Origin of the sequence: Arthrobacter sp. NQ4 (genome assembly GCF_029077345.1) — a bacterium.
GTDB lineage: Bacteria > Actinomycetota > Actinomycetes > Actinomycetales > Micrococcaceae > Arthrobacter.
In genome coordinates this window covers 567259-624929 of record NZ_JARETC010000001.1, presented here as the reverse complement: position 1 = coordinate 624929, position 57671 = coordinate 567259, and the positions used below count along the sequence as shown (strand labels likewise).

The following is a 57671-nucleotide window of genomic DNA, read 5'->3' as shown; positions in this document are numbered from 1 at the left end:
GTGAACGGCGCGGGCTGTGGGCCAGCCTGATCTATTTCTCCGGCACCTGCGGCATCCTGTTCGGAATGCTGCTGGGCGCAGTCCTCACCGTAGTTTTGCCGCAGGCCGACATGCTGGCGTGGGGCTGGCGGGTCCCGTTTGCCCTGGGCGCGGTGTTTGGGCTGTATGCGCTGTTCATGCGGAGCCGCATGAAGGAAACGTCGGCCTTTGAAGCGGCGTCCGAACCCGCCGGGGTGCCACGCGACAGCCTGTGGCAGCAGATGCTCCGGGCCCGCAAGCAGTCTTTCCAGGTAATCGGAATGACCCTGGGGCTGACGGTCTGCTACTACTCCTGGGCAGTCACCGCGCCCGTCCAGGCAGTGACCCTGCACGGCATGGACCGCGGTACCGCTCTGTGGGCCAGTGTGGCCGCGAACGCCGTCTTCATTGCCGTGCTTCCGCTCTGGGGGATCCTGTCGGACCGGATAGGACGCAAGCCGGTGATGCTCATCGGCGGCATCGGTGCTGCCGTGCTGTACTTCCCCATGCAGGGCATGATCGGCCAGGATTTCTGGTCGCTTGCTATCCCGTCCGCTGTTGAATTGTCCTTCCTCGCAGCCGGCGCAGCTATCAGCCCCGCTGTGTACGCCGAACTCTTCCCCACCCGGGTGCGGACCCTTGGAGTGGCGGTTCCGTACGCCTTCGTGGTGGCGCTCTTCGGCGGTACCGCACCGTACCTGCAGACCCTGTTCGCCAGCCTGGCGATGCCGGCAGCCTTCGGCATCTACGCAGTGGTGCTGCTGGTCATCTCGCTGCTGGTGATCCTACGGCTGCCCGAAACACGCGGCATCCGCCTCTAACGTCTAAGGAAACTCATGAATCTCTCCGAGGGCACTGTGCCCAAGGACCCGGCAGCGGGGTCAACGGCGACAGCTGCCTATGTGGAAAGAGCCGATTCCGGCTACCGCAAGACCATGTCCAACTTCCAGATCCAGATGATCTCCATCGGCGGAGCAGTGGGAACAGGGTTGTTCCTGGGGCTGGGGTCCCGGCTCCACGCCGCCGGCCCGGCCCTGGTCCTGGCCTATGCGGCCACGGGGGTCATCGCCTACCTCCTCATGCGGGCCATCGGCGAACTGGTGATGCACCGGCCCACCACGGGCTCCTTCGTCTCCTGGGCCCGGGAGTTCTTCGGTGACCGGCTGGCGCACCTGACCGGCTGGATCATGGTAATCCTTGGCTCGCTGCTCGGGATTGTGGAAGTGGCCGCCGTTTCCGTCTACGTCCAGTACTGGTGGCCGGAAGTTCCGCCCTGGATCCCGGCGCTGGTGGCCTGGTGCGTGATCGTAGGCTCCAATCTCTTTTCGGCGCGCGTGTTCGGCTTTATCGAGGTGGCCGCCAGTTCCATCAAGGTGGTGGCCATCCTGATGTTCATCGGCGCCGGCCTGCTGCTGGTGTTCTTCGGCGGAGCCATGGGCATGGAGTCCGGCGCGGGCGCAGCCAATCTGGTTCAGGACGGCTTCTTCACCAACGGGATCCTGGTGGTGGCGCTGGTGAGCCAGGGCGTGGTGTTCTCCTACTCCGGCGTGGAGCTGTCGGCCGTCGCTGCCGGTGAAGCCAAAGACCCGCGGACAGTGATGCCCAAAGCCATCCGCAGCATTGTGTTTCGGATCGTGGTTTTCTACATCGGGTCCGTGCTGGTGCTGGCCATGCTCCGGCCCACCAGCGACTACAGCGGAGCTGAGTCGCCGTTCGTGACGGCGCTGTCCGGATTCAACCTGCCATGGCTGGGCTCGGTCATGAACTTCGTGGTGCTCACCGCGGCCATCTCAGGCATCAACGCCACCCTGTACGCAACGGTCCGTGCGCTGCGTACCTTGGCCGCGAATGGGGAAGCGCCCGCGTTCGCTGACCGGATGACCAAGCGCGGAGTCCCCGCCGGCGCCTTGGCGGGCATCGCCGGGTTCTACTTCCTGGGCGTGCTGATGACGGCATTCTTTGGCGGCGCCTCCGTGTTCGAGCTCGCCCTGGGAGCCTGCGCCGTGTGCATCCTGGTCCTCTGGATCACCATCTTCGCCTGCCAGCTGCGGCTGCGCCGGCACCAAAATGCGGGTCTCCTGCCGGTGGTCGGTTTCCGGATGCCAGGTGCACCGTGGACCTCCTGGATCGGGATTGCTGCCTTGGGCCTGGTGTTCCTGTCCATGGTCCTTCCGGGCGCCGGCGACTCGTGGTGGCTGAGCCTGACCGGCACCCTGGTCCTGCTCGCCGGGATTACAGCCGGATACGAGATAAACCGGCGGCGGCCCCTACGTACCCGTGGCTGTGATGAAGCGGCTGCACAGGCCGGATCTCCCGCACCCCAGGGAGGAGCCGGCGCGTCCTGATTCTGCCGCCCGAGCTGCGCAAAGTCCTTTTCTATGCGCAGGTCCCCCTTCGCCGCCCACATGCCGGGGGCGGAGGGGACCTACGGCCGGTGTTCTTCCTCCAGCCACGCCATTGCCTCGTCCATGGACGTGAAGAACCGGGTGGGGTGCACCGGTTTGTGCCGCCCGGTGTAGAAGTCGGCGATGGTCTGGTCCACGGGGGAGGTGCCCACCACGGCCGCGCGTGTCAGGGGCCAGGTGCCGGCGAAAGCCTTCAGTGCGCCTTGGTCAATCCACGCCACTCCCGTCATCTCGACCAGCAGCGGCAGGGTACGGCCTGCGCTGAGGACTTTGGCGCGCTTCATCAGCGCCTCCGCGTCGCGCTCGGTGACCACGTCCCCGTGCTCCCACTTGAGGTGCAGCAGTTTCCCGGAGAGCTCGATGGTGCCGGTGACGTCATCCATGCCTTCTACTTTGCTGGTGCTTCACGGCCCACGGCAATACGGGGCGGCAACGCACGCCGGCCCTTCAGGTGCCGCTCCACCGCAGCCATTGCCCGCGTGGCCACCGCCCAGTAGAGGATCCCGCACACCACCGACGCCAGCACGGCAATCCCCTTGGCAAGCGGCTCCGCAACGTCCACGGACTCGAACAGCGGGTACACCAGCCAGTGGGTGACGTAAATGTACAGCGACGCGCTGGCCAACAGAGCCGTGGTCCGGTGCAGCCCGCGGGGCACCCGGAGGGCCGGCAGCCAGAGCAGAAGCAGGCAGCCCGCCAGGATGGTGGCGCTCCGGTACGGATTGTCGAACGAGGCCGGAACGGTCAGGAAGGCGAGCGCCGTCACGGCCGACCTCTGCCACACCGTGCGGGAGGCGGCGGCTGCCCAGCCAAGGCCAAACAGCCACAGGACCGGCCCCTGGCCCGGGTACCGGCTGTCCACCAGGCCGAAGAGCAGCGGCATGTCCACAACCACCAGGGCCACGCCACACGCCCACGGCCATCGCCGCACCACGCGGTCCACCGCCGGGACCGCGAGCAGGAAAGCCAGCCCGATCAGGATGTGGACCAGGATTTCCACGAACCAGAAGCGGGAGTAGTCGCTCCACCCCGGAGGCCCCAGGAGCGTATTGAGCAGGAACACGTTGTGCCACGCATACTTGTCCGTCACGGCGAACGCGAGCCCGATCACCGCCACGCTGGGCGCCACAATCCGGGCAATGCTCCGCTGGTGCCGCCGGAACCGTTCCGTGCGGCTGCCGGAGAGCTGGAAGCGCGCAAAGTTGTAGCCGGCCACAGCCATGAGCACGTGCGCGGTGCCTTGCCAGTGGAAGAACCCGATGTGCGTTGAGACGATGGCAACGATCGCCACCGCGCGCAGCACGATCCCGGTTTCCATGGGCGCGAACAGCCGCCGCGTTCTATTGGTTCCGGCGCGGCCCTCGGGAGGCGCAACGGCCTGACGGACCCGGTGCCGCGTGGACGACAGTTCGCAGACCGGCATCAGGTGCCAGCCTTCGGGGAGGTACCCGAGGGCATCCTCCAGCCGGATGGACGCCGCCACGTAGGACAGGGAATCGCCGCCCAGGGACACAAACGTGTCTGTGGCGGACACGCTGCCCACTTCAAGCACCTCGGAGAAGATGCGCCCAACGTCCATGGAGCCCGCGTCCGGGACCGTCGGGCCGCCGTCGTCCCCTCCGCGTTCACCGGCCGCTGCCCCTGCGCCGGCGAGTGCCGCGACGGCAGGGTAGTCCGGTTTGCCGTTGCCCAGGCGGGGGATCGCCTCCACGGGGTGAAGTTCGACGGCGGCGCGCGGCAGGCCGAGGTCCTGCGCCAGGGTTTTGGCAAGGAGGCCCAAATCGTGGTCGCCTTCGACGACGGCCACCACCGCATCGTCTGACCCTGCGGCGGCCGCGGTCACGCCGAGGTCCGCCAGCATCCGCTCTACCTGCCCCAGGTCCACCCGGAGTCCCACGATCTTCACGAAGCGGCTCCGCCTGCCCACGATCTCGTAGAGGCCGTCCGCGCCGCGCCGGGCAAGGTCGCCCGTGTGGAGCTCGTCAACAACGCGGCCCAGGCTGAGGTCCTGCGGCCGTCCGGCGTACCCCAGCATGACGTTCGGGCCGCTGTAGACGAGTTCGCAGGCGTCCAGCCCAGGAACAGGCTCCAGCCGGAAGGAGCCGCCCGGCACCGGCACGCCGACGGCGTTCGGATGCTCCAAGGCCTGGTCCGGCGGCAGGTAGGCCATGCGCGCGGTAGCCTCCGTCTGCCCGTACATCACGTACAGGTCCCACCCCTGCTGCCGGCCCACCTCCGCGTAGGAACGCACCCGCTCCGGCGCAAGCCGTCCGCCGGCCTGGGTGATGTAGCGCAGGCTGGGCACGTCCATGCCCGCGAAGCCCACGCGGTCCAGGAGGTCGAACGTGTAAGGCACCGCGGCGAAGGATGTGACGCTCTCCGCCCGGACCAGGTCCCAGAAACAGGGGTCCACCACGGAGAGATCGGTCAGGGCCAGTGACGCTCCCGCCAGGAGGTGGCTGTTCACCACGCTCATCCCGTAGCAGTAGGAGAGGGGGAGCGTGGTGGCGGCCCTGTCGGTGGGGCGCAACTGGAGGTACTCTCCGATCGCGGCGGCATTGGCCTGGATGCCGTCGGCGGACAAGCGGACCAGCTTCGGTGAACCGGTGGACCCGGAGGTGCTGAGCAGCAGCGCGAGTTCGGGATGCAGTTCGTGGCGCGTCTCGTCCCGGCGCACGTCCAGTAGTGCCTGCCCGCTTCCCATGCGGACCACGATGTCCGGATCATAGGCATCCGTGAGCGCTTCCGCGGCTGCGGGGCTGGTGGGCAGGACCAGCAGGGGATTTCCGGAGGACAGCGCGGCCAGGTACGCCACCAGGGCCGGGAGCGTGTTGTCGGCCTGCAACGCGACAAGCCGCCGGCCGTGCCCGAAGGAGGCGGCCATTTCCTGCACACGGCGGCCCAGTTCCCGGTAGCTCAGCGACTCGCTGCCGGTCCTGACGGCAATGCGGTCCCCGAACCTGGCCAGATTGGCCGCGAAGGGGACTCCGGCGAGCTTTGTCTCTAACGTCACCGGAGCACTTTAGAAGGTGAGGCTAACCTAACTCAAATGGACGTAATGGAAGGCGGCTGACGAGGTAGGAGGCGAAAGGTACGACGCCGGCGCGCGCCAACGCGGCCTGCCCGCCTTGTGCAGGCAAGCAGGCCGCGGTCCAACGTCAGGTGCTAAGGCTCCGCGTGGGCGTCCGGGGCGACCGGCTTGCGCGTGGGATCCACGGCGCCGCCCTTGCCGTAATCGCCTTCCGGGTACCGGCCGGTTTCGGAAGCCGCGGTCCGGCCGGGCACCGGGCCGGCCTGGCCGTAGTCGGCCTTGACGTAGCGTCCGGCTCCCACGGTCCTGTCGCCCAGGGGTTCGGGCAGTCCGCCTTCGCTGCCCGCGGGACCGTAGTCCCCTTCGATGTACTGGCCCTCGTCGTCTTCAGCATGGCGGCCGCGCTGGGCACCGGCTTTGCCAAAGTTGCCTTCGACGTACCGTCCGCGCAGGTCACGTTCCTCAGGTGCCTCATCCGGGACCGGGGTTTTGTCGATGCTGCCGTTGTCGTTCATGATCTTGCCTTTCGAACGAACTCCACGTCTCCAGGGTGCGGTCCTGAGCCTATGGGGGCTGCCGTTTCTTCGGACTGTTGCCTAGGGACACTTTCGGCGAAGCATCAAAGTACCCGGATTGTCAATCCGTCCGGATGAAGCCAAGGACAAAGCCAAAATCGCAAAGAAGGTACGCGCGATGAGTGATATCAGTCCGCTACGAAATGCCGTCCGCAATGGCAGCGGACTCAAACAACTGGGTGGAACCTGGGGCGAGCTCCTTGCCGAGTTCCTGGGCACCTTTGTGCTGATTGCGTTCGGCGACGGCGTGGTGGCCATGGCGGTCGCCGCGCTGCCCGGATCCGGCCGCGCCGCCACCTCAACCACCATCTTCATGGCCGCGGGCGACTGGCTGCTCATTGCCTGGGGATGGGCCCTGGCCGTGGCGCTGGCCGTCTACGTGGCCGGCGGCGTCAGCGGCGCCCACATCAACCCGGCCGTGACCATTGCGTTCGCCGTCCGCCGGAAGTTCCCCTGGCGGAAGGTGGGGCCGTACATCGCGGCCAAGGTGGTGGGCGCCTTCGCCGGGGCTGCGTTGGTCTACCTGCTCTACTACAACGCCATCGACGCCTACAACAAGGCCGTCGGCACCGGCCGCGCCGACGCGAAGGGGCTCGCCAGCTACTCCATCTTCGCCACGTTCCCGGCACCGTACTTCAACGGCAACCCCACGGGCCCGCTGATTGACCAAATTGTGGGCACGGCGTTCCTGGTCATCTTCGTCGTGGCCATCATCGATATGCGCAACACCGCCGTCCAGGCGAACCTGGGCCCGTTCATGATCGGGCTCGCGGTCGCCGCCATCGGCATTTCCCTCGGCGCCAACGCCGGCTACGCCATCAACCCTGCCCGCGACTTCGGGCCGCGGCTCTTCGCATGGCTGGCCGGATGGGGCCAAACGGCGCTGCCTGGCACAGTGGACGGGGCCTTCAGCTGGTACTTCTGGGTTCCCATCGTGGGCCCGGTGGTGGGCGGTGTGATCGGCGTGCTGATCTACGACTGGTTCATCGGTGACGTCCTCGACGCCCGGGCCCGGCTGCAGGAATCCACGCCTCCGGGCCGCGCCGGCGGTGAAACGCCTCCGGCCACTGAGGCTGTGGCCGTGCCGAAGACGCATACCGTGCCGAAGAGGCGGGCGGCTTAGGTACAGGCGTCAGGCGCGGGCACCCCGGCAGGAAAGTGCGACGGCGGCCCGCGCCTTTCGCACGCCGGGTGATGGGGGATTGCCGGGGTAGGGGCCAGAAGTGATGGGGCGTTTCAGGGAAAGGGGCAGGAGGTGATGGGGCGTTTCAGGGAAAGGGGCAGGAGGTGATGGCGCGTCGCGGGCAGCTTTCGAGAGCGCGCCCTCCCAACCCGATTAGGGGCCCCGCTACATTGACATTCATTTTCAAGCTGAGGATCCTCATTTTTACGTAGTTCAGGTACTTCAACCCGGCTGAGGTGTCCCGTGGGCGGTGGTGGCTGTGGACATGTGGAATTGGACCTGCTCCGGTGTTGGCAACTGCGCCGCGACGGAGAAATTATCCATGTTGCCGTCCGCCAGCAGCGCCTGATCGCCGCGCTTGCCATCCGCGGCCCCAGGGTGCGGAACTATATTGCCGGGCTCCTCTGGCCGGACTGCCCCGAGCCCCGGGCACTGGAGAGCCTCAGGGTCAGCGTCCACCTGGCCACGCGCCAGATCCCCGGGATGCTGGTGAAGGACGGACCGGTGCTGGCCCTGGACCCGTCGGTACAGGTGGATCTCTACCGGGTGCGGGCCCTGCTCCAGGACACTCCGGCAGGAAGCGGGGCCGCCACCAGGGCCCTGCTGGACCTGCGGGACGCTGAGCTGCTGCCCGGCTGGTACGAGGACTGGGTACTGTTCGAGCAAAGCCGGCTGCAGCAGGACCGGCTGCGCGCCCTGACGCTCCTGGCACGTTCACTGCTGCAGGCGGGGGACTGCGGCGGCGCTGCGGAAGCGGCGGGCGCTGCTTTGGAAATCGAACCCCTTTACGAGAGCGCCGTGCGGGCCCTGGTCACCGCGGAACTGGAAATGGGGAACCCTGTTTCCGCGCTGCACGCCTACGGGAACTACACAAAGGCCCTGCGCAGGGACCTGGGCGTCCTGCCGTCGGAAGCGCTCACCAAACTCGTCGACGCCGTGCAGGCGGGGTATCCACCCGCGCGGTTTTCACCCGTCCTGGGCGGCCAGCCACTGACGCACGGCGTGGAGGACTTCCTCCCGGTCCACGGTGGAGAGGCTGCCGTGCTGCCCGGACCCCTCGCTGTAGGTGACCCGCGCGCGGAAGCCGTGTTCGCCGTCGGGCTCGCTCCACGTGTGGATCACCAAGGTGCCGCCGCTGGCGGGGACCCCGGGCCCGTCAGGGACGCTGTGGTCGGTCATGGTGTTATCTGACTCCTCATCCGTTGACCCTGATCATGCGTGAAAAACCATCAGCAACCCGCGGTTTTTCCTGAAAGATTGGCGCAAGATCCTCTGGCGCCGCGGCAGTAGCAGTGGCAGTAACGGGGCTGTAACGCCGGGCATGGTCAGCTTCGTTGCGCAGGCGAAGTGCCGGCAGCGGATCTGCGAGGGGCTCTATGCCGTGGGTAATGGACCTCAGTGGCCGGCAGGCCTGGGCCAGTGAGGCCATCGAAACCCTCCGTGCCGCACACGTCCCCCTCACGCTGGCGGATGCTCCAGAGACTGCCGCCACCGCAGGCATCATCTTTGCCGCGGCGCAGTCGCAGGACCTGGTCTCGGCCCTGGGGATGGCGGAATACGGCAGGTGCCGGGTGCTGGTGTTCGGGCCGCCGGACGGAAGGCTGAAACCCTGGCCGGTGCTTGAGGCGGGTGCGGCGGAATGCATGGCCTGGCACGGCCAGGTGGAGCCGGTGGCGGCGTGGCTGCAGCGGATCGAGGACGTGGAAACGGTCATCGACTCCGTTCCGGTCCGGGACAAGCTGGCGGGGCAGAGCCCGGCGCTGCGGTCGGCGCTCCGGGACCTGGTGGTGGCCGCGAAGTTCGGGAATGCACCCATCCTGATCCAGGGGGAGACGGGGACCGGCAAGGAACTGGCGGCCCGGGTGGCCCACGCGGTCAGCAGCCAGCGCGGCAACCTGGTGGTGGTGGACTGCACTACCATCGTCCCCACGCTGATGGGCAGCGAGTTGTTCGGCCACGAACGTGGCGCCTTCACGGGCGCGGTGAGCGTGCGGACCGGCGCCTGCTCCGGTGCCGACCAGGGCTCCCTGTTCCTCGATGAGGTGGGCGAACTCCCCCTGGAACTCCAGCCCGAGCTGCTCCGCGTGGTCCAGGAAGGCACGTACAAACGCGTGGGCGGCGACAGGTGGCTGCACAGCAAATTCCGGCTGATCTGCGCCACCAACCGCGACCTGGCCCGTGAAGTCACCGCCGGCAGTTTCCGCACCGACCTCTACCACCGCATTGCCGCCTCGGTTGTCACCATGCCGCCGCTGCGGGACCGGCTGGAGGACATCCTGTGCCTTTTCGCCCGCTTTTGCCGCGAGGCCACCGGCGCCCGGACCGATCCGGAGGTGGATCCGGCCGTCCAGGACGTCCTGCTCCGCCGCAGCTACCCGGGCAACCTGCGCGACCTCCGGCAGCTGGCCTTCCGCATCGCGGCGCGGCACGTCGGGCCGGGGGCCATCACCCCGGGCGACCTTCCCCGCGAGGACAGGCCGCAGGCAGGGCACCCGGGAGCGGACCGGGACCAGAACGCGTACGACGGCGGCCCAGCCGGCGCCGTCGATCCGCTCGCCGTCGATCCGCTAACCAGGGCGGTGGCCTGGGCAGTGGACGCGGGCCTTGGGCTGCGGGACATCAAGGAACGCGCGGCGGAGGCGGCCGTGGCGGTTGCGGTGGAACGGAGCGGCGGGAACGTCCATTCGGCGGCCACCATGCTGGGGCTCACGGACCGTGCCGTCCAGCAGCGGCAGGCCCGCAGGACGGACACCGGCGGTGCCTAGCTCCAGCTAGGCTCCGCGGTCCAGCTCCTCCGCCACCTCGTGCCAGTACCCGTCGCCGGTCTCTTCGGCGAGTTCCCGGAACAGGTCCCCCAGTTCGCGCCAGAGGACGTCCGGCCCCTTCCGTCCGGGGAGCCGGCCCCGGTAGTTGGCACGTTTATAGATCCTGCCGAACTGCTGGCGGACCAGGTCCTCCACGGCGAGCCCGAACATGTCCGGCTGCTTGTCCGGTGACGGAAACGGAATGAATTTTGCCAGCTGGACGGGCGGCAGTTCGCGGCGGGACTTCACCAGGTCCTTCGTGGCCGGCAGCCGGTCATCCCTGCTGGTCCTGGCCACCAGCCGGTCCCCGGCGATTTCGTGGGCGAAGATGCGCACCTGGCTGGGCGATGGCCCGGGCGGCCAGGGCCGGTAGGTAATCAACCACACGGATTCCCGCCGGGGCTCGTTGCCCGCCATCCATGCGGGCCGTGCCGTCCTGCTGCCAGGCCCCGCCCGGCGGGCGGCCTCGCTCTGCCGGAGGTAGGCGCGCAGCTGGTTGAGGCCGCCCCTGATCGCCGGCCCGTTGTCCGGTTTTATCTCGGCCATCCCCGGCGCCCTGATCGGCTCCGGACCCGCGGCCGGCACATTTACAGCCATGCCTTCTTCCTCCTGTCCTGTCCTGCATCGGTGCAGCAGCGCCCGCTCCGGGCCGGTCCCGTCAGCCTCAGGACGTTGCCGCCCAGGATGAGGTCGCGGTCGGCCGGCGGCAGCTCCAGCGCGAATATTTTGGCGAGCTCGGGCGCGGGGTGCAGGTACGGCCCGTCGCTGCCGAACAGCACCTTCCGCGATCCGGCCCGGGCCACGGCCTCCTCCAGCAGGTCGAAGTACCGCACTCCTGAGCTGTCCGTGAAGATGTTGGGCAGCTGGACCAGCGCATCGGTCAGCCGTTTCTGGGCGCGCCAGTCGTCGTTGAAGGACGACAAATGCGGAACTATCCAAGCAACCCCCGGATGCCGCCCGGCCAGGTGGCAGACCAGCTGCACGTCCCCGCCCGGGTCAAAAAGCACCGGCATCTGATGGCGTTCCGCGGCCAGCGCCACCTCATCCGTTGCGGGTCCGTCGGACCAGTGCACCTTGATCCCGCAGGCGCCGCGTGCGTGGGCGGCCGCCACCATGGCGCCCACCCGCCCGCGGTCGGCCACGGGATTGACGAACACATACCAAAGCCACCCGCCGGGCTCCCTCAGGGCAAGCTGCCCCACGGCCCGGTTGGCGGCCGCGTAGGTGCCACCCGGCGCAGCCATCAGCACACCACGGAAAATTCCGACGGCGGCAGCCCGCTTCCGCCACAGTGCAAAGGACGCGGCGGGGCCGGCCGGGCCCAGCGGTACACCGGCGGTCCCCACATGGACGTGCGAATCCACAATCATCAGGCCGCCCGCCTGTCCCGCGTCACCGCGGCCAGTCCCCGCACCAGCCGGTCCAGGTCAGCCTGGCTGTGGTCGGCGCGCACCACGGCGGACAGCATGGCGCCGGGCCGGCAGCGGGGCAGCTGCACCAGCGCCTGCACGCCCCGGGCTGCGAGTGCAGTCCGCCACCGGCGTGCCAGCGGCAGGGAGCCCAGCCGGGTTCCGACAATGGGGAAGGGAAGCCCCATCGGCGGAAGGCCCAGGTCGGCGAATGCTGTCCGCAGCCAGAGGGTCAGCCGCCACAGCCGCCGCCGCAGCCGGGGGAGGCCGCTGCTGCGGATGGCCCCGATCCCGGCGGCAAGGTCCGCCGCCGAGGGCGGGCTGCTGTGCATCCGGTTCCCGCCCTGGCGGGCCACCATGCCCACGGTGGTGCTGTCACCCGTGATCACCGTGACCGGCGTGCCGTAGGCCTTGGCCAGCGAACCAAGCCACAGCAGCCGGTCATGGGACAAGCCCAGCCACCGTGCCGTGCCGGTACCGTCCCCAAAGCCGACGCGGCCGGACGTCCGGCCCAGGACGCCAAACGCCAGGGAGTCGTCAACGATCACCTGGCCGCCGGTCCTCGCCGCGATGGAATGCAGCTGGGCCAGGGGTGCGGGGCGCCCGCACCCCTGGCACCAGCCATCAGTCACCACCCAGGTTTTGGCAGAAGGTGCCGGTCCGTTGGAAGGCACGACGGCGGGCGGCCGGAAGTGGGGGTACGTCACCACCCGCACGCCCCGGGGGAGCGAGGCCCGGCACGCCCACTGGGACAGCGGGTACGCGTCCTCGTCCACCAGGAGCACATCCCCGGGCCGGGGGAGCGACTGCAGTACATCCATCATTCCGTGCAGCGCCGACCTGGCCACCAGGCCGCCGTCGGCCTGCTGTTGCGCGGCAACCAGGGACGCCAGCTCCGCGGCGGCCGGCAGCTCCCGCAGCGCGGCGGGCACTCCGGTGGTGAACTCCGCCCACGGGGTGAGCCCGGTGCTGGGGTGGTGCTGGCCCAGGAACAGTGCGGAGGTGAAGTCCTCCCCGCCCGGTGACCCGGCCATCTTTGTACCTGGCCCTTTCCTGACCCGGCTGTCCCTAATACCGGACCAGCTTCCGGGCCAGCCGGCGCTGCAGCAGCGCGGACGGCATGGTGGTGTCCACGCGCTCGCTGAGGTCCACCCCGGTGACGGCCCGGTAGGCGTGGATGTAGCGCTGGACAGACGGCTTCCACTTGAGCGCCCAGTTCTTGGCGTCATCACTGGTCATGCCGGACTCGTTCCACCGGCCATGCCGCACGGACAGCAGCAGCTGCTCTCCGTGGACGGCCAGGTCGTAGAAGTGGGTCACGCTGGCGTCGGACCATTCCTGCATCAGCTTCATGGTGTCCACCCGGCCCATCCACTCTTCCTGGTACGGGACCATGGTGCGCCCGCCCAGGAACTCGCGCATTTCGGGCTGGGCCAGCATCCACTGCACGTCCAGGGTCTCAATCCGGGCGGACAGCGAGACGTCGGCGAACTGGTTGTTCGCGCCGGCGGCCAGGACCAGGTGCAGTTCCTGCAGGTTGCTCAGGAGCGGGAACGCGTCCGCGTCCACGGTCTTGTCGCTGAACTCCTTGTAGTAGCGGTGGCAGGCATTGAGCAGGCTGTGGAACGCGTCAAGGAACTGGGTCCGCCGCTCCACCAGCATTTCCGCCGGGGGAATCGCGCGGCCGATCAGCTGGAGGCCGTACTGGTACTCGTACTCCGCGGCGCGGCGGCGCAGCGAGAGCCGGTCCTTCTCGGCCTCGGCCAGTCCCCACAGGAGCCCGCGCAGCGGCAGCAGCGGGCTGACGGCCAGCCGCGAGAGCGGGTCCCCGTCCGGCTGTGACCGCCGGTTCTGGAAGCGGGCCAGGATCCTGTTCAGGGACTGGAAGAGCATGCCTTCCTCCAGCCAGTACACGTAAATCAGCTCGACGAACGGCACCTGTTCCAGCGGGTACTGGCCGTTCGGGATGCCGTCCGGGAAGGGCCGGGCGAGGTCGTTGTCCTGGTCGCTGACGTAGGACAGGGGGATGGCCTGAGCGCTGTGGTTGGCGGGCCCCCATCCGGACCCTTTCTTGCGGAGCGGATCGAACTTGTTCCCCAGGGCGCCCTTGGAGATGAATTCCACGGACAGCGCGTGCAGGTTCTGGTAGGTGAGGCCGCCGAAGGGCGGGAGCGAGCCGAACGTCTTTGCCTTGGTCTTCGCGAAGGCAGCGAAGTTGGTGTAGGTCAGGTTCCCGGCCACCCCGGAGATGAAGTCCCACAGCTGGGCGTGTCCGCTGTTGGGGGCATCGTTGGGCTCCAGGGCCACCTTGATGACCGGTTCGGAGTCCGGTGCCTGGACGTCGATCCGGTCAATGATGGTCCAGTTCCCCACGATGCCGCGCATGTTGGGGCGGAACCGCACCCGGTATTCCAGCGGGTCGGGGAGCCGTACCTTCAGCTCCAGCGCTTTGCCCCGGCTCATGGTCTTGGTGAAAATGCCGCCCTTGTTCCCGCCGATGGGGATGCTCCTGCCCCGTTCGTCCAGGACCTGGAAGTTGTAGTCGCCCAGGGGGTCCGAGCTTTCCAGCTGGAAACGGATTCCCACATCCTGTCCGGCATACACCGGTGCAACCGGCCGTCGATTGAAATCCATGGCTATCTCCTTGTTGTTAGTGCTGGTGTGGTGAGGTAGTGTGCCGGGCTGCCGGCCAGGCGTGCGGGGGCGCCCATGTCGTCCAGGCTGCTGCGGACCGCCCATGCGGTGAGCAGCGAGGACAGCTGCGAGCTTTCCTCCTCGGCGGTGATGCGGCCGGCGGCTTTGGCCTGGCCCAGGACCGCGAACACCAGTGCGGGCCGTTGCCGGGCCATGACCCCGAAGTCGCCGCCCCAGTCCTGGTGCAGGCGGAGCAGCCGCTCGGGCCGCCGTTCGCGGGTGGGCCAGAGGGTTCCCAGTTTCCGGCCCCCGGCCGCCGGGACGGGGTGGTTCATGAGCAGGGAGACCAGGTCGCCGATGTGGGCCTCGCACTTGCCGATCCAGGCGAGGTGCTCCGCCGGCAGCCCTGCGGGCGGGTACATGGCCCGCCACACGGATGCCAGCCCGCGCCACTGGGGGTGCGGGTAGAGGGCGTCGCCCAGCGCCGCGGAGATCAGCACCCGGAGATAGGGCATCGGGTGGGGATCGGTGCCGCCCGGCCGGAAGACGAAGTAGCGGGGGAGGCTGACCACCGCCAGCAGGCCCACGGTGGAGGTGATGCCCACGGTCGCGACGGACCACATGTCCGCCACGATCTCGCTGATCCACAGGGACCACACGTCCCACCCGCCGTCCGGGTCCTGCTGTGCACGCCGGTCGAGTTCCGCGCGGAGGGACGACACCAGGTCCAGCTGCGCCGCTCCCTGGTGTCCCACCTCGTGGGCCAGGGAGGAGGCGATCCCGCTGCCCACCATCCGCTCCCGGGGAAGCCTGATGATCCCCACCGGGTTCGGTTTGCCGCCGGGCAGACGGGTCTTGGCCCGCCGGATGGCAGCACCCGCACCCCTGGCGAGGTAGACCACCAGCCGTGCGTCGCCGTCGTCGTGGTTTCCGTCCAGCCGCAAGGCGTCCTGGGCCAGGATGTCCAGCCCGGAAAGCCAGACGCCGGTGGAGTGCTCGCTGCGCTGGGTGACCACCTCGGTGAACAGGTCGAACTGTGCCAGCACCACGTTGAATTGGAGGCGGATCAGGACGAACCGGCGCTGCTGTTCGGCGGGACTGGCGGTCCTGCCGTCGCCGTGCAGCCAGTCCAGGAACTCGGCAACCTGGACCCGGAGTTCGTGGCGTCCTGCGTGGAGGAAGCGTTCGATCAGCAGCTGGGCGTCCCGGGGCAGTGCGGCGGCCAGGACCATGGTTTCCTGCATGACGAAGGGCTTGATCTGGTCCAGCCGGGACACCAGGCCGTCCGCCTCGCTCTCGATGAGCGCGGTGCTGATGGTGTTCGTTTCCATCCCGATCGCCTGCCGTCAGCCGCCGGCAGGTTATATCCCCAAGAGGATGACGCGGCCGTCGCGGCGGATCCAGCGGCCTTCGTCGGCGCCGCTCCCGGAATTGCCGTTGTCGTTGCCGTCCTGCTGGCTGTCCCAGCCTTCGTCCGGGGCGCCCCACACTGCACCCGAGTACTGGGTGTTGTAGATCCGGGTGCCGCCGCCGCGGTAGTTCCGGGTCCCGCGCCGGGCTGCCTGGCGGGCGCGGAGCAGGGACGGGGCGTACCGGCGGGCGGCGGCGGTGGCCGCGGCGCGGGCGGCCGCGTTGGGCGGGACCGAGACGGGGGTCCGTGCGGCGTTGCGGTAGGCGGCGCGGGCAAACCGGACGTAGCGGCGGGCGGCCTCTTCCTCAGCCTCTGATTCGTCCATATTTTCGGCTTCCTCGGCCTCGAGCAGGCCGCCGGCCATGGAGCCAAGCTTGCTGCCAATGGCGGTCCCGACGCCGGGAGCGACGAAGGAGCCGATGGCACCTCCCACAATGGGCAGCGCCGTCTTGGCGACGGATTTGAGGGCGCCGCCCAGGGCCTTGCCGATGGGTGACTTGATGAACCGGGAGGCGTTCTTCACCACGCTGCGGGCCAGGCTGCCCAGGAACTGGTCCAGTTCGTCCTCGGAGTTGAGGCTGAGGAGTTCCATAGCCAGCTCGGTCTCCAGGTTTTCCTCTCGGTCGGATCCGCCCTCGTAGCCGCTGAAGTTCCCTTCGTCTTCGTCTTCCTGCGCCCAGGGTGCGGACTCGGTCTCGTAGTAGTTGGTGCTCATGGCAATGTCCTTCGGGTTGGGTGGTGCCGGGTTGTTAGCGTGCGTTGAGGATCACGATGTTGCGGCCGCGGCGGATCCAGCGGCCGCTGGCAGGCCGGCCGGACTGGCCGGGGCCGTTCTGGCCTGGGCGGCCGAGCAGGCCGGGGAGGTGCTGCCGGGCTGCGGCGGTGGCTGCCTGCTGTGCTGCCTGGGCGGCGGGGATGCTCCGGGGCGTGGCCGCGGCGCGCTGGGCGGTGGAGGTGGCGAAGCGGACAAAGGCGCGGGCGGTTTCAAGGTCGCGGTCCTCCGGCGACAGGCCTTCCAGCTGGAGCCCGGATTCGAACTTGCTGCCGAGCCACTTGCCCACCTGGCGTCCGGCCTGCCCGCCCGCGCCGGGAACGAAGTAGTTGCCTACGGCCTGGCCCAGCTGCGGGAGGGCCTTCCGGGCGGCGGACTTGAGGACCTTGCCCACTGCCTGTCCTGCCGCGCTCCCGGCGAAGTCCTTGGCGGCCGAGACTGCCTTCCGTGCCAGGTCGCCCAGGAACTGGTCAAGCTCGTCCTCGTCGGTGACTTCGAGCAGTTCGGCGGCGAGGGCAAGCTCGTCGGTTTCCTGATTGTCGGTCTCGCCCCAGAGCCCCCCGGCTTCGCTGGCGTCTTCGCCCTGGAAGGGTGACTGTTCGTCCTCGTAGGAGTAGCCGGGCCCCTCATCCATCACCTCGCCCCAGGTGCCCTCGTCCTGGCCTTCGAACAGTGCCCTATCGATGTCGTGCATGAGTATTTCCTTTCCGGAGTTGCAGGTGCCCTGGGAGGCACCACCGCGGAACACCGCATACCCTCTTACTGCACAATTCGTGCCAACCCGGGCGGGCTCAGGCACGGGCGGAAGCGGGGGAGAAACGGCGGCGGCCGGCAGCGCTGGCCCGAACCGGATTTCGCTGGCGCGAAAAGGAATTCGCGGCTGCCTGGGGTGCCTGCGGGCCCGCCTACGAGTCCAGATGGAGCGAGCGCCGGTACTTGTTCACGGTCCGGCGGGCGATGACGAATCCACTCCGGGCCAGTTCGGCGCGGAGCTGTTCGTCCGAGGCAGCGCCGCCCGCCGCGATGGACTCCTGGAGTGCGGCGCGGGCGGCCAGGCCCTTGCCGAAGAGGCACGCCAGGTCGGTGACGGTTCCGGAGGGCAGCCGGAGCCGCTTGCCGCTCACGGCCCTGCTCACGGTGGAGGGATGCAGCCCGATTTCCTGGGCCACGGCCGTCCGCGTCAAGGGAAGGTGGCGTCCGGCGTCGCCGTGCTCCAAGAAGTCCTTCTGGTGCGCGACGGCGCACTCAGTGATGCGGAGGAGGGCGCCGGCGCGGCGGTCGATCTGGTACAGGAGCCGCCTGGCAGCGAGTTCGTGGTCCGTCAGCCATTGCTTCGCCCCGGACGCCGCGGGGAGGCCGGCGGAGAGGTCCACCACCTGGAGGCCGAACCACGCGCTCGCGGGAACCTCCACCTCCAGGGACCCGTCCGGCCGGCGGTACAGGAACACGTCCGCCGGTGGAACGCCGGCTGCCGCGGCACGGGTCTCCACTGCCACAAAGGGCCGCAACCGCTCCCTGACCATGGCCAGTCCGGCAAGGACTTGTTCCTCGGGAAGTCCCATGGCACGGACGACGACGGCGGTGCTTCCCGCGGCGAGGTCCGCCAGGTGTGCGCGCACCAGGTGGGGGAGCCAGTCCGGAGCCTCGCCGGCGTCCACCAGCGCCCCGGCCTGGATGGCGAGCAGTTCCACGACGCTGGTGGAGGCGATGCCTGGCGGGCCCACGGCCCGGATGGCGCGGAGGGCCTCGTGCACCTGGTCGGGGCGCAGGCCGTGCTGCCGGGCGATCTGCTCCGGTTCGCAGTCCAGCAGTCCGCGGGAGGTCAGGTGCGCCAGCACTAGGTCCAGCGCGTGCCGGCAGTCCGGGTGGACTTCAACGCCTGCGTCTGCTTCCAGCGATGCGAACGGATTGACGGCCGGCTCGGGGCCATCACGGAACTGCGAGACGCCCGACTGGCCCCGGCAGCGGAAGCAGGTTCCGGACGCCACATGCCGGCCGCACCCGGGACAGGGGTGGCCCTCGGCGCGCTCCAGGACGGGATTGTCGGCAAGGGCTCGTTCGGTGGCGAGCTGCACTTCCGCGTGCGTCATGGACAGCATGCCCAGTGCCCTCAGCAGGCCGGGCAGCGCGCGCAGCTCGGGTTGCAGCCCCGCCTGCAGCTGCAGGCCGGGACCGGGCCCTTCGGTGGCCATGGTTCAGGCTAGCCCCGTGGCCTCCTGCGGCGGTAGGCAGCGCGGGCAGGCCGCAGTACCGGCCCGAAAGGGGGCGGGAAGTGATGGGGCGTTGGTAGGAAGGGGGCGGGAAGTGATGGGGCGTTGGGAGGAAGGGGGCGGGAGGTGATGGGGCGTTGGTGGGAAGGGGGCAGGAAGTGATGGGGCGTTGGCGGAAAGGGGGCGGGAAGTGATGGGGCGTTGGGAGTAACCCGGGCGGGCTACTTGCCGTCGTCGAAGAAACCCCTGAGCTGCGTGGCGATGGCAGCAGCGGAAACCTGGTGGGTTTGGCCAGCGAGGACGCGGTGTTCGCTGCCGGGGACGACGCCCGCGATGGTCTTCTGCCCCTGGGCCATGGGGCCGGCGGCCTTCCCGCCCACCATGACCAGGGTGGGCACGGTAATGGTGCGGAGCCTCTCCACCGGCGCCGTGAAGTCGTTGGTCACCCGGGTTTCGTACGGCAGGGTGTTCGCGGCCGCCGTCTGTTTCTTCCACACTCCGGGCATGATGCGCAGGAGGTAGGGGAGGAATGCCGGTGCGCCCACCATTTTGACCAGGAAGTAGGACACGGCGCTGCCGCGTTTGCCGTCCCTGAGCAGCGCCTCCAGGTGCTCGCGGTGGCTCCCGGGCGATCCGTCCGGCCCCTGCACGCCGGTGTAGGGCGCCTCGTAGGTGGCCAGCGCGCGCATCGGGACTCCCGCTGCTGCGGCTTCGAGGGCCAGGGCGGCGCCTGAGGAAATTCCGTACACGTAGGGGTTGCCGCCTGCCTCGTTCAGTACCGCCTGGAGGTCCTCGATTTCCCGTTCGGTGGCATAGGGCATCGTCTCGCCGCTGTCCCCGCGTCCCCGCCGGTCGTAAAAGTAGACGGTGAAGGAATCCTTCAGTGCATTCGCCAGCGCACGCGAGGGCCCGAAGTTCCGGCCGCAGAAGGCCCCGTCCACCAGGACCAGGCTGGGTCCGGTACCCATCCGCTCGACGCTGAGGGAGGTGCCATCGGGCGACAGCACGGTGGACACGGTGCCTGTTTCCTGGGTCTTGGTCATCGCAGTGCTCCATTCAGTGGCGGGCCAAGGGGCAGCTCAGCTTCTCGGGTCCAGCGTGCCGAGTCAAGGGTTTCGCGCCAGGATGGTGGAAAAGCGGGTCAGGCCGCACGTAGAGAGGGTCAGTCCCGGGCCACGGGAAGCGTCAGCTGCATGGTGGTCCCCTCCGGCCCGGTGCGGACCACCTTCACGGTGCCGCCTGCCGCGGAAGCAATCTCGCGGACCAGGGCCAGGCCGATCCCGAAGCTCCGCCGGCCCTGCGCGTCGCCGGTCCGGCCGGCACGGACAAACCTGTCGAAGATCCGGTCCGGGTCCACGCCGCTGATCCCGGATCCGGTGTCGGAAACCCGGACCAGCGCACGGGAACCCTCAACCGCGGCGGAGATGGTGATGCTTCCGCCCGCCGGTGTATGCCCCAGCGCGTTGTCCGCCAGGGCCAGCACGGCCCGCCGGAACGAACTTGGATCGATCCGCACCAAAGCCGGCCCGCCGCCGTCGAACATTATTTGGACGCCCTGTTGGCGGGCAAGGTCCTGAAGGCTGCCGGCCACGGACCCGGCAGCCAAAGCCACATCCACTGGCGCAAGCTCCGGGACGGGCGCGGCGGCGGTCGCCGCCAGGAGCAGCTCGTTTACGATCCCGGTCAGCGTGGACGCGTCCTCCCGGATCTTCGCCAGGGCCTGCGCCGGTTCGGATCCGGGTTCGGCTTTGCGCTGGGCCAGCTGGATGCGGGTGTCAAGGATGGCCAGGGGGGTCCGCAGCTCGTGGCTGGCATCCTGGACAAACCGCCGTTGCCGGGCCAGTGCTTCCCCCAGGGGCCGGATAGCGCTGCGCGCGCTGAGCCACCCCACCACGCCGGCCAGCACCACGCCTCCAAAGCCGGCAAGGATCATCCCCTCGATCAGGTCCCTGGAATCGAGGTAAGTGTAGGGTTTCCCGGGCTCGGTGGCGCCGGGAAGGACCGGATGGGCCAGCTTGTACATCAGGAAGGCGGTGGCCGCGGCCAGGAGGATGAGCACCAGCGCGGCAACCCCGGCGCTGATCCGCAGTGCCACCTTCAGCGACGCGCGGCGCAGGATATCCCGGTCCGGGTCGCCGGCGGCAGGAGGCGGGGTGCCTGGTCCGGGAGCAGTCATGAGGGGTTGCCGATCTGGTAGCCAACGCCGTGGACGGTGCGGATCACGGTCCTGTCGATCTTGCGGCGCAGGTGGTGGACATAGGTATCGATCACGCCGGGCTGGTCCGTCCCCTGGAAGTGCGCGGCGAGCAGTTCGTCCCTGGTGAACACCCGGTCCGGCTCCGCCGCGAGCGCGGCCAGCACCTCGGCTTCCTTTGCGGTCAGCGAGACGGTGTCGCCGTACATGGACCGGACAGCGCGCGACGCCGGGTGGAATTCCCAGGTGCCGATGCCCACCTGCCCGGCGGCCGGACCCTGTCCCGGGGGCGGACCGTAGCTGCGCGTCAGTGCGCGCAGGCGTGCAGCCAGCTCGCCGCCGTCGAACGGTTTTGTCAGGTAGTCATTGGCGCCGGCGTCCAGGCCGCGGACTTTTTCGTTGGTGTCGCCCAGCGCGGTGAGGATCAGGATGGGCGTGCCGATGCCCTTGGCCCGCAGGGCGGTAATGAGGCTGATCCCGTCCATGACGGGCAGGCCGCGGTCGATCACCATCGCGTCCCACGGCTGCGTCAGCCCCAGGTGCAGGCCCTCCTGCCCGTTCGCCGCGAGCCGGACCGTGAAGTCGGGCTCCAGCAGCTCGGCAATCAGCGGACCCAGGACGGGATCGTCCTCCACCAGCAGCAGGGCCAGCCCCTCACCTGTCGTCATGCCGCCTATTCTTCCGCAGCGGCTTCCAGAGTTTCGTCAGTGGGCTGTTCCGCGGCGGCCAGCCGGTTCTTCCGGCGGCGCTTCAGATACTCCACGATCCACGGCACCACGGAGACCAGGACCATCACCACGGCAATGACGTCGATGTTCTTGGCGATGATCTCGTAGTGTCCCAGCCACGTGCCCAGGAGGGTCACGGACATCGCCCAGGCCAGGGCGCCCACGATGTTCCAGAGCGTGAACGCCTTGTATTCGTAGCGGGCAATGCCGGCGGTGACCGGCGCGAAGGTCCGCACCATGGGCACAAAGCGGGCCAGGATGACGGCGGCGCCTCCATGGCGGCGGAAGAACTCTTCCGTGACGGTCAGGTGGGAGGTTTTGAGGATGCGGGCATCGTCCTTGAACCAGCGTCGGCCGAATTTGCGCCCCAGCAGGTACCCCACCTGGTCGCCGCCGACCGCGGCCGCGGTGATCACGCCGATCAGCAGGGGCAGCGCCAGGTTCAGTTGCTGGTGCAGGAGGCCGGCGGTGAAGAGGAGGGAGTCGCCGGGCAGGAAGGGGAACAGGACGCCGGATTCGATGAACACCATCGCGGCGATGACGCCCAGCGCGGCCGGGCCGAAGCCCTCCAGCAGGCCGGCAGGATCAAGCAGCGACGGCGGGCCCGCAGCTGCTGCCAGGGAGGTCAGAAGGCTGTGCATGGCTGCTCCTTACGCCCGGCGGGAGGGGTGGAGGATCCTGGCGGGAACGCGTTCCACCAGGGCGGGGGCAAAGCGGTTCCAAAGCCCGGCCAGCAGGACGGCGGCGGCGCTGGCGGCGAAGAAGGAGGCCGCGACGTCAGTGGGGTAGTGGACCCCCACGTACAGCCTGGACCAGGCGACGATCAGCGACACGGCGGCCCCGGCCACGGCTACGGGCTTGGCCCACCGGGTCCTGCGGGCCAGGAAGTAGAGGGCGAAGGCCAGTGCCACCGCGAAGCTGACGTGCCCGCTGGGGAAGCTGTTGGATCCGGTTCCCGGTGCCAGCGGGTCGAACAGCAGCGCCGGGTTGGGCCGCTGCCGGGCGAACAGGAGCTTGAAGGCCTCGCTCGCCACCCAGCCCGAGCACGCGGTGAGCCCGAACGCAACGGCGGTCACCAGGTCGCGCCGGAAGAGCCAGATGGCCAGGGCTGTGACCGCGATCAGGAGCAGGCCCACCACCGGGCCGAACAGCAGGTTGATCCCCATCGCCACCGCGGTCAGCACGGCAACATGGTGCAGGCTGAGGTTTTGGTCAACGCCCAGTTCTGCGGTGGTGTCGCCGGGGACCAGTTGCACGGCAAGGCCCAGCACTACGACGGCGGCGCACATCATTACGCCCACAGGCAGCCAGTGCCGGGGCTGGGGGAGTGCCCTGAACTGGGTGCCGACGGCCGGGGGTGCCGTGGGCGCGGTGTGCTGGTTCAGGCGGTCATCGTGGGCTGATCGGTGCATTTTTTCCTTGGGGAGGCGTGGCGTGGGGCGCTGTCCGGCCCGTACTTCCACTCTGCCCGGTGGGCTTTAAGAAAGGCTTAAGAAGTGCCGGCCTCCGTGACGAACGTCCGCTTCGAATTGGCGAGGGCCGACCCCATTCAGGGCTTTCAGCCCTAAGCTGCCGTGGCAAGCCGCCGCAGACTGTTTCCAAGGGCCCGATCAGTCGGGATCGGACCAGGCTCGGGAGGAATTCTGATGGACGTTCGGGTCGTGGAGTCGCTGGTCATGGCGGAGATCGGGGACGGCGTGCTGACCGCCCTGTACCCGGTGGAGCATTGCGCACGGTGGGAGTTCGGTCCCTGGGCTCCGCTGATGGGCTGGTTCAAGCAACGCCCGGGCCTGACCCGGATGCTTGGTGTGGCGCAGGTGGCCGGTGCCCTGGCTGTGGCCGCCACGTTGTCCAAGACGCCGGGGCGGGCCTGGAAGAAATAATCCCGGAGCTCCGGGCTTCCGCGCAGTCTGGCGCTTTAGGGCCCGGCCCGGCTCATCCTTCGTGGGAACTGACTCCCCGAAGGCACACCCCTGTGTTTCCGCTGCGCAGACTCATTCACGCACCCCATATTTGCCGGCGTGGGCGAGTATCCGTATCAGTGCAGGGGGCTGCGGGTGAAGTGGGGGAATGTACGACGGCGGTCCGCGCCTTTCGCGCGCAACGTGATGGGGCGTTGGGGGAAAGGGGGCGGGACATGATGGGGCGTTGGTGGAAAGCAGGCGGGAGGTGATGGGGCGTTGAAAGAGGGGGGACACGCTTGACGCCTCCGCACGCTCCCGCATATCCTGAACGAACGGTCGGTAAATAATTCCGAGACGCCCGACAGGTCTTTGCATAGGAGCAACCATGGCAGCGCAGAACTTGCAGTCAGTGCCGGCTGAGCTAACCCCGGAAGAGGACGCCGCAGGCCAGGCCCACTTCGACCGGATCATCGCCGAGGACTCGCGCATCGAGCCCCGCGACTGGATGCCGGCGGCCTACCGCAAGACGCTCCTGCGCCAGGTCTCCCAGCACGCGCACTCCGAAATCATCGGCATGCAGCCGGAGGCCAACTGGATTTCCCGCGCCCCCAGCCTGAAGCGCAAGGCGATCCTCATGGCCAAGGTCCAGGATGAAGCCGGCCACGGGCTCTACCTCTACTCAGCAGCGGAAACCCTGGGCCAGTCCCGGGACAAGATGATGGACGACCTCATCGCCGGCAAGGCCCGCTACTCCAGCATCTTCAACTACCCGGCCCGCACCTGGGCAGACATGGGCGCCATCGGCTGGCTGGTGGACGGCGCAGCCATCTGCAACCAGGTCCCGCTGTGCCGGGCATCGTACGGCCCCTACGGCCGCGCCATGGTGCGCGTCTGCAAGGAAGAGTCCTTCCACCAGCGCCAGGGCTTCGAGATCCTCCTCGAACTCTCCAACGGCACCCCCGCGCAGAAGCAGATGGCCCAGGACGCCGTGAATCGCTGGTACGCCCCGGCCCTGATGATGTTCGGGCCGCCGGATGACGATTCCCCCAACTCCAAGCAGTCCATGGCCTGGAACATCAAGCGGTTCAGCAATGACGAGCTCCGCAGCCGGTTCGTGGGCATGATGGTGGAGCAGGTCAAGGTCCTGGGCCTCACCCTCCCGGATGACCAGATCCGCTTCAACGAGGACACCAGGAAGTGGGAGCACGGTCCCTTGGACTGGGACGAGTTCCACGAAGTCCTGGCCGGCCGTGGTCCCTGCAACGCCCAGCGCCTTGAGCGCCGGCGGGCAGCGCACGACGACGGCGCCTGGGTCCGCGAGGCAGCAGCCGCCTACGCAGCAAAACAGTCAAAGAAGACGAAGGAATACGCAGCATGAGCCCCCACGGCAACCCGGAAACCCCCGCAAGCGGTGCAGTCGAGATCAACCGCGAAGCCCCCAAGGCCAGCCCCGCACCGGATCACCACGACCGCTCCACCTGGGGCCTGTGGGAGGTCTTCGTCCGGTCCAGCCGCGGCCTGAGCCACGTCCACGCCGGATCCCTGCACGCCCCGGACGCCGCCATGGCCCTCCGGAACGCACGGGATCTGTACACGCGCCGCAACGAGGGCGTGTCCATCTGGGTGGTCCCGGCCGACGCCATCGCCGCCAGCGACCCCGACTCCAAGGGCTCCTTCTTCGAGTCGCCCCAGGGCAAGGACTACCGGCACGCCACGTACTACACCAAGAGCGAAGGGGTGAAGCACCTGTGAGCTCCACCCACACCGAAGGCCACGGTGACATCTCCACCGGTGTGGCCGGCGGAGACAGCAACGCCTCCGCCACCCGGATCACCCCCGGCAACGCCCTCCGCCCGGAGGACATCGCGCTCGAGGTCAAGACCGGCCTCGCCAAGCCCACCGAAGACGTCGCAGAGTACGCCCTCCGCCTGGGCGATGACGCCCTGATCCTCGCGCAGCGCCTGGGCCACTGGATCTCCCGCGCCCCCGAGCTGGAAGAGGACATCGCCCTGGGCAACATCGCCCTGGACCAGCTGGGCCACGCCCGCAGCTTCCTCACCTACGCCGGTGCCGGCATGCCCAACGAGGACGGCACGGCCAAATCCGAGGATGACCTGGCCTACTTCCGCCGCGAGCACGAGTTCCGCTCCGTGCAGCTGTTCGAGCAGCCCAACGGCGACTTCGCGGCCACCATCGCCCGCCAGTTCGTGGTGAGCTACTACCAGTACGAGCTCTACCGCCGCCTCACCGAGTCCACGGACGCCACCCTGGCCGCCATCGCCGCCAAGGCCGTCAAGGAAGTGGACTACCACCGCGACCACAGCACCCAGTGGGTCCTGCGCCTCGCCGGCGGCACGGACGAATCGCGCCAGCGGATGATCCACGGCCTGCGCACCATGTGGCCGTACGTCAACGAACTGTTCCAGGACGATGACCTGACGCAGCGGCTCGCTGAGGCGGGTGCCGCCGTCGCGCCTTCCAGCCTGCGGGAAGACTTTGACCGCCTCATCGCCGACGTCCTAGCAGAGGCTGAACTTGAGGTCCCGGACGTGCCCCCAGCCCCGGGCGGCGGCCGGTACGGCAGGCACTCGGAGCACCTGGGCTACATCCTCGCGGAGATGCAGGTGCTGGCCCGCGAGCATCCCGGGGCCAGCTGGTGACTGCCGTGTACATCTCGGATTTCGAATCCCGGACCCGTACTCCGGAGCAGAAGGCCTGGGACATCGCGGCCACCGTGGTGGACCCGGAGATCCCGGTGCTCAGCATCGCGGACCTGGGCATCCTGCGGAAGGTGGACGTGGCGGGCGGCGAGGTCACCGTCACCATCACCCCCACGTACTCGGGCTGCCCGGCCATGGACGCCATCCGTGACGATCTCTACACCGCCTTCAAGAAGGAAGGCTACGGGGACGTGCACGTGGACCTGGTCCTGGCCCCGGCGTGGACCACGGACTGGATGACCGAGGCCGGCAAGCAGAAGCTGCAGGAATACGGCATCGCCCCGCCCAGCGGCAACTCCCGGGCCGGCGGCCATTCCGGCCCCATCCGGCTGAGCCTGGCCGTGAAGTGCCCGCAGTGCAACAGCCTCAACACCAAGGAACTCACCCGTTTCGGTTCCACGTCCTGCAAGGCGCTGTATGTGTGCCAGGACTGCAAGGAACCGTTCGACTACTTCAAAGTCCTGTAAGGAAGCCCCCCATGCCTGTTGTCCGCCAGACCGCCGCCGAAGAGGCTGAGGTGACCGGCCGCCGTCGTCCGTCCTTCCACACCCTTGAGGTCAAGGAGGTGCGCCGGCTCACCGACGATGCCATTGAGGTCAGCTTCCATGTGCCGGCCGAACTCGCCGGCAAGTTCGACTACCTGCCCGGCCAGTACGTGGCCCTGCGCACCACCCTGCCGGATGAGAACGGCGAGCCGAAGGAAATCCGCCGCAGCTACTCCATCTGCGCCGAGCCGCGCAGCTTCGCGGACGGCACCAGCGAGATCCGCGTGGCCATCAAGAAGGACCTGGGCGGGCTGTTCTCCACGTGGGCCAACGCCGAGCTGAAGGCGGGCGACACCCTGGACGTGATGAGCCCCATGGGCGCGTTCGTGTCCAAGCACGGCCGGGACGGGCAGGCCGTGGAGCAGAACGTCATGAACTCCATGAACCACCCGGAGGAGCTCGCGGGGGAGGCGGGAAACTTCGTGGCCATCGCCGCCGGGTCCGGCATCACCCCGGTGATCGCCATCGCCCGCACGCTGCTGGCCGCCAACCCGGAGACCCGGTTCGACCTGATCTACGCCAACAAGGCCGCCATGGACGTGATGTTCCTGGAGGAGCTGGCGGACCTGAAGGACAAGTACCCGCAGCGGCTGGCCATCCACCACGTGCTGAGCCGCGAACAGCGGATCGCGCCGCTGCTGTCCGGCCGGATCGATGCGGAGAAGCTGCAGCAGCTGCTGGGGACCGCCCTGCACGCGGACGATGTGGACGAGTGGTTCCTGTGCGGGCCGTTCGAGCTGGTCCAGCTGTGCCGGGACACCCTGGCCGAGCGCGGCGTGAAGCCGGAGAACGTCCGGTTCGAGCTGTTCACCTCCGGCAAGCCAGACCGCCCGGAGGGCCACGCCGGCCGTCCCGTGGTGGTGGACGAGTCCAAGGAGACGTACAAGATCACGTTCAAGCTGGACGGCCTGCAGGGCGAGGTGGCCAGCCCCACGCACGCCCGCGAGTCGATCCTGAACGCGGCGCTGCGGGTGCGCCCGGACGTGCCGTTCGCGTGCGCCGGGGGAGTGTGCGGCACCTGCCGGGCCAAGGTGGTCACCGGCAGCGTGACCATGGACGAGAACTACGCGCTGGAGCAGGATGAGCTGGACAAGGGCTACGTCCTGACCTGCCAGAGCCACCCCACCAGCAAGGAAGTCACGGTCGACTTCGACGTCTAAAACCGTTTTCACCAGAAGGAGCCCCATGATTTCCCTTTCCATCAGCAACGGCATCGCCGAGGTAGTGCTGGACGCGCCGCACAAGCTGAACTCGCTGGATGAGCAGGCATTGCGGGATTTAGCACAGGCGTACGACGACGCTGCTGCCGCCGCCTCACGCGGTGAGGTGCGGGCGCTGCTGCTCAGGGGAGAGGGACGGGCCTTCTGCGCGGGCCGGGACATCGCCGGGGTCACCCCGGAGAATGACGACGCCGCCGCGTACCTGGGCGGCCTGGTGGAGCCGCTGCTGCAGAAGATGGCCGCCTTCCCGGCGCCCACGTTTGCGGCGGCCCAGGGCGCGTGCCTGGGCGTCGGGCTGGGGCTCTTGCTGGCCACGGACGTGGTCTACGTGGCGGAGAACGCGAAGTTCGGCTCGCCGTTCGCCAAGCTGGGGGCCACGCTGGACTCCGGCGGGCACTGGTACTTCACCGAGCGGCTGGGCATGCACCGGACGCTGGACCTGATCTACACGGCGGACCTGATCTCGGGAGCCGAGGCGGTGGCGCAGGGCATGTTCAGCCGCGCCATGCCCGCTGAGTCGTTGCTGGAGTCCACGCGGGGGATTGTCTTGCGGGTGGCTGTTGGCGCGACGGGCGCTTTTGTTGCCTCCAAGGAGCTGGTGGCGCACATCCGTGACCAGCGGCTGGGCCTGTGGCAGGCCATGCAGGAGGAGAACGAGGAGCAGGCACGGCTCTGCAAGACCGAGGACTACGCGGAAGGCTTCCGGGCGTTCCAGGAGAAGCGTGAGCCGAAATTCACGGGCAGCGGCCGATAGAGGGCTTGTTCAAGATTCCTTGAAGGATTCTTGATAAAAAATTGCAACGCGTTTGCAGAAATCTTTATTTGTGTTCGCGAGAGTAGGCGAAGCCGGGCAACACCGGCCATAGCGCGCTGCCGGTCTCAAAAGGCAGCCGCAGCTGGAAACCTATTCTGGGGGCACAATTGTCTGAAGTTTCAAATGCTGGAGTGGATTTAGAAGAAGAGGGCGGCTTTAGTCGCCGTCGCGTCGTCGCGGGTGTGGCCTGGTCCCTGCCGGTTATCGCCACCGCCATAGCGGCTCCTGCTGCCGCTGCATCGGGGTCACTTTCCATAACTACCGCTACCGGCACTTACCCCTCTATCAACTACTCAAAGCAGCAGGGTGCAGGTGGGACGCGAACGGGTCAAGGGCCCGCCACGCTCACAATCCAGAACACCTTCACCACTGCGCAGACAGTATCTGTTGGGATCGTACCTACGGTAAACAGTGGAGCGATAGCTACAGGTATCGCTGTGAAAACCTTGAGTGGAAACACGGTAGACACTGCAACGTTCAACGGCTTTTCCTCGGCAGCGACTATCTCTGTTACCCCAAACCAGTCGGCGGCCCAGGCAATTTCCTTTTACTACGTTGATGGCACGGGCCAAGCCAAAGTGGTGAGCGGCCAGAAGTATACCTTCACGATGACTCTCACAGCTGGCGCATCCACTTTTGTTTTTCCCGGTATCACAATGGACATTCCGTGATCTGGCAGCATGGACGACTGACCGCCGAAGTCTGTACCCAGCGTCGAGCGCGCGTCGCACTACTCCACCTCGATGCAGCCCGGCCTGTGGTCCTTGAAGGACCGGCGGCGGTGATTTGGGACCTGATCGACGGCCAGCGGAGCGAGCAGGACATCCTTAACGAGCTTGAGGCGACCTTCGTAGATCAGTCAGGGCAGATGCAGGTGCAGGTTGAGGACTTCCTGGCTGGCCTCGAAGCACAGCGCCTGATCGAGGCTGCCCCCGGCGCTGCGCGCTAACGGCATGCTGTCAACAGGAGTCGCACGCACGCCTTGGGAGCAGCGCCTCTTCAAGGAACTGGCCAAAGGCAGTGATCTGCTTCCCCTGGATGTCCTGGGGCAGCGCTATGTGGTCCGCTGGGGCCGTGCAGTCACTTGGCAGCAGAGGTTCACCATGAGCTCCGCCTGGGCTCGGTGCATCAGCACCGATGAGCCTCAGTTGCCGCCGGTGCCACCGGAACCCACGCCAGGAGCACGGTTCACTGCCTCGGTCACCAGCACGTCCACCAAGCACCCGGCCGGAACATTCCAGTTGGAAGCCGCCTCCTTCGAAGAGCTGGCTGAGAACCTAACGTCGCGTCTAACGGTGGCAGCCATCCTGGCCCATGCCGGTGAACTGACCATGCTTCATGCTTGTGGCGTGGCGGACCCAAGTACAGGGGCCGTGGTGGCGCTGGTAGCGAAGTCTGGAACTGGAAAAACCACCGCAGCATCCGTGCTTGCCAGAAGCTATGGCTACGTCACGGACGAGACCGTGGCCATTAAATGGGATGGTTCCGTGGTTCCCTACCCAAAGCCGCTGTCTGTAAAGCAGGGTGCGGGCGTATCTAAGCGCCAGGTCGGGCCTGACGAGTTCGGACTCCAGCCGGCCCCGGCTTTGCCTTTCATCCAGTCCATCGTGCTCCTGAACCGGGTCCAGGGGAACCCTGCAACCGCTCCCGTGCTGAACAAGGTACCGCTCGCCGATGCCGTGCTCGCACTGATCCCGGACTCGTCCTCGCAGGCAGAAGTCGTGGATCCGCTGCAGTCGCTCTGCCGCCTTATCGAAAGTGTTGGGGGAGTGTGGCAGGTGACCTATTCGGAGGCCGCCGATCTGCCTGCGGCCCTGGAGCCCCTGTTCAGACTGCAGCCGGCATCGGGGACGGAGTGGGAACCGGCCGCAAGAGAAGCTGTCCACCCAGGGCACCTTCCAGCCGGCAGTGTCCAGCGCAGGGCCCTAAGGGACGCCGTGGCCATCGGGGATGACCTGCTGGCCATGTTGGACGACGAAGTTGTGCGCCTGAGCGGCATTGGCCCAGCGATCTGGGAAGCCTGCGTCGGCCCGGCAAATTTGGAACAGATCACGAAACACGTCGTTATGATGCACGGCCAACACGAAGGCTACCGGGTCGCCGTCGCCGGCGCGGTGGAGCAGCTCCTCGCAAAGTCGATTTTGGTCCGCGGCCGCAACTGAATGGCCCGCATACAGCCCGCAAGAACTTGAGTCTAAGGAACCACTTTGAGCACAACAGCAGTCCCTGCGGAGACATCCCCGGGCCTGGACCTCGCCGACTATCTGAACGTCTTGCGGGTGTACTGGAAGGCGATTGTCGCCTTCACCTTACTGGCCACTCTAGGAGCGGCAGGATGGACTGTTCTCCAGCCCAAGATTTACTCCTCCGATTCCAGCGGGATTGTCGTCACACCGGGGTCGGACAACGTGAGCCTGGCCCTGGCCGGTGACAGCTTGGCAAAGGCCAAGGTCAAGAACTATGAGTCGGTTGCCAAATCGCGGCTCGTCGCGGACCGGGTCATCCAAGCCCTGGACCTGAAGACGACTGCAGATGCCCTGCTGGGCAGTATCAGCGTCAAGGTGCCGCTGGACACGGCCGAGATCAGGGTTACCGCACAGTCCAAGGATCCTGCAACTGCCCAGCGCGTGGCAGATGCCTGGGTTAACGGTCTCGCCGCCCAGGTGGAGGCGATCGAGACAGCGCCTCCGACAGAGGCAGCGTCAGGTGCTGCAACAACGCCCGAGGCCGGGGCCTTAGGGAGCACAGCCACGGCTGTCCGTGTCCTCCCACTCGGCAAGGCCGTCCTGCCCACCAGCCCTACGTCTCCTAACACCAAGCTCAACCTGGCGCTGGGCGCTCTTGTCGGGCTGGCCTTGGGTGTGGCTTATGCGTTGGTCCGCCGGCACTTGGATCGGCGGATCCGAAAGGCCGCGGACATTGAGCGAAAGTTTGGCGTTCCCGTGATTGGCACCCTGCCGATGGACCCCCGATTGGATGGGAAGAGCACCATTGTGGATGCGGGAACGGCAGCACAACTTCATGATGCTGGCGGTGCCATGGCTGAAGCTCTCCGCGAGCTCCGCACCAACCTCAGCTTCCTGGATGTGGACCAGCCGCCGCGGATCATCGTGGTCTCCAGTTCACTGGAGGCAGAGGGAAAATCGACTGTTACGGCCAATCTGGCGGTCACCATGGCGGCGGCGGGTGAAAACGTGGTGGTGGTCGACGGCGACCTCCGTCGGCCCACCCTGGTGGACGTTTTCAACCTTGTTCCGGGTGCAGGAGTCACCGACGTGCTTACGGGCGCCGCCGAGCTAGCTGATGTCCTCCAGCCCTGGGGCGCACTGCCTAACCTTTCGGTGTTGGGATCAGGTCGCATCCCACCAAACCCCAGTGAGCTGCTCGGATCCCGGGCTATGAAGAATATGCTCGATGTCCTAGCCAAGGATGCTGTAGTCCTGATCGACGCGCCGCCGCTCCTTCCCGTGACGGATGCCGCCGTTCTTTCCCGGGCAGCAGACGGTGCCATCCTCGTGATTCGCACCGGCAGGACCACCCAGGAGCAACTGGATCAGTCCTTGGGCAACCTTGACAAGATCAAGGGGCGCGTCCTGGGAGCTGTCCTCAACTACGTTCCCACCAAGGGCACGGACGCCTACTCTTATTACGGAACTTACACCTCAGCGTTTGCAACGCCGTCTGTAGAACGGGAGCCGGTGGACGAATCGCAGGCCGAGGACACCCTTGGCGCTGTGGAAACCGTCCTCGGCAGCCGCAGGGCCAGGGTCTAGGCGATCCATGACGTACCCCGGCCACGAAACTCAACTCAGGATCTCAGAGGGCGTGCTTCTGGGCCATGCTCTCGTGGCGCGGATAGCAGATGCGCTGGGCATCCGGGTCTTCTTTATTAAAGGGCCTGCCAGCGTCCTCCAAGGGCTGCGTCAAGCTAAGGTATCTGGGGATGTCGACGTCTATGTCGATCCCTCTAGGATCGACATATTGCTGCAGGCACTCCGCGAACGGGGCTGGCATAGGCGTCCACTGGAGCCGGACAACAAGACGTTCCCGAATCACTCGATAACCCTGCACCATTCTGAATGGCCTTGCTGCATTGATGTCCACTTCCGCTTTCCTGGGATGGAGAGGGCCTCCGATGACTGCTTCGAGGCGCTCTGGGCAAACACTGTCCACATGCAGCTAGCAGGGCAGCGGCTTAGGGTCCCTACGAAGGCTCTTGGCATCTTGTTTCTGGCGTTGCACGCCCTACGGTCGCGCGAGTTGCCGGCCTGCCAGCAGGAGCTTGAGTACCTGGCCCTCCTCACTCGGCGGGAATCGCAGGCGGAGACGCTTCTTGTGCTCTCTTCAGCAACGGGCGCCTTGGCCGCGGTCAGGCCCTTCCTTGAGAGTCTTTTGCCCGAAGCCAATGCACTGGTATGGCCGGAGCCCTCCCTCGAGTGGCGAAACCGCGTTGCCGCCCAGGAGCCTGGGAGCGCTCGGATCATAGCTATCGTCCAGGCACCTTGGACGGAAAAGCCGAACATGCTGTGGCGCGCATTGTTTCCGCGAGCCGAAGTTTTCCTGAGTTTGGACATCTATGCTGACATGTCTGTTTTGGGGCGACTGAATCAGCATCGCGCCAGGTGGGTGCGGTTTTTGTGCGCAGTTCCGCGCCTCATTCGGGACCTTCGTAGCCTCCGATGACTTCTCATCCAATTGCCGTTTCGCCCAACAAATTTGTTAAGGTTCACCTATGACTACGGGGAAAGCTATTACCAAAGCCGTCATTCCTGCTGCCGGATTGGGAACACGCTTCCTGCCCGCAACCAAGGCAATGCCGAAAGAAATGTTGCCGGTGGTTGACCGCCCGGCCATCCAGTATGTGGTGGAGGAAGCGATCAACGCTGGCCTCTCGGACCTACTGATGATTACGGGCCGGAACAAGCGCGCACTGGAAGACCATTTCGACCGCGAGCCGGGTCTGGAAGCCGCCCTTGAGGCCAAGGGCGATAAAGACAAGCTGGGCATGGTCGAGTACGCCTCTAACCTCGGCCCCATTCATTACGTCCGGCAGGGCGAGGCCAAGGGCCTGGGGCACGCTGTCCTCTGCGCCCAGCAGCATGTGGGTGAGGAGCCTTTCGCCGTGCTCTTGGGGGATGACCTCATCGACGAGGCTGAGGACCTGCTGAGCACCATGATGGAGGTCCAACAAAAAACCGGCGGTTCCGTGATCGCCCTGATTGAGGTTGACCCGTCGCAAATCAGTGCTTACGGCTGCGCCGACATCTCTCCCGTGGAAGGCGCGGACTACGTACGCGTCAATAGCCTGGTGGAGAAGCCGACTGTCGGCGAGGCACCGTCCAATTTGGCGGTCATCGGCCGCTATGTGCTGCACCACAACGTTTTCGAGGTTCTGGACAAGACCGAACCGGGCCGTGGCGGGGAGATCCAACTGACCGACGCCCTTCAGACCCTTGCTGCCGCCGAGGGCGAAGGCTCCGGCGTTTACGGCGTGGTCTTCAAAGGGCGGCGGTACGACACCGGTGACAAGCTGAGCTATCTCAAAGCCGTCATTACCCTTGCGTCCGAGCGCGTTGAGTTTGGTGAAGACCTGAAGACCTGGATGAAGAGTTTCGTAGGTTAGATCAAGTAGCGGTGCTTTTGGGAGGCCTGCTGCCGAAAGGCGGTGGGCCTCCCATTTTCTTGACTAATGAGGCCAGAAGAGACCCGATGACAGCGCCTGACGTGTTCGTCACGATATCTGACGGGGTTGCAAAGCGGTCGTGAAGAAATAGGAGCTGCCCCAGCTCGATGCAGCCGGACACAAACATTCCGAACGCGCCTATTTGCCACCATAGTTTGTTTGGAAAAGCCAGGCCGGCTACGAAACCGACGGGAACGAAAAGGGCTACGTTCGCCGACGCCTCCACGAAATGGTAGTCAAACCAGCGGGGAAAGCCGTGATGCTGGAGGAAATTCAAAACCACTCCGAGCTGCCCCGAGACTGGCCGGTCTACTGGTATTGGCCAGAAGGCGACAAATGTAAGGGGCGCCGCCATGGCCGCGAGAGTCACCTGCCACAGCCGGTGGTTGTACAGGTGCCTCAAAAGGGCCTCAGGATGTCCGTAGAAGGGCGAATGCGGCCGCTGCCAGGGCACATGCCGCGAGTAGGACGAGGAGGGCGTAGCCCGTCACCTGTGGCCGGGGGAGTGGAACAGAAAAGTCGTATTCGCGTGGTGCTTTGCGCCAATGTCTCCCCATAGATCAAATAGATACCACATATAGCAAAGGTGGGTGCATCTCCGTTTCCGGAGATGCACCCACCTTCATTGGTGCTATGAAGCGTTGATGCTAAGCGGCAGCTTCGGCCTTCGCACGGCGTCGAACCACCACTACCGATGTTGCGCCAGCAGCCAGGGCGCCGGCGCCAACCAGAGTCCACAGAACCAAACCGGAGTCGGCGCCGGTGTTGGCGAGCTTGGCGCCCGAGTTCGCCACGGCAGAATTGCCGTTGGCAACAAGAGCTGCAGGTGTGACCTTGACTACGACCGGTCCGACAGTTACGCCAGAGGTATTTCCTGTTGCCGTGATGCTGTAGGTGCCGGGCTCATTGATCGTAATCGGCAGTTCCACTGCACCCTGGGCATTTGCTACCGCCGTGAGAGTCTGAGCCTCAGTGACGACGTTGATGCGCGCGGCTACTGCACGGCTGCCTGCGATGTTGGCTCCGTTCGAAGCAGGAGCCTGGCCGGGTGTGACGCGGATGGTGAGGGTCTCCCCAGCGAGGAAGCCCTGGCCACGGAAGACGAAAGATTCACCCGGGCCAACGGTGCCATCGGACACTGCTGCCTGTGGCGGAAGTGCCGGATAGGTTGCAGCCATTGCTGGTGCCGACCCGATTAGAGCGATGGAACCTGCAAGCGCGAGTGCGGCGAAAGTCTTCTTCATTTATGTCCCCCCGGAGACGTTTAATTTTTTTTGATACCCGATGTGGGGAAAGTCCCCTCCGCACGAGACCGTGTGCAGAACGACGGATAGATATCCCAAGGAAGACGCTACCACTTGCTGTTCCTTGTGAGCAATCTCAAGCCCTTGGGTTCACGCATTGTTAACTTTGCGGACCTACGCCTAGTGGCAGGGCGATATTTCAGTGGGCAAAGTCACGTCTTTAACGGGCTGAATGGAGGGCGTGACAAGTACGTTAGGTTCAGTGTGTTGAACAATTTTTCCAAAGGAAAACTCCACCGTTTTACTTTGTCCGGGTGCAAGCCGTTGAGATATGACCCCGACCGGACGGTTTGCATGTTGATGGGCTGCGAACTCGGTTCGCTGTCCGTCCTCCTTTGCCGATTCAATGTCCGACTGTACGGGCCCGTACGCAACGACGTTGGTCTGGACGGAGCCTGGCGGAACGCCGAAGGCGCCTGATCCTGTCACGTAGGCCGGGAGTGACGAACTGGCGTCAGCGGGAGCGGTGTTCGTGCTCACGACACGGACGGTCAACTGCTCGTAGCCGTCTACAGGGCACTCCTTGACGAGCTGGACGGTGCGCTTCACGTAGTAGTCCATCTTTGCTCCAGTACCGTCGTTGAAGTAGACCCCGAATTGTGCCGGTGAAATGCTCGGGCCCGAAACTGCCCCACTGACGGCATATTTGGCGATCACGGATTGTTCAGTGGAGTCATCTGACCAAACTAAGACACGCCCTTCTTCCGTTCCACGGGTAAGCCCAGCGATGAGCCCTTTCGCTTCACCCTTCCCGCTGGAGAGGGCAGAAAAAACCTCCTTTGCCACCCCAGCGAAGTAAGCATCCTGCAGTTTCGGCTGTTGGATCTTTGCATAGACATCCGACAGCAGAGTGGGCACAACATTGCTGCCAGTGAGCTCTGTAGGGAGGCCAGCTGCCGATATTGCTTCCCGCTCCGGCCCGGTTACTGAAACTGGCCCTGTGGATTGAAGAATGTAGCCGAGCACAACTGGATCGATGGACATGACGCCATCAACGCGCTGCCCTGTCTTCTTCTCCCACATCGCTTGGGCTGTAGCTGCCGCCGTAGGGAAGTCCGGTGTCAGGTTGACGTCCTGCATATATTTTCCGAGCCGCTTGGAGTAAATCTGTTCCTGTTGTGGGTCAACAGAGAGGCTGGGAGTCATCACGCCAACGTCGGCAGCGCTGCTCTGGGCGCTCAGACTCATGTGTCCGTTGTTGAACGTGAGTACAGCCAAGGCTCCTGGGATGCCTCCTGATGCTCGCGATTCGGCATTGTTTTGAATCATGAGTAGGTAGTTTCGGGATGCAGTTCCGCCGAGCATAGGCGGAGCCAGGCGCGACATGTCGGCCGCAACATCCAGCTTTCCTGAAACTTCCCGGAGTTCACTCCTTGTTGCCTGCAGTGGCTCGACTATCTGAGGTAGGAGAGAGCTGTCGTCAATTTGATTCAACCGATTTGAAGAAAGCTTCACGGCGTTGGACGCTGCACTCACGGTTGGTGATGCGTCTGCCAGTGGGCCAAGATCCATTCCAGCATTGCTCGGCATCAGGTGGTCCCAATTGAGGGACGTGTAGACCTTTACTAATGGAATTAGTCCCAAGGAAGCGACATCGTCCGCTGAGCGGGAAACCTCTGAGATGGCACTGAAGTTGTTGCCCAGCACCGGAATGGCTGAAGCTAGTGTCCACAGCGGCAGATCAGCCATGTCCTTGGCAGCGGAGGTTCGGTCTCGGATCCGTTCCGCGGTGAGCGCGGCATCCCCCTGTTGTGTGGATGTGACATCGACTTCAAGCGTTGGAATTAGTGCTGCTGCAGCACTAAGTTCGGACTTTATCTGTAAGGCCGTCGAAACTAGCCATGCGAGCCAACAAAGGCAAACACCAAAGATCCCCGTTATAATCCAGATGGTGATCTTCGCCCGTTGTCGGCGGCCCGGACGCTTGGTGCGCCGACGGTAATCAACGGTCCTCTTCGGCTCAACGTTAGGCACTTCAGGGGTCATGGTATGTGGTCCTTCTCTCAAGCGTCTAAGTAGGGGCGCGCGTCAGCTAGTAGGCTCCCGTGCTTTTGAAGACCGCTCGTGCAGTTTTCAATAGAATGACCAGGTCACCAGCGAGCGACCAATTCTCGACGTAGTACAAGTCAAGTCGAACCGAGTCCTGCCACGACAGATTTGATCGTCCGCTAACCTGCCACAGTCCCGTCAAACCGGGTTTGACCAGCAGGCGACGACGAACATCGTGCTCATAAACTTCGACCTCCTTTGGCAGGGGCGGCCGAGGTCCGACCAAGCTCATGGAGCCTGCTACAACGTTGAATAGTTGCGGAAGTTCGTCAAGGCTGTACTTACGGAGGATCTTTCCCACCTGCGTAACTCGGGGATCGTCCTTCAGCTTGAAAAGTACACCATTGCCTTCGTTGCGACCCTGCAGTTTCTCCAGGAGTAGCTCAGCGTCGACAACCATGGAGCGGAACTTCAGCATCTTGAATAGACTGCCCCCGATGCCCACTCTTTCTTGCCTAAACAGCACGGGTCCGGGACTTGACAGCTTGACCGTCAGCGCAATGAGCGCCATGGCAGGACAAGCAACAAGAATCAACATTCCCGCTGCAACAACGTCAAAAAGCCGCTTTGCAACCCGTTGCCCACCCTCCAACGTCGGAGTTGTCACATGGATCAAAGGCAGTCCGGCCACTTGTTGTGTGTGAATGCGCGGGCCTGCGATGTCCGTCAGTGCAGGGGCCATAATCAACCCCACGTTTTTTGATGCCAGAGCCCATCCCAAGTGCCTCAGTGTCTGCGGATGCAACTGAACGCCAGCGGAGACGGCGACTGCGTCTGCACCGCACCTCTCGATAGCGTCGAGGATTGAGGTTGTGTCGGTCTGATGACCAAGAACGTCTAGCTTCGACTCAGGCTCGGAGGTGATGCCGGGGTCGCCACCCGGCATGTATGCGGCGACAGGAAGATAGCCAGCATGACGTGCCTCTCTAAGAGTGGTCGCCAGATGGGCGATAGCACCCGGCCCACCCAGTATGAGCAACCGCGACATACTGGCGCCGCTCTGACGATTGACGCTCAGGTGTTGTCGGAGTAGCCACCTTGCGAGAATCAAACCAACTAACCCGACCGGCAGGGCGATACCGACATATCCCCGGGCTGTCTCGATTTGAAACACATAAGAGATAATGGCAATCAGGCCAAACAGCCACAGGGAAGCCGCTGTGATGCGTTTGTACTCATCGGGGCCGGAGCCCAAGATACGGCTTTGCCGGCTGTTCCATGCCCCGAGCATCAGCCACCAGGCGAAGCATAGTGCTGCTGAGAACCATAGGTAATTTGCTTCAACGCCAGCTTCGCCGGAGCTAGGCTCGAATCCGAACCTGATGACGTAGGCTCCGGCAACGGCCCAGATAATCACAAAACCGTCTACGAAGCGCAAAGCGCGTGACGTTCGTATACGCCAATCCACCAACGTCCCCCAAAAAAACCATGTGTTGCTTGTCTCAAGATCTCAAAAGACAGGGTACAGCTGCGAGCATAGGGAACCGTAACCGATGGAGCGCAGGCCGCTACACCGCTGGTTTGAAATTGGCGCCCGCACATCAGTTTCTGACATGATTCGCTACTGAGCGATGCCTTGCCAGGAGTCCCAGTCACTTGAGAGGCGGGGTCACGCGGTGAATAGGAAGCCTTACGGCCCCACTTCGCTGTTTTGCTTCTCGGCTCATCAATTGGTCTGAGCCGATTTTACGGAATAGGGCTCGCGCAGTCTAAGTCAATCAGGGGGTATTCCGTGCATCGGAACGTGGCAGTTATTGGAACAAGGGGCTACCCGAGCTACTACGGCGGATTCGAGACCGCCGTCCGGAGGCTCGCTCCATATCTCGCGGATGCGGGTTGGGACGTGACCGTCTATGGGAGGCCGGGGGCGACTAAAACTGACGATCCCTCTAGAGATATGCGTGTGAGGACTCACAATACGATTGGAATCGAATCCAAGTCGCTCAGCACGCTGTCCTTCGGTTTAAGTTCTGTCCTCCATGCGTGCTTAAAGAAGCCCGATGTGGTCCTGGTAATGAATGTAGCGAATGGATTCTGGCTTCCACTTCTGAAACTTAGGGGCATCCCGACCCTGGTCAACGTCGACGGCATCGAATGGGAACGGGCTAAGTGGGGACGCCTCGCAAAAGCACTCTTTCGGGCCGGCGCGCGTGCTACAGCCCGATGGGGATCGAGAATGATTTACGACGCGGAAGCCATAGCGAAACGCTGGGAAGACGAGTTTGGCCTTGACGGATTCGTAATACCCTACGGTGGTGACGACCCCGGGGTTCTTGAACCCGTGGAGGGTCTCAAGCCCAGAAGCTATGTCTTACTTGTCGCGAGGTTCGTGCCCGAAAATTCCGTACGGGAGTTCATCGAGTCCGTGCGTTTACTGCCCAAGAACATGCCTGTTGTAATAGTCGGGTCGTCTGGACATGGAGGGGAACTTGACGATGCTGTTGAGCAACTTGCGCGGGACCTTTCAAACGTACGTTGGCTGGGCCATGTCAACGACCATGAAAAGCTATTGGCCTTGTGGCAGCATTCGGGCGTCTACTTCCATGGCCACAGCGTTGGGGGAACCAACCCAGCGTTAGTGCAGGCAATGGCTTGTGGGGCTCCAGTAGTCGCTCGGGACACGATCTACAACAGGGAGGTCCTCCAGACGGCAGGTTGCTTTGTCGAGCCTGTCCCATCTTCTATCGCATCTGCAATTCGCGACGTTATGGGCGACACTGCTCGGCAGACCGAAATGTCGGCTGCATCGCGTACAAGGGCGGCGGCTGCGTACACCTGGTTTGACGTCTGTAAGTCATATGAAAGAGCCCTAGAGATCACACGTTCTGAGCAAACAAGACAACGGGACAGTAAGTTTGCCGTAGCAGCCCAGCGTACTGAGCAGGAACAAAAGTAACATGGACAAGAAAATTCTTGTAGATCAATACGCTCTTACCAAACTTGGTGCGGACAGGGGTCTAGGACGGTATACGGCTTTGCTGACAAGTGGAGCTGCACAATTACCTCATACGTCTGTGCATAAACTTCTGCCCACGGTAAAAGCCTCTCTCGTGCCTGAATTCATGCGAATTCAAGCAGATATTGCCAGCTCTGGACTGCCCAGGGAGGTCCCGTACCATGCGACCTCCGTTTATCACCTTCCCCTTATTAAATCGCGTCCTTGGATATGCTCTATCCAAGACGTCATAACCCTCGATCTAGAGGGATATAGTAGGTTCGGGATCAAGTCCCGGATTCTATTTTCGAATGCTCGACGTTCGGATCTTATTGTGGCAAATTCTTGGTACACAAAGCAGCGGGTAATGGAGACACTCCGGATTCCGGAAGAAAAAATCGTAACGTGTCCCTTGCCAGTGTCGGAAGTCTTTCATGAGCCGCCAAGTGTTCAGACGCTCGAACATGTGGCACACCTTCTCGAGGCTCATGACGTCGACATTTCCAGTCCATTCGTCGTCGCCCTCGCTGACCTTCGTACGCCTGACCCTCGAAAGCGATATCACTGGATAGCGGAACTGTCACATGGGTTGAAAGAGCTGAACATCCCAACGGTCGTTACAGGCAGAGGACTAGCCCAGGACGACTTTCCGAGCGCTACCGTGATCCAGTCTTTGACAGACGCCGAACTTGCGGCTCTGTATTCCAAAAGCATTGCCATGTACTATCCCAGCGCGTACGAGGGGCAGGGCTTGCCCCCGCAAGAGGCCATGGCGTCGGGCTGTCCTGTCGTTGCTTACAAAAATACATCTGTGCAGGAAGTTGTGGGGGCAAAAGAATTTCTTTTGGAGGACCCGATCCCTTGGGAGAAACAGTCTCTTGACATGCCGCTCCCCCGAAAAGCCCTTGATGAGGCTGTTGCAGCTATCCACCACTGGGCCGAGTCCCGACTAGAATTAGAAAACGCTAGGAAAAGGGCCAGAAATATGGCTCTGAAATATTCATATGATCGTTTTGCCGATGATTTGGCGAATGTTTATCGCCACGCTTTTGGAGCCTGAGCATGAAAATTGTACTGAATGACTTTATCGGTGTTCGAGGGAGGAGCGGCTCAAGTCGCGGTGCAAACTTGATCGCGGAAGTCGCTAAGCATGAAGCTGGTAACGTCAGCGTTCTTCGCCCCGCGGGGGAGCCTCGGGGAAGGCTCTTCCGTCTCTGCAACATGCTTGCATGGGATTTCCTTATCGTCCCGCTTCGGGCCCGTTCCCAAAACGCTGATGTGCTAATTCATGCCACCAACACTGGTGCGGGATTTGGAAAAACCAGGTCGGTGGTTGTTGTTCATGACACGATGGTCTTGGATCATCCTCAGTTGTTCAACCGGTTCTTTGTGGCTTATGCGCGGGTTTGCATTAGCTTCTCCGTCAAAAGGGCGGACCTAGTAGTCACTCCGTCTAACCACAGTAAACGCAGGATTGAAGCGAGATGGCCGGGAGCGCGGGTCAAAGTAATCCCATGGCCCGCATACTCCGATTCAATCAATGAGAAGCATGTGGGAACTCCGCTCCCAAATCGACCTGAGTCTCTAGACATTCTTGTTGTTTCATCCATGGATAAGCATAAGCGATTGCCTTTGGCTATTCAGGCGGTACAGGCCGCCCGCTCTGAATCAGGGCGCAATTTTAGACTTATTTTTGTCACGCGGCAGGGAAATGACTCGCAGGCCTTCGATGCCTCTCGAATCCAGGCTGACCCAGAGCACCAGTGGATTGTAATTCGCACCGGAATTGATGACTCAGAATTGAGCACGCTATATCGTCGTTCATTTTGCGTGTTGGTACCGTCCCTGGATGAAGGTTTCTGCCTGCCGGCGCTTGAAGGGTGTGTCAGCGGAGTCCCCGTGGTGCATGCCAACCGAGGTGCCTTGCCTGAGGTGATCCCGCGCGCTGGAGCGCAGCGGGTAAACCCGGAAGAAGATTTAGTCGATCTAAAGATGCAGCTCTTGGAACTGCTGGACGACAACCACTGGCGAACTACGCGGGACGCAGCTCGCGAGCATGCGGCACGCTTCACGAAGTCGGAATTCGCGAGTAACTGGACGTCAGCACTCAGCATGCTCGGGTTCGACAAATGAAAGTTACGATCGTCCATGGAAGCAATGACACCTATGGAGCTAGCCGGGTACTCCTACAGGAAGTAGACAGCCTTCTTGCTCTAGGGCATTCGGTTCACGTTCTTGTGCCAAATGGAGGCCCTCTGCAGAGAGAGATCGACGCCCGCGGAAGTGGCGTTCAGCTGACTATCGAACCCAAGTTGCTTGTCCTTCGACGGTCCAACTGGAAGGACTCACTCAAGTTTCCTGGATTGCCATCTGCAATGAAGGAAGCCGATGTGGTCGTAGTGTGGACGCTGGGAATGGCAGGCTACATTCCCTTGCTTAGACTTGCTCGCAAGAAGTTCTACGTTTCAGTTCACGAACTTCTCGAGGACAATCGCGCGAGGACGGTTTTCAAGCACCTTTTGAAGGGTGCTTTTCCTGTAACGGCTTGCAGCCGGGCAGCAGCTGATTGGTTGACGTCTCTGGGGGTTACACCGTCTCGCATCACGGTTACATACCCTGTGCTTCCTGACGGTCCATCAGACAGAGATACCAATCCCTGCCGAGAGGGTAGATCCGGAACGTTCACAGTAGCCGTCTACGGCAGGTTGAACGGGAGTAAAGGCCACCTGGAAGTAGCCCAAGCTTTTCAAGAACCATGCATGGGGGATCCTAGTTGGCGCTTGATTCTGGCTGGAGCTCCGTTCCCGGGGCAGGAAAATGCCTTGGATGACGTTCTCAGATTAGTGGATAAGGATCCGCGCATTTCCTACATAGGCGAAGTTGCCTCGCTGCTTGAACTTACCGCTGATTTGGATTTAGTAGCCCTGTTTCCGAAAAAACCTGAGTCGTTTGGTCTCGTTCCAGTTGAAGCTTGGTCGTATGGGATACGTAGCATCGGATACGCTCTAGGAGGAGCGGCCGAAGTACTGCCTCTCGTAGGTGGCGCCGTGGTCCCGAATAACTCTCCTGAAGTGCCCAATATCGCCCACGCGCTGATTGCCATGCGGGAAGACTGGGGCAATCTTCAGGGATTACCAGAAAGCGACCAAGTCCGCCCCCGACTTTCCTTTCAAAACCGCGTCGCACAGGTATCATCAGTGCTCGCTATGTTTGACCCACTAATGGCGGGTCGGGGAATCGAGCAAACGAACCTGCCGGCGACTTCGTCTGATCCGTCGTAATGGACCCGCGAGAATCTTTGCCGGAGGGACCATACGTTATTCTCGGTGGCCCGCCTTTTGAACTGTCAGCGAATCAGACATCTTTGCAGATGTTTGATGCCATCGGTCAAGAACAGCCTGTTCTATACGTCTGCAGGCGCTTCCAGGGCTCAGCTCTACGGCGCCTTATAAAGGGTCCGTTGGGAAAAACCAGCAGCCAACTTCAGCCTGGATTACACAAACTCGATGACAACCGCCATCTCCTTGTATTGCCGCTGATCGTGGACGTCTTGCCGATGACATATCCGGAAGTCTCACGACGGCTGGTTCAGCTCATCATAAAGAGAACGCTCTCGAAGTCCTTTGCAAAATTAGCTTGGTCTGAGCCGGTGCTCGTTGCTTATTGGTGGATGTTTCCAGAACTCACTGCCGGAAAGATTTGGCGGTTTCGGATTTTCGACGTGATTGACCGACATTGGGGATATGCCTACGAGAAAAATGATAAGATCCGAAATCGGAATTTTGCCCTGGCAGTTGAAACAGGGCGAGCTGCCAACAAGGTTCTGGCGGTGTCAGAGAGCCTGACGGCTGAATTGGCGGACCAGGTTTCCGTGGATGTTTTGCCGAACGCAATTGATCTGTCACGAGTCGCGGGGGTCGTTTCCCGATACCCGAAAACTCGGATGAGAACTGCAGTTTATGCAGGGGGGTGGAACGAGCGCCTCGACGTAAATCTACTCCTTAAATTAGTCGAGCGAAATCCGACTTGGAACTTTCACTTCCTTGGGGCCAGTGCTGACTCGAGATTTGTAGACTTTGACAATGTCCGATTTTTTGGCGATGTTTCCTATGACATTGTTATCAGTGAACTGTCCCAAGCCCAAATTGGCCTTGTTCCTTTCGTTTCAAATGCATATACCGAGTCTAGTAACCTTCTTAAGGTACTTGACTATCTTGCCACCGGCGTGGTTATCGGTTCAACGAAGTTAGTCAGCTTGACCCCATGGGCAGATAAATACCCCTCACGATTCAAGCTACTTGGATCTCTTGACGAGTGGGATTCGTTTTTTGCTTCTGCCGAGGATCTATGCGAGACGGAAGACCATGCCTATGCCGAGCCCGATATGATGCAGTACAGTACAGCGAGCCGCGCTAGGGCGCTGGTATCGAGTCCAGGCGTGGTGGACGCTCCGGTTTTCCCTGACCGAGATGCCGCCAATACGAGAAGAGCTAAGCTTGACTGATTTGAGTGCTGCATTCGCCTTTGCCGCAAGCGTCGTCGTGGCGGTCTTCTTCGTCTCCTCGAATGTTCGACTCGCTTTTCTGGTTATCTGTGCCACTTTCGTTACGAGGCCATCCGTTTCTCTGGCCGGCTTCAGTATTCGGTTGGAGCTAATAGTCGGTTTGCTTTGCCTTATGCGCATCATTCACGAGTCGTTGTCAAAGCGACGCACGACTATAAGTCCCGCTGTCAAGTGGTCGATGAGCTGCATCGCCGGGTGGCTTTTGTTTGCCGGTATTACTTCTTTAAATGTTCCTCCGATGCCACAGAAGTCAATTTCTGTTCTTATGTGGTGCGCCCTGAATGTGATCACCGCGATATGGATTGCGAGGACACCGGGCATCTGGTACACCCTTATTAGAGTAGGGTCAGTAGCGGCCCTGATTGTATCCATTTTGGCCATTGTCTTTTGGGTAGCAGCTAGTTCTTTCTTATTCAATTACGGTGTGCAGTCGGATCCTGCTTACGGTGGCTTTGCCGCATACGGCTTTTCTATTGAAGCAAATATTCTTGGTGGTCTGCTTTGTCTCTGGGCGTTAGTGGCCGTTTACAACCCACTGAACGCCGTACCAAACCGAGTCAGGATCTTACTGGCGGCGATTGTTCCCGTAGCGATCTTGGCCACCCATACACGTGCCGCTTTAGTTTCTTACGTTATTGGACTTGTAGGATGCCTATTGTTCCGGGCCAGGGCGAGAAGAGTAGCTGCTGGTTCGGCAGTGCTGGGCGGCATCGCGGCTGCCTACCTATTGCTCACAGGTTCTGATAGGGGTCTCGACAAGTTTTTCAACGTATTTGATATCAGTGGCGGAACGGGCGGTCTGCGTTACCGTGTAAATAACATTGCTTTGGAAGAATGGTGGTCGTCCAGCAACCGAATCATCGGTTTAGGGTGGAACAGCTTCGGTCAACGCCACATCGACGATACTCAGCCGCACCTTCTTTTGCCCGGGTACATCGGTAACCTACCAGTGCAAATTGCCTATGACGGTGGCTTGATCGGCGTCGCTTTGGTTGTCTTGGCCGCCACCGTGGTGGTAACTCAGGTCATACGTCAACGCCGTGCTGACCTATTGTGTATTTTCGCAATCCCATATTTTGCATTCTCGATAGCCACAAGTGCTCTGTGGCTGCTGGAGACCTGGGTATTCGTGGGGTTAGCGTGGGGCTTGTGCTCGAGTGCTGGCAAGACCGCCGTTTCAAAAGCCATTTTGAGCGCTCGCTCATTTAGGCCAGTTGCTAGGGGGGACATAGTTGCGCGCCAAGTTCTTTAAGGACGGGGCCTTCCTCCTCGCAGCCGAGTTCGTATCCCGTCTCCTTGCCTTCTCAGTATCCTTCGTGTTAGCCCGGAGAGTTGGCTTAGATGCGTTAGCGGTTTTGACCCTCGCGCAGTCAATTGTTGCTTATGCCACGGTCGCCGGGGACGCGGGCCTGGGCACAGAAGCGGTGCGGCGAATAGCTAGTGGGGAAAAATACCGAGGCGTGGTTCAGCAAACGGCACGTCTTCAGGTCGCGTTTGCGCTCGTAGCTAGCATAGTTGTTGTCCCACTAGCGATGCTGCAGACGAATTCGCTCGTCGCCATCGGTATAGCTGTCATGCCAGTGCTTGTCGCTGCGTCCGCAACTTACGTTCTGCAGGGGCGGCTAGATGCTAAAGGTCTGGCTATTTCTCGGGTTCTAGGGAACACAACGGTCGGGGTGTCCGGGATCAGCATGGCTCTGATGGGACTTCCGCTGTGGGCGATAGCAAGTTCCTACAGCCTCGGAGCATTTGTTTCGATGGTGTTCGTAAACAACCGTGCGGGCATTGGCGCTGCGGAGATTTTCGGTAGAGTGCCATGGCAGGTTCTCGGCTCGGGGGGCTCAAAGTACTTGGCATTGGCCACTTACACCATCATTCTCCACGGTTATTCTTCGTGCCTCATCATCATGGCGCAAAACTTTGGGGGAAGTTCGCTCCTAGTCGACGTGGCCTTGGCAACGCGTGTTCTTTTGTTACTGGTCATTCCTTCTCAACTGTTGGGCTCGCTCCTCTTGCCCAGATATTCACGCGCAGTCGTTTCTTTACCGAGGCTGTGTGGGCACATGATGTCTGCTCTTCTAGTCGGCGGGTTGATAACACTCTTCGTGCATCTCTTTGCGGGGTGGTTCGTGCCGCTTATGTTTGGGCAAGAGGCGATCGGCAGCGTCGGGACAGTCGAGATGATCTCAGTTCAAGTTCCCCTTTCACTTGCGAGTACAGTGCTCGTCACTTTTTTTCTAGCCTCCGGCCGGTTCAAGACCGTCGCTTTCACATATGCTGCGGCATTATGCGCACAGTTGAGTCTCGGTTATTTCCTGCGGGACTCTCCCTCGAACATGTTCGTTGTTGCGCTGGTCCTAAGTGAGTGGATCTTTGTCCTTTTGTTGCTGCTGTCGCTTCTACTGTCAGTTCCTGGACGGGCGCCGAAAAGCGCGGAGGTTAGGGTGACTGCAAGAGTTTGAAAGATATAGGTGCGTGGAGACTTCAGCGACGAACTGAGGCTGTCGGTTAGGGATGGGACAACGAGGCCACCAATGCACCTTCGGTGCTCATGCCCCGCCGCTGTAATGTACCGAGAAGAGAGGTCGGGCTTGCTGGGTTTCCGTCCCGGCCAGTCGATGCGCGATCACCGCATCGGTGCAAAAAAGCGTTGCCGCAGGGGGACGCGTGTTTTCCTTCGTTCTCTTATCGTTGGCTCGCTTCCGACAGTGAAATTCTGGAACGGTTGCATGCGTCTTATGACCGACTAATCGAAAGCCAGCCATCGACCCCGTAGGTACTACCTCCGACTTGGCACTGGGGCTCCTGCTGTATTTTCTGGTCTTGTCGAGAGCCATTGAGGGCGGTTCATGCCTGGGGTTAGTGGACGAGTTCGTCATCACCCAGTCGACCAGCGGGCCACGACAGCTTATTGTTCAAAGTCTGCTCCTGGTGCTATAGGACCGGAAAACGGGCTGACTGCTGCCTGGGTGCATCTAAGTGATGAGCAGCGTTTGAGATCGTCAGCTGTAGCACAGCAGCTGGGTGTCAGCGATGGTCGAAAAGTGAGCCGTTTCACGGGCTGAAAAGTGTGGCACTTTGACGTTGGTTATTCTGCGGCATTTTCCGGTCTTGTCGAGGGCAACGAGTCGACCTAAGTGTGTTTGAGGCGGTAGCTGGAGCCCTCGAGGGTGATGACTTCGGCGTTGTGGACGATGGAGTCGATCATGGCCGACTCGACGACCTGATCTCCAAAAACGTCGCCCCAGCGGGCGAAGGGCGAGTTTGAGGTCAGAATCAGCGAGGCGTGTTCGTAGCGCGATGAGACCAGTTGGAAGAACAGGTTTCCGGCGTCCTGCTCGAACAGGATGTAGCCGACTTCGTCGACGATGATCAGTCCGTAGCGGCGCAGCCTGACAAGTTCCTGGGGCAACCTGCCGTTTTGGTGGGCTGCCTGGATCCGGGCGACCCAGTCCACGGCGGTCGCGAACAGGACGCGGTGACCGAGCTGGGTGGCCCGCAGGCCCAGTCCGGTGGCGAGGTGTGTTTTGCCGGTGCCGGCGGTCCGAGCAGGACGACGTTGGACGCTTCGGTGAGAAACGCGCCGGTGATAAAATGCGCAATGGTGTCGCGTTTGAGGCCTAGCTGGTGATCGAAGTTGAAGTCCTCGAGTGATTTCCAGGCCGGGAACCAGCTGCCCGGGCCGTTAGTTCGGCGCCGGAGGCTTCCCTGGCTGCAACTTCCCGGGACAGGACCGTGGCGAGGTATTCCTCATGGGTCCAGCCCCCCCTCACGGGCTTGGTCCGCGAGCCGGGTTGCTGCGTCACGGATCCGGGGTGCCTTCATCACCCGGGAGTAGGACTCGATCCGGCCAGTCGTTTCTTTGGCTTCGGGCATCAGGCGACCTGCCCGTCGTCGAGGACCACGCCGAAGGCGCGGTCGTAGTCCGCCAGGTCCCGCAGCCCGGTTGTTTCGCCCACAGGTGGAGGGGTTTGGAAGGCCTTCCGCAGTGCCCTTGCCGTCTCGGCGTGAGCGGGGTCGGTGATGGTCCGGCCGGAGCCCCAGGACCGAAATGCGTGCCGACGGGTCTGCCGTCCAGGCTGATCGTTGCGGTTGTCAGATTGGCGGCGACGTCGACGAAGCGGCCGATGGCCTGCTGGTGGACGGAGTAGTCGTTGGATCCCATCCTGACGCAGTGGTCCCTCGGCAGCCGAACCCTTGCGGTGAAGCCGGCGCCCGGTGGAACCGGTGGCAGCGCCAGCATGGCCGCCTAATCTGCTGTGAGCAGGTCCGACGGGCGCGCGCCGATCCGCCTGACGAGCCGGGCGTTAGCCTTCGGCAGCCACTGGCCCAGCTGATCGTTGAAGTCTTCCGGAGAGGCGAAGATCCGGCCCGGCGGGAACGCGGGCTCCAGGAACTGGTTGGCCCGCTCCAGTACGCCCTTGCTCTCCGGGTCGTAGGGTTTGAAAAGCACGTTCGGGTAGCCAGAACCCCGGCGAAGGCCGTGACTCCGGGCCCATAGCTGTTCCGCCGGCCGATGCCCGTTTCGTTGCCCAGATCAGCCGCCGCGGAACCGCACCCCGGGAGCGCGTCAGCTCCCACATCCCAGCCAGCAGATTTCCGGTCATCCGGGATGGGATCGTTCGGGCCATGATGAACCGTGAATGCGAAGAGATCACCAGCACCGGCTAGACCTTGGCTTTGCCGACACCGACTGGTATCCGCACTTGCGGGAACCACAGATCGCACTGCGCCTGATCACCGGGATCATACGAGATGCGGTCAGCAGGATCAGCCGGGGCATACTCCGGCCGGATTCTGGCAACGTTTTCCCGGAAGCACGCCGGGGACCCAGACCAGCCAACCCGTTCAGCCAACACCGTCCCGGGCATGCGCGGGTTCTCCACTAGCAGCGCACGAATTACCGGCTCCGCAGCCTCGATCCCGGAGTCCTGCGGCGCCCGAACGTAAGTTGGCGACCGTCAGCACTGACTACCTTCGCGACCGTGTTCCTGGAGATCTTCAACCGCGCCGCTATCGACCTTATCGACGCACTCTCGGCCAGATGCAACCGCCGAATAAGCGCCCAATCTTCCACTGTGATCACCCGCCCAATCGTTTGGAACGGGTGGCTCAGTTTTCAACCATCACAATGGCTCACTTTTCGACCATCACCGACACACGGGGGCTGGGTCTTCTTCGCAGCCCCTCCGTTCTGTGCGCTCGTCCAAGGGTCGTCGACCAGTCGACGAAAAAGCGACGTCTCGTACTCGTATTCCCCTGGAAATTGTGAGTAGTCCTAGACCGCTGGTGGGGCATCATGGAAGAGCATTTGATCTAGGGCGAAGGGGATGGAGTGCGGCACGGATGGGATTACCAGGAACAGGGAAGGAAAGGTTCAGTCATCCCTTGGGGACAAATAAATGCGTTCTCCGATAGCGCACGAGTCTATAACTAGGAAAGCCACTTGTTGATGGTCGGCTGCTGGAGCATCCCCATCTCTCTCGGACGAAACCCTAGACGGGAACCTGACTGGAGCCGTAAGGAAAATATCGCGACTGCTCTGTCACCAAGAAATGTTCGAGCAATTTCCGGGCTAGGAAGGCAGCCATTCTTGCACCGATTCTGGCATGAGGCCCCATGTTGGGTGTTTTCTCTGGCCCGTACCTGACCAGGCGTCACGTGTTGCCCTGGCCGGCCATGCGACACCGGCAAGGGCACTATGTGATTCTCGGGGGATGAAAGCTCGGGCACGAGGTATCCGAACGGTTGGAACACGGCGACTAAAATTTCGACCTCTCACGAGCCCACTTTTCGTCCACCAACCAAAGTCGCTGCTGAAGTCGAAAGACTACTTCATCCCAATTGACGCTTAGGAAGCGGTGATTTCGAAGCCTACGCCACGAGTGTCCGACCACGGCCACTCCCGTAGTCTCACGTGGAGGACTGAGCTCGAAGGACCTGGGAATCGGCGACCCCTGCCAAGACAAATGACGCGCAAGTTGTCGCTACCCCGAACTGATCTACCGCGCTCGAACGTTACGTTATGACCCGGGTGATGAAGACAAGGTTGTGTCCGGTTCCGTGGATGTGAAGACGGTAAGGCAAAGTCACTGTAATCGGGCCGTGTCCCTTTTTCGATAATCCCGTATATGTACCGGTCGCTGAGCGAACAGGGAGAGCTTACTAGCATGAGGCCCCGTTGCTAGCTTATAAATCGCACTTCACCAGGTTGACGGCGACCTATCATATTGCCCTTCCGGCACCGAAGACGCCACCAAGGTTTCTAGCTTCTGATCGAGCGCCCAAGTTCGGCGCTCTTATGGCAGCTAGCGAGGCGCGGACATCAGCGGGGTAAACCGGGGAAGACGCTCGGTGGCCGCCCTTCTGGCGACTCGTCAGCGTGAAAATCTTCTTCTGAATTGAGGGAAGCTTTCCTGGCGGTGTTTGTCGACTCTGCGCTTATTCTACCTCGTTCCAAAGAATCGTCCGAGCTGTAGTAGGAATATGTATAAGCGTCTGGCCCGCTCTGCGGGAGCCTGTTTAGTACGACGCCAAGCAAATGCGCCTCAATTAGCTCGAGCGTTTCCAAAGACTTTTCGAGATCCTGGGTCTTCAGCTTTTGCGCGCCGACAACAAGAACGACTCCTCCAACGTGTTGGGCGAGGACCGCCGCATCGGTGACGGGCAGGAGCGGAGGTGCGTCAATGATGACAGCGTCAAACGAATCTTCGAGGCGTTTCAGTAGTTGAGTCATCTGTGCTGAGCCCAAAAGTTCGCTGGGATTCGGGGGAATCTGACCCGACGTCAACACGTAGAGTGGTTCCACACCCCAAGGCTGAAGGAGATCGCTCACATCCGCCCGACCCACTAGCGCTGTGGTAAGGCCCGCATTGCGGTCCAACCCCAAGTAGTCGCTGACCATCGGCCGTCGCAAATCAGCGTCGATGAGGCAAACAGTTTGACCCGCCTGAGCCAGGGCCAGGGCAAGATTTGTAGCCGTTGTGCTCTTGCCCTCACCAGGCAATGAAGAAGTCATCAGGATGGACTTCCCGCGGCCAGTAACATTGGCGAACTGGAGGTTCGTGCGGAGTTGGCGAAAGGACTCGGCACGAGGGCTTTGCGTGCCGGTCTGGGTGAGTAGAGGCTTCTTAATTGCATCTCGGTCGAAGGCGATCGCACCAAGCACCGGCGCGTCCGACGACCGGCGGAAGTCCGCTTCACCCCGAATGCGGTGATCCAAAGCCGTTCTCAGAACGGCAAGGCCTACCCCCACCAAGAGACCGGCAAACAAGCCTAGCAACAGATTGAGCCGGGTGTTTGGGGAAGAGGGACTGGAAGGCGCAGTAGCGGGGGCTATAACAGAGAGGCTGACGGGGCTGGTGCCTCCTGCTTTCGGCCGCTCTAGTGCGTCCAATCCCTTGATGAGACTATCGGCCACAGCCTGCGCGATAGCAGCTGCTTGCACCGGCGAAGCGTCTTCAACTTCAATATCGATCAATACGGTGTTTGGGTCAGAAGATGCTCGAATGCGACTGGCCAACGTTGCGGGCGTCTCGTCTAGACCGAGGGCGTTAATTGCCGGCTGCAGAACCACCGGAGTAGTTACCGTCTTAACATACGACTGTACTCGTGCCTGACTAAACGTGTTGCCCTGCTGAAGTTCGGCGACACTACCTGAGCTCTGGATTGCGACGAACAGTTGCGTACTGGAGGTGTATGTCGGCCTCACCAGGATTGTTGCGGCTCCGGCAACTAGTAAGCCCGCCAGAAGAGACGCCAGAATTAGGATCCAGTTGCGGCGCAGAACGCGCAAATAGTCGTACAAGTCCAAGCCGGGGTCCCCCTGTTTAATAGCTGGCATCCTGCCGAATGGCACGTGGACAGGACGGCCAAAGTGGTGCTGTTAACGGCAATTGTAGCCGCAATCTCGAGTGCGTCTGGCGCTGGAGGATCCTCCAAGGGACGCAGGTGGTGCGTGCCCTGCACTTACGTCGGACCATATTCCCAAGCTGGAAAAATCAGAGATGCAGCGCTAGGCGCTGAGCAACGGCCATTTGAACTGGCCGTACCAGCCGTAGCCGTTCGCAATATGCAGATCCCCCTCCTGCTTAGCGGGCAGCACCTTGAGCAGATGCAACCCTCCATCAGGAGTGATCGCAAACAGCCCTGGAGTGTTCCCGACCGACGAGCCATCGTTCGCTATGCAATAGTAGATCTCGGTATCTGGGTCTACTGCCCCATAAAATGCTGCGCCATAGAACATGTCGCCGGCGATGACGGCGCGCGTTGTCCCAGAATCGGCTAAAGCAGCGGCAGATACCGTTACAGTAGACGGGCTGATAACCGATTTTATGATGGTGTTATCAACAATAGCTGTGTGCTCCCCGCGGATGACAGATCCGACGTCGGCGGCGGTGAAGTTCGCCGTGGCAGACGTCATACTGGTGGATCCATCCTTGAAGGTCAGATCTGCGACAGTTCGCCCGGAGCGGCCCCCTGGCACAGCTCTCATGTAGTGCCACTCGTGGGTGAGTGATTCCATGCGACTTTTTGCCTTTGACCAACGAAAGGCCGTCCAGCCAGCAAGGTTTGCGTCGGACCCGTAGTACACGTGGTCTCTCGTGAAGCTAATTTGTACGGCCTGCCACGTCACGGAATTTGTGTTTGGTAATTCAGACCAACTTCCCGGAGCGCCGTAGTTCGTTGATTTCATGTGCTTCAGTTGAGAAGCGTCCCCGAAGGTCGCGTAAACGTGTCCAGGTTCGTAGGGGTCGGCATTGATTCCGTGGCAATGATTTGTAGGGTTTGGGGCGGTTAGGCACGTTTCCCACGTCAAGCCGTCGGCAGAACGGTAGAGATTGGGGCCACCTGCAGGGGAACCGTATTCACCCCAGTAGATGTACTGACCATCAGTGTTGAAGGCGGGCCCCATAACCGTTGCCCCGTCGACGCCCTGTTTCAGAACACCGGACCAAGACCAAGCTTCGCCGCCGGTCGGATTTGGATCCTTCACACGCCAGAGCGAAGCCCGGCCGGAGGACAGTGCCGACAGATAGTATGTCCCCTTAAACCATATTAACTTGGCGTTTCCCATGCTTTCTTGACTCACGTCGCTCGGGGCGCCGCGGTTCTTGTGTGGGGCTGCAAAACTGGGAGACGTAAACTCCCACAAGGTATAGGAGTTGATGACGAAGTATCGACCATTTATTCCGTCAACGCCTAAGATCTGCTTACCTCCGGTTGTCCGCTCGAGGAGTGTTCCTGCTGGGAACGTATCCGGTATGCGTGCGGCTCGGAGATAAGTGCCAGAGAGATCCGGAATTTGCGCCGATGGAATTTGTGCATTGGTGTCCAAAGTTGCAACGCCTGAAGGTGCTCCTTTTTCAGTAACCGGGATATACGTATTTGATCCGGACTTGTCTCCCGGAGCCGCGTCTGCCGTGCCACCGTTTAGAGTTGACAAAGCAGTAGTGCCCGTTATGGCGGTCAGTAAGGTGCCAAGCCCCAACAGTTTTCGGCGCTTCACGCTCTTGGAGTACCCAAACGATGGTTGGTCGTTTTCCAACGCTTCCTCAGTCATACTCAGAAACTATTGAATCGGCGTAGATCTAACTACCGTGGGTAATACGTGTTTTTTGCATGTGGAGATACTTATGCCCTGCAACGGGATACTTGCTGATAAGTATGGGCTACCTACAAAGGGTTGTTGCGTCACTCGTTTATCTTTTCCTTGGGGCAGTTACCTTGTGGACGCATACAAGCATGGTGGCTTACGAGAAGTCTTCATGCTGGCCGCCTTCTATTGCTGCCCCCGGTCCGTAGGCCTTCCGGGGCTGGTGGGTAGAATCGGGACGTAGAGCGATATAGCCCCGGAGGTAAGCAGGAACATGTCAGAGTGGCTGGATGTTGGCCCTAACAATTTTGTGCTGGTCACGAAAGGATCTCTGCTGAACACTGGTCTGATTGTCGGCTCCGAGCGTGCGATGGTCGTCGATACCGGCTGCGGCCCCCGCCAGGGTCGTGAAATCCTCGAAGCCGTCCGGGAGAAGACTGGCCTGCCACTAATAGTTGTGAATACGCATGCACACTATGATCATTTTTTTGGCAACGCCGTTTTCGCCAGGGCCGGCGTCACTGAATTTTGGGCGCACCAGAACTGCGCTTCCGAGATCAAGGAGCGGGGCGACCTTCAGCGCCGACATGTGGGCGTATGGGAACCCGGGATGTCTTCCGGTGAGGGCGACAACGTCGAGCTCGTGACTCCTAACGTCATCGTCAAGGACCAGCCCGTCCTGGTCGATTTGGGGAGCCTGACCGTCACGTTGTTCCATCTTGGCCGCGGTCACACCGACGGAGATCTGTTGGTTGGGACACCAACAACTCTGTACGTCGGTGACCTTGTCGAGCAGGGAGCGCACCCATCCTTCGAGGACTCCTACCCTGAGGAGTGGGCGGACGTCCTCCGTCACATTTCAGCCCTGCGCCACCGATATGAGTTTTTGATACCAGGACACGGGGAGCCGTGCAGTGATCAGTTTGTGAAAACCATGGCTGACACGATGACCACAGCCGTCCGTCAAGCACGCCAGTCCATCCGGGATACGCCCAATGATGCGACTAAGGCTATTCCCGTGCTGCCTTATGGGCCGGAGCAATCTCGTTGGTTCATCAAGCGCCTTCAGGAAACCAAGCGGAAGAGTCCGCAAGAAGGGTCGCGATAGCTGTCCTTCCTGAGCTGATCCTGGAATCACAGTCGGTGGTCGTCTGCAAAGACTGGTATGGAAAACTTGAAGCGCCGCAGTCGTGGAGGCGTTAGGCAGTGTAAGGCGGGCCTGCAGCCCTTTATTCAGCTGACAACTCTTGCGGTCGCAACTTTGGCGACTTTGTCGATACTGTGTTGTGGTCGTAGTTTATCCGACAAGCGTTGACTTTTGCTTGACTCGATTTGTCAATTTGCAGGTCACGTGGTTAGGTCATGGTGATTGGGATTACTTTGACCGATGGAGGCTGTTGTGGCTTTTTCTGAGTATGCCTTGGCGCTTTGCGCACTCCTGGGCCCCCTGACGGTTCCCGCCGTTGTTTTATACCAGCTGTTGCGGCTGAAGCGCCGCGCGCTCCGGGTTTCCGTCTCGCCCACGCCCGGAACTGATCAGCGCTGACCATGCCGTACTTGGACATCAACCCCCATAGAGGCCGTCCCCGATGGATTAGTTACGCCGTCCTTGCCGTTCTTATGGTGCTCACGGCGGCAGTGGTTGCGGCGGCGCTTATTCACCGCTGATCAGGGTTACTCGGTAAGAAATCCTACACAACCCCTAGACTTACTGATTGAACTAGTGCCGCACAACCATTTGCCGATACGTCCAGGGGACAGACATGCCAGAACCGGCGGATCAGAATGCAGGCGCCCAAGCAGAAAATGCAGGGCAGCCACAGCTGCGCCGACGCCGCGAACTTCGTCGTGCCGACGGCTCAGTGCAGGATGCCTGGACAGGAACCATGCCCGCAGTAACCCCCGAGACGTCCAGTTCCAACGACGCAGGCAATCCGGTGACTCACCGATCGTCCTGGGCGGAAGCGGCTGCCGCGGCCGACGCCACGAAGCCCTCCCGCGCAGCGTCGGCTGCCGCCCCCGGCGCTCCTGCTGCGCACGCCCTCGAGCAGCCCGCGCCCGGTCCCACCGCGTCCGTGCCGGACGCTGCTCCCAAAGCGCCGTCCTCCGCGCGAAGTCAGGGGGCCTCTGATGCTGCTGGGCCGCCCATAGACGCTTCTGCGCAGACGCCCTCTTTCCGTCGTAGTCGCCCTACCGTGGCCGACGCGATCGCTGATAGCCCCATGCCGGACTTCATCACTTCGCCCGGCCTGTTCGTAAAGGAGCAGAAGCCGCGCCCCAAGGGCGGCATCCGCGGCGTTCTCTACAACTTGACCGGCGGCGCCTGGAACCTCGGGCCCGGCCCAAAGCAGCGCCAAGAGGACGAGTTGGCACGCCGGATCTCGCGCCAGCTCCAGGGCAGCTTCAACACGGCGATCCTGAGCCTCAAAGGCGGCATCGGCAAGACCTCCACCACGGTTGGCGTCGGCCTGACCCTCGCTGAATACCGCGGAGACGCGCCGTGCGCCATTGACGCCAACCCGGACTCCGGTGACCTCGTGGAGCGCGCCCTGGGCGAGGGCATCTACCAGCAGTCCAGCCCACGCACTATCACGGACCTGCTGGAAAACATCGAGTTCATCGACTCCCTGACGGCCCTTGCGCGTTACATGCACCACGCCGGCCGGCTGCACCTTATCGCCGGGGAACAGGACCCCGAGGTCTCGGACTCTCTGACGGCTGCGGAGTACCTGCGCATCCGGCAGCTCATTGCTAGCTATTACTCGGTTGCCCTTACGGACTGCGGCACTGGTGTAACGCACAACGCCATGAGCGGGATTTTGCAGTCGGCGGACAACCTTGTGATCGCAGCTGGCTACGCGGTGTCAGGCGCCAAGCGGGCTCGGAGCACGCTGCACTGGCTGGCAAGCCACGGTTATGAGGACTTGGCCCGTAACGCCATCGTGGTAATCACGGACAAGGACG

General features: G+C 62.9%; 51 protein-coding genes and 1 pseudogene (2 of these 52 only partly in view). 27 read left to right on the top strand and 25 right to left on the bottom strand.

The features are described 5' to 3' along the window. Together PUN51_RS02925 and PUN51_RS02920 are read left to right on the top strand one after the other, a co-directional pair. On the top strand, positions 1-839 hold the 3' portion of the coding sequence (locus PUN51_RS02925) for an MFS transporter (protein WP_275179849.1). 463 nt of this gene lie to the left of the window's left edge; only the last 839 of its 1302 coding nucleotides appear in the window; its start codon lies off the left edge, out of view; the stop codon is at positions 837-839. Positions 840-854: 15 nt separating this feature from the next. After that, the gene (locus tag PUN51_RS02920; RefSeq protein ID WP_275179848.1) at positions 855-2363 is read left to right on the top strand and encodes an amino acid permease; all 1509 of its coding nucleotides are present in this window, start codon (positions 855-857) and stop codon (positions 2361-2363) included. Between the two features lie 80 nt (positions 2364-2443). On the opposite strand, the gene PUN51_RS02915 is transcribed toward PUN51_RS02920, so the two are convergent. The 3 genes from PUN51_RS02915 to PUN51_RS02905 all read right to left on the bottom strand — a co-directional run bounded on the left by PUN51_RS02915 (position 2444) and on the right by PUN51_RS02905 (position 5969). Beyond that, positions 2444-2806 carry a DUF7793 family protein gene (locus PUN51_RS02915; protein ID WP_275179847.1) on the bottom strand — a complete coding sequence of 121 codons (363 nt, stop codon included), beginning with the start codon at positions 2804-2806 and terminating at the stop codon, positions 2444-2446. 5 nt (positions 2807-2811) lie between these two features. Beyond that, positions 2812-5436 (bottom strand): AMP-binding protein, encoded by a 2625-nt coding sequence (locus PUN51_RS02910; protein WP_275179846.1) that lies wholly within the window; start codon positions 5434-5436, stop codon positions 2812-2814. Between the two features lie 152 nt (positions 5437-5588). Beyond that, positions 5589-5969 (bottom strand): hypothetical protein, encoded by a 381-nt coding sequence (locus PUN51_RS02905; protein ID WP_275179845.1) that lies wholly within the window; start codon positions 5967-5969, stop codon positions 5589-5591. Between the two features lie 178 nt (positions 5970-6147). Between PUN51_RS02905 and PUN51_RS02900 the strand changes: the two genes are divergently transcribed. The 3 genes from PUN51_RS02900 to PUN51_RS02890 all read left to right on the top strand — a co-directional run bounded on the left by PUN51_RS02900 (position 6148) and on the right by PUN51_RS02890 (position 9977). Beyond that, positions 6148-7152, top strand: coding sequence for an MIP/aquaporin family protein (locus tag PUN51_RS02900; protein ID WP_275179844.1), 1005 nt, complete (start codon positions 6148-6150; stop codon positions 7150-7152). Positions 7153-7479: 327 nt separating this feature from the next. Then, a complete protein-coding gene (locus PUN51_RS02895) occupies positions 7480-8403 on the top strand; it encodes an AfsR/SARP family transcriptional regulator (RefSeq protein WP_275179843.1) in 924 nt (307 codons plus the stop codon). 185 nt (positions 8404-8588) lie between these two features. Beyond that, on the top strand, positions 8589-9977 hold the full coding sequence (locus tag PUN51_RS02890; protein ID WP_275179842.1) for a sigma-54-dependent transcriptional regulator: 1389 nt from the start codon (positions 8589-8591) through the stop codon (positions 9975-9977). Between the two features lie 6 nt (positions 9978-9983). Here the strand turns inward: PUN51_RS02890 and PUN51_RS02885 are convergent, their stop codons facing one another. From PUN51_RS02885 to PUN51_RS02825, 13 genes are all read right to left on the bottom strand, one after another. Continuing rightward, on the bottom strand, positions 9984-10613 hold the full coding sequence (locus PUN51_RS02885) for a hypothetical protein (RefSeq protein ID WP_275179841.1): 630 nt from the start codon (positions 10611-10613) through the stop codon (positions 9984-9986). Continuing rightward, positions 10604-11386, bottom strand: coding sequence for an amidohydrolase family protein (locus tag PUN51_RS02880; RefSeq protein WP_275179840.1), 783 nt, complete (start codon positions 11384-11386; stop codon positions 10604-10606). Before PUN51_RS02880 ends, PUN51_RS02885 begins: the two co-directional genes overlap by 10 nt. Further along, positions 11386-12459: a hypothetical protein gene (locus tag PUN51_RS02875; protein WP_275179839.1), complete on the bottom strand. Its 1074-nt coding sequence runs from the start codon at positions 12457-12459 to the stop codon at positions 11386-11388. The genes PUN51_RS02880 and PUN51_RS02875 overlap by 1 nt, the downstream gene beginning before the upstream one ends. Before the next feature lie 34 nt (positions 12460-12493). Next, on the bottom strand, positions 12494-14059 hold the full coding sequence (locus PUN51_RS02870) for a hypothetical protein (protein WP_275179838.1): 1566 nt from the start codon (positions 14057-14059) through the stop codon (positions 12494-12496). A gap of 2 nt (positions 14060-14061) precedes the next feature. After that, positions 14062-15390 (bottom strand): hypothetical protein, encoded by a 1329-nt coding sequence (locus PUN51_RS02865; RefSeq protein WP_275179837.1) that lies wholly within the window; start codon positions 15388-15390, stop codon positions 14062-14064. A gap of 30 nt (positions 15391-15420) precedes the next feature. After that, the gene (locus PUN51_RS02860; RefSeq protein WP_275179836.1) at positions 15421-16185 is read right to left on the bottom strand and encodes a hypothetical protein; all 765 of its coding nucleotides are present in this window, start codon (positions 16183-16185) and stop codon (positions 15421-15423) included. A 34-nt stretch (positions 16186-16219) separates the two neighbouring features. Further along, positions 16220-16936, bottom strand: coding sequence for a hypothetical protein (locus tag PUN51_RS02855; RefSeq protein WP_275179835.1), 717 nt, complete (start codon positions 16934-16936; stop codon positions 16220-16222). 211 nt (positions 16937-17147) lie between these two features. After that, the gene (locus tag PUN51_RS02850) at positions 17148-18434 is read right to left on the bottom strand and encodes an RNA polymerase factor sigma-54 (RefSeq protein ID WP_275179834.1); all 1287 of its coding nucleotides are present in this window, start codon (positions 18432-18434) and stop codon (positions 17148-17150) included. Positions 18435-18673: 239 nt separating this feature from the next. Continuing rightward, positions 18674-19495: an alpha/beta fold hydrolase gene (locus PUN51_RS02845; RefSeq protein ID WP_275179833.1), complete on the bottom strand. Its 822-nt coding sequence runs from the start codon at positions 19493-19495 to the stop codon at positions 18674-18676. A 119-nt stretch (positions 19496-19614) separates the two neighbouring features. After that, positions 19615-20628, bottom strand: coding sequence for a sensor histidine kinase (locus PUN51_RS02840; RefSeq protein ID WP_275179832.1), 1014 nt, complete (start codon positions 20626-20628; stop codon positions 19615-19617). Further along, on the bottom strand, positions 20625-21314 hold the full coding sequence (locus PUN51_RS02835) for a response regulator transcription factor (protein ID WP_275179831.1): 690 nt from the start codon (positions 21312-21314) through the stop codon (positions 20625-20627). Before PUN51_RS02835 ends, PUN51_RS02840 begins: the two co-directional genes overlap by 4 nt. Before the next feature lie 5 nt (positions 21315-21319). Further along, the gene (locus tag PUN51_RS02830) at positions 21320-22015 is read right to left on the bottom strand and encodes a DedA family protein (protein WP_275179830.1); all 696 of its coding nucleotides are present in this window, start codon (positions 22013-22015) and stop codon (positions 21320-21322) included. 9 nt (positions 22016-22024) lie between these two features. Next, entirely contained in the window at positions 22025-22786 is a 762-nt protein-coding gene (locus PUN51_RS02825) for a phosphatase PAP2 family protein (protein ID WP_275179829.1), read from the bottom strand. A 234-nt stretch (positions 22787-23020) separates the two neighbouring features. On the opposite strand from PUN51_RS02825, the gene PUN51_RS02820 reads away from it, so the two are divergent. The 13 genes from PUN51_RS02820 to galU all read left to right on the top strand — a co-directional run bounded on the left by PUN51_RS02820 (position 23021) and on the right by galU (position 34200). Beyond that, positions 23021-23257 (top strand): hypothetical protein, encoded by a 237-nt coding sequence (locus PUN51_RS02820; protein ID WP_159633144.1) that lies wholly within the window; start codon positions 23021-23023, stop codon positions 23255-23257. A 406-nt stretch (positions 23258-23663) separates the two neighbouring features. Continuing rightward, positions 23664-24656, top strand: a complete 993-nt coding sequence (paaA, locus tag PUN51_RS02815; protein ID WP_224026872.1) for a 1,2-phenylacetyl-CoA epoxidase subunit PaaA — start codon at positions 23664-23666, stop codon at positions 24654-24656. Next, positions 24653-25030, top strand: a complete 378-nt coding sequence (gene paaB / locus PUN51_RS02810; protein WP_224026871.1) for a 1,2-phenylacetyl-CoA epoxidase subunit PaaB — start codon at positions 24653-24655, stop codon at positions 25028-25030. The genes paaA and paaB overlap by 4 nt, the downstream gene beginning before the upstream one ends. Beyond that, positions 25027-25938 carry a 1,2-phenylacetyl-CoA epoxidase subunit PaaC gene (gene paaC, locus PUN51_RS02805; protein WP_275179828.1) on the top strand — a complete coding sequence of 304 codons (912 nt, stop codon included), beginning with the start codon at positions 25027-25029 and terminating at the stop codon, positions 25936-25938. Before paaB ends, paaC begins: the two co-directional genes overlap by 4 nt. Positions 25939-25943: 5 nt before the next feature. Further along, positions 25944-26465: a 1,2-phenylacetyl-CoA epoxidase subunit PaaD gene (gene paaD / locus PUN51_RS02800; RefSeq protein WP_275179827.1), complete on the top strand. Its 522-nt coding sequence runs from the start codon at positions 25944-25946 to the stop codon at positions 26463-26465. Positions 26466-26476: 11 nt separating this feature from the next. Next, on the top strand, positions 26477-27703 hold the full coding sequence (gene paaE / locus PUN51_RS02795; RefSeq protein ID WP_275179826.1) for a 1,2-phenylacetyl-CoA epoxidase subunit PaaE: 1227 nt from the start codon (positions 26477-26479) through the stop codon (positions 27701-27703). 25 nt (positions 27704-27728) lie between these two features. Continuing rightward, positions 27729-28517 (top strand): enoyl-CoA hydratase/isomerase family protein, encoded by a 789-nt coding sequence (locus PUN51_RS02790; protein WP_275179825.1) that lies wholly within the window; start codon positions 27729-27731, stop codon positions 28515-28517. A 167-nt stretch (positions 28518-28684) separates the two neighbouring features. Continuing rightward, the gene (locus PUN51_RS02785; RefSeq protein WP_275179824.1) at positions 28685-29248 is read left to right on the top strand and encodes a hypothetical protein; all 564 of its coding nucleotides are present in this window, start codon (positions 28685-28687) and stop codon (positions 29246-29248) included. After that, entirely contained in the window at positions 29245-29526 is a 282-nt protein-coding gene (locus tag PUN51_RS02780; protein ID WP_275179822.1) for a PqqD family protein, read from the top strand. Before PUN51_RS02785 ends, PUN51_RS02780 begins: the two co-directional genes overlap by 4 nt. A gap of 4 nt (positions 29527-29530) precedes the next feature. Continuing rightward, entirely contained in the window at positions 29531-30739 is a 1209-nt protein-coding gene (locus tag PUN51_RS02775) for a hypothetical protein (protein ID WP_275179820.1), read from the top strand. Positions 30740-30784: 45 nt separating this feature from the next. Further along, complete coding sequence (locus PUN51_RS02770) at positions 30785-32350, top strand: polysaccharide biosynthesis tyrosine autokinase (protein ID WP_275179818.1); 1566 nt, start codon at positions 30785-30787, stop codon at positions 32348-32350. Between the two features lie 7 nt (positions 32351-32357). After that, on the top strand, positions 32358-33260 hold the full coding sequence (locus PUN51_RS02765; RefSeq protein ID WP_275179816.1) for a nucleotidyltransferase family protein: 903 nt from the start codon (positions 32358-32360) through the stop codon (positions 33258-33260). A gap of 49 nt (positions 33261-33309) precedes the next feature. Next, positions 33310-34200 (top strand): UTP--glucose-1-phosphate uridylyltransferase GalU, encoded by an 891-nt coding sequence (gene galU / locus PUN51_RS02760; protein ID WP_275179814.1) that lies wholly within the window; start codon positions 33310-33312, stop codon positions 34198-34200. 1 nt (position 34201) lies between these two features. Here the strand turns inward: galU and PUN51_RS02755 are convergent, their stop codons facing one another. From PUN51_RS02755 to PUN51_RS02740, 4 genes are all read right to left on the bottom strand, one after another. Next, complete coding sequence (locus PUN51_RS02755) at positions 34202-34615, bottom strand: VanZ family protein (RefSeq protein ID WP_275179972.1); 414 nt, start codon at positions 34613-34615, stop codon at positions 34202-34204. A 292-nt stretch (positions 34616-34907) separates the two neighbouring features. Next, a complete protein-coding gene (locus PUN51_RS02750) occupies positions 34908-35504 on the bottom strand; it encodes an LPXTG cell wall anchor domain-containing protein (protein WP_275179813.1) in 597 nt (198 codons plus the stop codon). A 180-nt stretch (positions 35505-35684) separates the two neighbouring features. After that, positions 35685-37550 (bottom strand): DUF4012 domain-containing protein, encoded by a 1866-nt coding sequence (locus tag PUN51_RS02745; protein ID WP_275179812.1) that lies wholly within the window; start codon positions 37548-37550, stop codon positions 35685-35687. Positions 37551-37596: 46 nt separating this feature from the next. Further along, positions 37597-38991, bottom strand: coding sequence for a sugar transferase (locus PUN51_RS02740; RefSeq protein ID WP_275179811.1), 1395 nt, complete (start codon positions 38989-38991; stop codon positions 37597-37599). Positions 38992-39357: 366 nt separating this feature from the next. Between PUN51_RS02740 and PUN51_RS02735 the strand changes: the two genes are divergently transcribed. The 7 genes from PUN51_RS02735 to PUN51_RS02705 all read left to right on the top strand — a co-directional run bounded on the left by PUN51_RS02735 (position 39358) and on the right by PUN51_RS02705 (position 47574). Further along, a complete protein-coding gene (locus PUN51_RS02735) occupies positions 39358-40509 on the top strand; it encodes a glycosyltransferase (protein ID WP_275179810.1) in 1152 nt (383 codons plus the stop codon). 1 nt (position 40510) lies between these two features. After that, positions 40511-41608, top strand: coding sequence for a glycosyltransferase (locus PUN51_RS02730; protein ID WP_275179809.1), 1098 nt, complete (start codon positions 40511-40513; stop codon positions 41606-41608). A 2-nt stretch (positions 41609-41610) separates the two neighbouring features. Continuing rightward, positions 41611-42681, top strand: a complete 1071-nt coding sequence (locus tag PUN51_RS02725; protein WP_275179808.1) for a glycosyltransferase — start codon at positions 41611-41613, stop codon at positions 42679-42681. Further along, a complete protein-coding gene (locus PUN51_RS02720; protein WP_308209014.1) occupies positions 42678-43829 on the top strand; it encodes a glycosyltransferase family 4 protein in 1152 nt (383 codons plus the stop codon). Before PUN51_RS02725 ends, PUN51_RS02720 begins: the two co-directional genes overlap by 4 nt. A 179-nt stretch (positions 43830-44008) precedes the next feature. Beyond that, complete coding sequence (locus PUN51_RS02715) at positions 44009-45052, top strand: hypothetical protein (protein WP_275179807.1); 1044 nt, start codon at positions 44009-44011, stop codon at positions 45050-45052. After that, positions 45045-46364 carry an O-antigen ligase family protein gene (locus PUN51_RS02710; protein ID WP_275179806.1) on the top strand — a complete coding sequence of 440 codons (1320 nt, stop codon included), beginning with the start codon at positions 45045-45047 and terminating at the stop codon, positions 46362-46364. The genes PUN51_RS02715 and PUN51_RS02710 overlap by 8 nt, the downstream gene beginning before the upstream one ends. After that, positions 46345-47574: a hypothetical protein gene (locus tag PUN51_RS02705; RefSeq protein ID WP_275179805.1), complete on the top strand. Its 1230-nt coding sequence runs from the start codon at positions 46345-46347 to the stop codon at positions 47572-47574. Before PUN51_RS02710 ends, PUN51_RS02705 begins: the two co-directional genes overlap by 20 nt. A gap of 671 nt (positions 47575-48245) precedes the next feature. On the opposite strand, the pseudogene istB reads toward PUN51_RS02705, so the two are convergent. The 5 genes and pseudogenes from istB to PUN51_RS02685 all read right to left on the bottom strand — a co-directional run bounded on the left by istB (position 48246) and on the right by PUN51_RS02685 (position 54674). Continuing rightward, positions 48246-48988, bottom strand: a pseudogene (gene istB, locus PUN51_RS02700) (IS21-like element helper ATPase IstB). Next, positions 48915-49355: a Mu transposase domain-containing protein gene (locus PUN51_RS20800; RefSeq protein ID WP_374114911.1), complete on the bottom strand. Its 441-nt coding sequence runs from the start codon at positions 49353-49355 to the stop codon at positions 48915-48917. The pseudogene istB and the gene PUN51_RS20800 overlap by 74 nt, the downstream one beginning before the upstream one ends. A gap of 6 nt (positions 49356-49361) precedes the next feature. Next, entirely contained in the window at positions 49362-49565 is a 204-nt protein-coding gene (locus PUN51_RS02695; protein WP_275179803.1) for a hypothetical protein, read from the bottom strand. A 1872-nt stretch (positions 49566-51437) separates the two neighbouring features. After that, the gene (locus PUN51_RS02690) at positions 51438-52925 is read right to left on the bottom strand and encodes a polysaccharide biosynthesis tyrosine autokinase (protein ID WP_275179802.1); all 1488 of its coding nucleotides are present in this window, start codon (positions 52923-52925) and stop codon (positions 51438-51440) included. A gap of 201 nt (positions 52926-53126) precedes the next feature. After that, positions 53127-54674, bottom strand: coding sequence for a hypothetical protein (locus PUN51_RS02685; protein WP_275179801.1), 1548 nt, complete (start codon positions 54672-54674; stop codon positions 53127-53129). 307 nt (positions 54675-54981) lie between these two features. Here PUN51_RS02685 and PUN51_RS02680 point away from each other — a divergent pair, with 307 nt between their 5' ends. Continuing rightward, positions 54982-55815, top strand: coding sequence for an MBL fold metallo-hydrolase (locus PUN51_RS02680; RefSeq protein WP_275179799.1), 834 nt, complete (start codon positions 54982-54984; stop codon positions 55813-55815). Between the two features lie 778 nt (positions 55816-56593). Further along, on the top strand, positions 56594-57671 hold the 5' portion of the coding sequence (locus PUN51_RS02675; protein WP_374114910.1) for a MinD/ParA family ATP-binding protein. It continues 188 nt past the right edge of the window; the window shows 1078 of its 1266 coding nt (coding positions 1-1078); it begins with the start codon at positions 56594-56596; the stop codon falls past the right edge of the window.

Excerpts from the sequence above, each read along its gene's own strand:
- PUN51_RS02920 (WP_275179848.1), top strand. The coding sequence starts at position 855 with ATGAATCTCTCCGAGGGCACTGTGCCCAAGGACCCGGCAGCGGGGTCA.
- PUN51_RS02915 (WP_275179847.1), bottom strand. The coding sequence starts at position 2,806 with ATGGATGACGTCACCGGCACCATCGAGCTCTCCGGGAAACTGCTGCAC.
- PUN51_RS02905 (WP_275179845.1), bottom strand. The coding sequence starts at position 5,969 with ATGAACGACAACGGCAGCATCGACAAAACCCCGGTCCCGGATGAGGCA.
- PUN51_RS02900 (WP_275179844.1), top strand. The coding sequence starts at position 6,148 with ATGAGTGATATCAGTCCGCTACGAAATGCCGTCCGCAATGGCAGCGGA.
- PUN51_RS02890 (WP_275179842.1), top strand. The coding sequence starts at position 8,589 with ATGCCGTGGGTAATGGACCTCAGTGGCCGGCAGGCCTGGGCCAGTGAG.
- PUN51_RS02885 (WP_275179841.1), bottom strand. The coding sequence starts at position 10,613 with ATGGCTGTAAATGTGCCGGCCGCGGGTCCGGAGCCGATCAGGGCGCCG.
- PUN51_RS02880 (WP_275179840.1), bottom strand. The coding sequence starts at position 11,386 with ATGATTGTGGATTCGCACGTCCATGTGGGGACCGCCGGTGTACCGCTG.
- PUN51_RS02875 (WP_275179839.1), bottom strand. The coding sequence starts at position 12,459 with ATGGCCGGGTCACCGGGCGGGGAGGACTTCACCTCCGCACTGTTCCTG.
- PUN51_RS02870 (WP_275179838.1), bottom strand. The coding sequence starts at position 14,059 with ATGGATTTCAATCGACGGCCGGTTGCACCGGTGTATGCCGGACAGGAT.
- PUN51_RS02865 (WP_275179837.1), bottom strand. The coding sequence starts at position 15,390 with ATGGAAACGAACACCATCAGCACCGCGCTCATCGAGAGCGAGGCGGAC.
- PUN51_RS02860 (WP_275179836.1), bottom strand. The coding sequence starts at position 16,185 with ATGAGCACCAACTACTACGAGACCGAGTCCGCACCCTGGGCGCAGGAA.
- PUN51_RS02855 (WP_275179835.1), bottom strand. The coding sequence starts at position 16,936 with ATGCACGACATCGATAGGGCACTGTTCGAAGGCCAGGACGAGGGCACC.
- PUN51_RS02850 (WP_275179834.1), bottom strand. The coding sequence starts at position 18,434 with ATGGCCACCGAAGGGCCCGGTCCCGGCCTGCAGCTGCAGGCGGGGCTG.
- PUN51_RS02845 (WP_275179833.1), bottom strand. The coding sequence starts at position 19,495 with ATGACCAAGACCCAGGAAACAGGCACCGTGTCCACCGTGCTGTCGCCC.
- PUN51_RS02840 (WP_275179832.1), bottom strand. The coding sequence starts at position 20,628 with ATGACTGCTCCCGGACCAGGCACCCCGCCTCCTGCCGCCGGCGACCCG.
- PUN51_RS02835 (WP_275179831.1), bottom strand. The coding sequence starts at position 21,314 with ATGACGACAGGTGAGGGGCTGGCCCTGCTGCTGGTGGAGGACGATCCC.
- PUN51_RS02830 (WP_275179830.1), bottom strand. The coding sequence starts at position 22,015 with ATGCACAGCCTTCTGACCTCCCTGGCAGCAGCTGCGGGCCCGCCGTCG.
- PUN51_RS02825 (WP_275179829.1), bottom strand. The coding sequence starts at position 22,786 with ATGCACCGATCAGCCCACGATGACCGCCTGAACCAGCACACCGCGCCC.
- PUN51_RS02820 (WP_159633144.1), top strand. The coding sequence starts at position 23,021 with ATGGACGTTCGGGTCGTGGAGTCGCTGGTCATGGCGGAGATCGGGGAC.
- paaA (WP_224026872.1), top strand. The coding sequence starts at position 23,664 with ATGGCAGCGCAGAACTTGCAGTCAGTGCCGGCTGAGCTAACCCCGGAA.
- paaB (WP_224026871.1), top strand. The coding sequence starts at position 24,653 with ATGAGCCCCCACGGCAACCCGGAAACCCCCGCAAGCGGTGCAGTCGAG.
- paaE (WP_275179826.1), top strand. The coding sequence starts at position 26,477 with ATGCCTGTTGTCCGCCAGACCGCCGCCGAAGAGGCTGAGGTGACCGGC.
- PUN51_RS02790 (WP_275179825.1), top strand. The coding sequence starts at position 27,729 with ATGATTTCCCTTTCCATCAGCAACGGCATCGCCGAGGTAGTGCTGGAC.
- PUN51_RS02775 (WP_275179820.1), top strand. The coding sequence starts at position 29,531 with ATGCTGTCAACAGGAGTCGCACGCACGCCTTGGGAGCAGCGCCTCTTC.
- PUN51_RS02765 (WP_275179816.1), top strand. The coding sequence starts at position 32,358 with ATGACGTACCCCGGCCACGAAACTCAACTCAGGATCTCAGAGGGCGTG.
- galU (WP_275179814.1), top strand. The coding sequence starts at position 33,310 with ATGACTACGGGGAAAGCTATTACCAAAGCCGTCATTCCTGCTGCCGGA.
- PUN51_RS02755 (WP_275179972.1), bottom strand. The coding sequence starts at position 34,615 with ATGGCGGCGCCCCTTACATTTGTCGCCTTCTGGCCAATACCAGTAGAC.
- PUN51_RS02750 (WP_275179813.1), bottom strand. The coding sequence starts at position 35,504 with ATGAAGAAGACTTTCGCCGCACTCGCGCTTGCAGGTTCCATCGCTCTA.
- PUN51_RS02745 (WP_275179812.1), bottom strand. The coding sequence starts at position 37,550 with ATGACCCCTGAAGTGCCTAACGTTGAGCCGAAGAGGACCGTTGATTAC.
- PUN51_RS02730 (WP_275179809.1), top strand. The coding sequence starts at position 40,511 with ATGGACAAGAAAATTCTTGTAGATCAATACGCTCTTACCAAACTTGGT.
- PUN51_RS02725 (WP_275179808.1), top strand. The coding sequence starts at position 41,611 with ATGAAAATTGTACTGAATGACTTTATCGGTGTTCGAGGGAGGAGCGGC.
- PUN51_RS02720 (WP_308209014.1), top strand. The coding sequence starts at position 42,678 with ATGAAAGTTACGATCGTCCATGGAAGCAATGACACCTATGGAGCTAGC.
- PUN51_RS20800 (WP_374114911.1), bottom strand. The coding sequence starts at position 49,355 with ATGCTGGCGCTGCCACCGGTTCCACCGGGCGCCGGCTTCACCGCAAGG.
- PUN51_RS02685 (WP_275179801.1), bottom strand. The coding sequence starts at position 54,674 with ATGACTGAGGAAGCGTTGGAAAACGACCAACCATCGTTTGGGTACTCC.
- PUN51_RS02680 (WP_275179799.1), top strand. The coding sequence starts at position 54,982 with ATGTCAGAGTGGCTGGATGTTGGCCCTAACAATTTTGTGCTGGTCACG.